The sequence below is a fragment of the Prevotella sp. tf2-5 genome (assembly GCF_900115435.1).
Classification (GTDB): Bacteria; Bacteroidota; Bacteroidia; order Bacteroidales; family Bacteroidaceae; genus Prevotella.
This window is the reverse complement of the sequence record NZ_FOWK01000006.1, coordinates 1-57,671: the sequence shown is the minus strand read 5'-3', so window position 1 is coordinate 57,671 and position 57,671 is coordinate 1. Positions and strand designations below refer to the sequence as shown.

47 protein-coding genes and 3 tRNA genes are annotated in these 57,671 nt (G+C 47.5%); 26 read left to right on the top strand and 24 right to left on the bottom strand.

What is annotated here, in order from left to right; genetic code table 11:
* Positions 1 to 180 precede the first annotated feature (180 nt).
* From BM257_RS07785 to BM257_RS07775, 3 genes are all read left to right on the top strand, one after another.
* Complete coding sequence (locus BM257_RS07785) at positions 181 to 1,209, top strand: DUF3089 domain-containing protein (RefSeq protein ID WP_092070701.1); 1,029 nt, start codon at positions 181 to 183, stop codon at positions 1,207 to 1,209.
* A gap of 103 nt (positions 1,210 to 1,312) precedes the next feature.
* Positions 1,313 to 1,621, top strand: coding sequence for a DUF2442 domain-containing protein (locus tag BM257_RS07780; protein ID WP_092070698.1), 309 nt, complete (start codon positions 1,313 to 1,315; stop codon positions 1,619 to 1,621).
* An 85-nt stretch (positions 1,622 to 1,706) separates the two neighbouring features.
* Complete coding sequence (locus BM257_RS07775; protein WP_092070695.1) at positions 1,707 to 3,425, top strand: MATE family efflux transporter; 1,719 nt, start codon at positions 1,707 to 1,709, stop codon at positions 3,423 to 3,425.
* 122 nt (positions 3,426 to 3,547) lie between these two features.
* Here the strand turns inward: BM257_RS07775 and BM257_RS07770 are convergent, their stop codons facing one another.
* From BM257_RS07770 to BM257_RS07755, 4 genes are all read right to left on the bottom strand, one after another.
* Positions 3,548 to 3,979, bottom strand: a complete 432-nt coding sequence (locus BM257_RS07770; protein WP_143096802.1) for a structural protein P5 — start codon at positions 3,977 to 3,979, stop codon at positions 3,548 to 3,550.
* 1,863 nt (positions 3,980 to 5,842) lie between these two features.
* Positions 5,843 to 6,322, bottom strand: a complete 480-nt coding sequence (locus BM257_RS07765) for a DUF4251 domain-containing protein (RefSeq protein ID WP_177216052.1) — start codon at positions 6,320 to 6,322, stop codon at positions 5,843 to 5,845.
* 5 nt (positions 6,323 to 6,327) lie between these two features.
* The gene (locus tag BM257_RS07760; RefSeq protein ID WP_092070686.1) at positions 6,328 to 6,702 is read right to left on the bottom strand and encodes a hypothetical protein; all 375 of its coding nucleotides are present in this window, start codon (positions 6,700 to 6,702) and stop codon (positions 6,328 to 6,330) included.
* Positions 6,699 to 8,162, bottom strand: coding sequence for an aminoacyl-histidine dipeptidase (locus tag BM257_RS07755; protein ID WP_092070683.1), 1,464 nt, complete (start codon positions 8,160 to 8,162; stop codon positions 6,699 to 6,701). Before BM257_RS07755 ends, BM257_RS07760 begins: the two co-directional genes overlap by 4 nt.
* A 124-nt stretch (positions 8,163 to 8,286) precedes the next feature.
* Here BM257_RS07755 and BM257_RS07750 point away from each other — a divergent pair, with 124 nt between their 5' ends.
* From BM257_RS07750 to BM257_RS07730, 5 genes are all read left to right on the top strand, one after another.
* A complete protein-coding gene (locus BM257_RS07750) occupies positions 8,287 to 8,454 on the top strand; it encodes a hypothetical protein (RefSeq protein WP_369821315.1) in 168 nt (55 codons plus the stop codon).
* Positions 8,455 to 8,497: 43 nt separating this feature from the next.
* Positions 8,498 to 9,118: an OmpH/Skp family outer membrane protein gene (locus tag BM257_RS07745; RefSeq protein ID WP_092070678.1), complete on the top strand. Its 621-nt coding sequence runs from the start codon at positions 8,498 to 8,500 to the stop codon at positions 9,116 to 9,118.
* Positions 9,119 to 9,123: 5 nt separating this feature from the next.
* On the top strand, positions 9,124 to 10,470 hold the full coding sequence (locus BM257_RS07740; RefSeq protein ID WP_255405643.1) for a DEAD/DEAH box helicase: 1,347 nt from the start codon (positions 9,124 to 9,126) through the stop codon (positions 10,468 to 10,470).
* A gap of 160 nt (positions 10,471 to 10,630) precedes the next feature.
* Positions 10,631 to 11,698 carry a 3-phosphoserine/phosphohydroxythreonine transaminase gene (gene serC, locus BM257_RS07735; protein ID WP_092070675.1) on the top strand — a complete coding sequence of 356 codons (1,068 nt, stop codon included), beginning with the start codon at positions 10,631 to 10,633 and terminating at the stop codon, positions 11,696 to 11,698.
* An 11-nt stretch (positions 11,699 to 11,709) separates the two neighbouring features.
* On the top strand, positions 11,710 to 12,627 hold the full coding sequence (locus tag BM257_RS07730; protein ID WP_092070672.1) for an NAD(P)-dependent oxidoreductase: 918 nt from the start codon (positions 11,710 to 11,712) through the stop codon (positions 12,625 to 12,627).
* 75 nt (positions 12,628 to 12,702) lie between these two features.
* Here the strand turns inward: BM257_RS07730 and BM257_RS07725 are convergent, their stop codons facing one another.
* Together BM257_RS07725 and BM257_RS07720 are read right to left on the bottom strand one after the other, a co-directional pair.
* Positions 12,703 to 14,058 (bottom strand): glycoside hydrolase family 5 protein, encoded by a 1,356-nt coding sequence (locus BM257_RS07725; protein WP_092070669.1) that lies wholly within the window; start codon positions 14,056 to 14,058, stop codon positions 12,703 to 12,705.
* A 5-nt stretch (positions 14,059 to 14,063) separates the two neighbouring features.
* Positions 14,064 to 15,776: a glycoside hydrolase family 5 protein gene (locus BM257_RS07720; protein ID WP_092070666.1), complete on the bottom strand. Its 1,713-nt coding sequence runs from the start codon at positions 15,774 to 15,776 to the stop codon at positions 14,064 to 14,066.
* Positions 15,777 to 15,889: 113 nt separating this feature from the next.
* Here BM257_RS07720 and BM257_RS07715 point away from each other — a divergent pair, with 113 nt between their 5' ends.
* The 4 genes from BM257_RS07715 to BM257_RS07700 all read left to right on the top strand — a co-directional run bounded on the left by BM257_RS07715 (position 15,890) and on the right by BM257_RS07700 (position 18,379).
* Entirely contained in the window at positions 15,890 to 16,315 is a 426-nt protein-coding gene (locus BM257_RS07715; protein ID WP_092070662.1) for an HIT family protein, read from the top strand.
* A 23-nt stretch (positions 16,316 to 16,338) separates the two neighbouring features.
* Entirely contained in the window at positions 16,339 to 17,586 is a 1,248-nt protein-coding gene (locus tag BM257_RS07710) for a DUF1015 domain-containing protein (protein ID WP_092070659.1), read from the top strand.
* A 56-nt stretch (positions 17,587 to 17,642) separates the two neighbouring features.
* Positions 17,643 to 18,221 carry an IMPACT family protein gene (locus BM257_RS07705; RefSeq protein WP_092070656.1) on the top strand — a complete coding sequence of 193 codons (579 nt, stop codon included), beginning with the start codon at positions 17,643 to 17,645 and terminating at the stop codon, positions 18,219 to 18,221.
* Between the two features lie 70 nt (positions 18,222 to 18,291).
* Positions 18,292 to 18,379, top strand: a tRNA-Ser gene (locus BM257_RS07700).
* A 30-nt stretch (positions 18,380 to 18,409) separates the two neighbouring features.
* Here the strand turns inward: BM257_RS07700 and BM257_RS07695 are convergent.
* Complete coding sequence (locus BM257_RS07695) at positions 18,410 to 20,785, bottom strand: CotH kinase family protein (RefSeq protein ID WP_092070653.1); 2,376 nt, start codon at positions 20,783 to 20,785, stop codon at positions 18,410 to 18,412.
* Positions 20,786 to 20,872: 87 nt separating this feature from the next.
* Between BM257_RS07695 and cobU the strand changes: the two genes are divergently transcribed.
* Genes cobU through BM257_RS07680 form a run of 3 tightly spaced genes read left to right on the top strand, consistent with a single transcriptional unit; the run spans position 20,873 to position 23,223 of the window.
* Entirely contained in the window at positions 20,873 to 21,379 is a 507-nt protein-coding gene (gene cobU, locus BM257_RS07690) for a bifunctional adenosylcobinamide kinase/adenosylcobinamide-phosphate guanylyltransferase (protein ID WP_092070650.1), read from the top strand.
* Positions 21,376 to 22,422 carry a nicotinate-nucleotide--dimethylbenzimidazole phosphoribosyltransferase gene (gene cobT / locus BM257_RS07685; protein WP_092070647.1) on the top strand — a complete coding sequence of 349 codons (1,047 nt, stop codon included), beginning with the start codon at positions 21,376 to 21,378 and terminating at the stop codon, positions 22,420 to 22,422. The genes cobU and cobT overlap by 4 nt, the downstream gene beginning before the upstream one ends.
* 3 nt (positions 22,423 to 22,425) lie before the next feature.
* Positions 22,426 to 23,223: an adenosylcobinamide-GDP ribazoletransferase gene (locus BM257_RS07680; protein WP_092070644.1), complete on the top strand. Its 798-nt coding sequence runs from the start codon at positions 22,426 to 22,428 to the stop codon at positions 23,221 to 23,223.
* Here the strand turns inward: BM257_RS07680 and cbiB are convergent.
* Positions 23,200 to 24,129, bottom strand: coding sequence for an adenosylcobinamide-phosphate synthase CbiB (gene cbiB, locus BM257_RS07675; protein ID WP_092070641.1), 930 nt, complete (start codon positions 24,127 to 24,129; stop codon positions 23,200 to 23,202). The genes BM257_RS07680 and cbiB overlap by 24 nt on opposite strands.
* 241 nt (positions 24,130 to 24,370) lie before the next feature.
* Entirely contained in the window at positions 24,371 to 26,671 is a 2,301-nt protein-coding gene (locus BM257_RS07670) for an NADP-dependent malic enzyme (RefSeq protein WP_092070638.1), read from the bottom strand.
* A 115-nt stretch (positions 26,672 to 26,786) separates the two neighbouring features.
* Between BM257_RS07670 and BM257_RS07665 the strand changes: the two genes are divergently transcribed.
* Positions 26,787 to 27,404 carry a TetR/AcrR family transcriptional regulator gene (locus BM257_RS07665; protein ID WP_092070635.1) on the top strand — a complete coding sequence of 206 codons (618 nt, stop codon included), beginning with the start codon at positions 26,787 to 26,789 and terminating at the stop codon, positions 27,402 to 27,404.
* Positions 27,405 to 27,463: 59 nt separating this feature from the next.
* On the opposite strand, the gene BM257_RS07660 is transcribed toward BM257_RS07665, so the two are convergent.
* Positions 27,464 to 27,535: transfer RNA gene (locus BM257_RS07660), tRNA-Cys, on the bottom strand.
* Positions 27,536 to 27,731: 196 nt separating this feature from the next.
* Positions 27,732 to 28,769: a diacylglycerol/lipid kinase family protein gene (locus BM257_RS07655; protein ID WP_092070633.1), complete on the bottom strand. Its 1,038-nt coding sequence runs from the start codon at positions 28,767 to 28,769 to the stop codon at positions 27,732 to 27,734.
* Positions 28,770 to 28,930: 161 nt separating this feature from the next.
* Between BM257_RS07655 and BM257_RS07650 the strand changes: the two genes are divergently transcribed.
* Positions 28,931 to 30,118: a serine palmitoyltransferase gene (locus tag BM257_RS07650; protein WP_092070630.1), complete on the top strand. Its 1,188-nt coding sequence runs from the start codon at positions 28,931 to 28,933 to the stop codon at positions 30,116 to 30,118.
* A gap of 55 nt (positions 30,119 to 30,173) precedes the next feature.
* Positions 30,174 to 30,249 (top strand) — tRNA-Pro (locus BM257_RS07645).
* 64 nt (positions 30,250 to 30,313) lie between these two features.
* On the opposite strand, the gene BM257_RS07640 is transcribed toward BM257_RS07645, so the two are convergent.
* Genes BM257_RS07640 through BM257_RS07630 form a run of 3 tightly spaced genes read right to left on the bottom strand, consistent with a single transcriptional unit; the run spans position 30,314 to position 31,982 of the window.
* On the bottom strand, positions 30,314 to 30,937 hold the full coding sequence (locus BM257_RS07640; RefSeq protein ID WP_092070627.1) for a YqiA/YcfP family alpha/beta fold hydrolase: 624 nt from the start codon (positions 30,935 to 30,937) through the stop codon (positions 30,314 to 30,316).
* A 27-nt stretch (positions 30,938 to 30,964) separates the two neighbouring features.
* Positions 30,965 to 31,411, bottom strand: a complete 447-nt coding sequence (locus BM257_RS07635; RefSeq protein WP_092070624.1) for a MarR family winged helix-turn-helix transcriptional regulator — start codon at positions 31,409 to 31,411, stop codon at positions 30,965 to 30,967.
* 22 nt (positions 31,412 to 31,433) lie between these two features.
* Positions 31,434 to 31,982, bottom strand: a complete 549-nt coding sequence (locus tag BM257_RS07630) for a glutathione peroxidase (protein ID WP_092070621.1) — start codon at positions 31,980 to 31,982, stop codon at positions 31,434 to 31,436.
* 243 nt (positions 31,983 to 32,225) lie between these two features.
* On the opposite strand from BM257_RS07630, the gene BM257_RS07625 reads away from it, so the two are divergent.
* The 7 genes from BM257_RS07625 (at position 32,226) to BM257_RS07595 (ending at position 42,529) form a co-directional block, all read left to right on the top strand.
* Positions 32,226 to 33,158 carry a YARHG domain-containing protein gene (locus BM257_RS07625; protein ID WP_092070619.1) on the top strand — a complete coding sequence of 311 codons (933 nt, stop codon included), beginning with the start codon at positions 32,226 to 32,228 and terminating at the stop codon, positions 33,156 to 33,158.
* Between the two features lie 179 nt (positions 33,159 to 33,337).
* Positions 33,338 to 34,822 carry a rhamnulokinase gene (locus BM257_RS07620; RefSeq protein ID WP_092070616.1) on the top strand — a complete coding sequence of 495 codons (1,485 nt, stop codon included), beginning with the start codon at positions 33,338 to 33,340 and terminating at the stop codon, positions 34,820 to 34,822.
* A gap of 58 nt (positions 34,823 to 34,880) precedes the next feature.
* A complete protein-coding gene (locus BM257_RS07615; protein WP_092070613.1) occupies positions 34,881 to 36,311 on the top strand; it encodes an arabinose isomerase in 1,431 nt (476 codons plus the stop codon).
* A 54-nt stretch (positions 36,312 to 36,365) separates the two neighbouring features.
* Complete coding sequence (locus tag BM257_RS07610) at positions 36,366 to 37,703, top strand: MFS transporter (RefSeq protein WP_092070610.1); 1,338 nt, start codon at positions 36,366 to 36,368, stop codon at positions 37,701 to 37,703.
* 66 nt (positions 37,704 to 37,769) lie between these two features.
* Entirely contained in the window at positions 37,770 to 38,591 is an 822-nt protein-coding gene (rhaD, locus tag BM257_RS07605) for a rhamnulose-1-phosphate aldolase (protein ID WP_092070607.1), read from the top strand.
* A 323-nt stretch (positions 38,592 to 38,914) separates the two neighbouring features.
* Positions 38,915 to 39,922: a hypothetical protein gene (locus BM257_RS07600; RefSeq protein WP_143096801.1), complete on the top strand. Its 1,008-nt coding sequence runs from the start codon at positions 38,915 to 38,917 to the stop codon at positions 39,920 to 39,922.
* A 135-nt stretch (positions 39,923 to 40,057) separates the two neighbouring features.
* Positions 40,058 to 42,529, top strand: coding sequence for a pectinesterase family protein (locus BM257_RS07595; RefSeq protein ID WP_092070601.1), 2,472 nt, complete (start codon positions 40,058 to 40,060; stop codon positions 42,527 to 42,529).
* A 36-nt stretch (positions 42,530 to 42,565) separates the two neighbouring features.
* On the opposite strand, the gene BM257_RS07590 is transcribed toward BM257_RS07595, so the two are convergent.
* The 10 genes from BM257_RS07590 to BM257_RS07545 form a co-directional block, all read right to left on the bottom strand.
* Positions 42,566 to 43,627, bottom strand: coding sequence for a four-carbon acid sugar kinase family protein (locus BM257_RS07590; RefSeq protein WP_092070598.1), 1,062 nt, complete (start codon positions 43,625 to 43,627; stop codon positions 42,566 to 42,568).
* 8 nt (positions 43,628 to 43,635) lie between these two features.
* Positions 43,636 to 44,673, bottom strand: coding sequence for a 4-hydroxythreonine-4-phosphate dehydrogenase PdxA (gene pdxA, locus BM257_RS07585; RefSeq protein ID WP_092070595.1), 1,038 nt, complete (start codon positions 44,671 to 44,673; stop codon positions 43,636 to 43,638).
* 64 nt (positions 44,674 to 44,737) lie between these two features.
* Entirely contained in the window at positions 44,738 to 45,898 is a 1,161-nt protein-coding gene (locus BM257_RS07580) for an iron-containing alcohol dehydrogenase (RefSeq protein WP_092071046.1), read from the bottom strand.
* Positions 45,899 to 45,917: 19 nt separating this feature from the next.
* Entirely contained in the window at positions 45,918 to 47,474 is a 1,557-nt protein-coding gene (locus BM257_RS07575) for a sodium:solute symporter family protein (protein ID WP_092070592.1), read from the bottom strand.
* A gap of 79 nt (positions 47,475 to 47,553) precedes the next feature.
* Positions 47,554 to 48,450: a dihydrodipicolinate synthase family protein gene (locus tag BM257_RS07570; RefSeq protein WP_092070589.1), complete on the bottom strand. Its 897-nt coding sequence runs from the start codon at positions 48,448 to 48,450 to the stop codon at positions 47,554 to 47,556.
* A gap of 39 nt (positions 48,451 to 48,489) precedes the next feature.
* On the bottom strand, positions 48,490 to 49,911 hold the full coding sequence (locus BM257_RS07565; protein ID WP_092070586.1) for an L-fucose/L-arabinose isomerase family protein: 1,422 nt from the start codon (positions 49,909 to 49,911) through the stop codon (positions 48,490 to 48,492).
* Between the two features lie 17 nt (positions 49,912 to 49,928).
* Positions 49,929 to 51,416, bottom strand: a complete 1,488-nt coding sequence (locus BM257_RS07560; RefSeq protein WP_092070583.1) for an FGGY family carbohydrate kinase — start codon at positions 51,414 to 51,416, stop codon at positions 49,929 to 49,931.
* 32 nt (positions 51,417 to 51,448) lie between these two features.
* Positions 51,449 to 52,378: a transketolase family protein gene (locus BM257_RS07555; protein ID WP_092070580.1), complete on the bottom strand. Its 930-nt coding sequence runs from the start codon at positions 52,376 to 52,378 to the stop codon at positions 51,449 to 51,451.
* Between the two features lie 110 nt (positions 52,379 to 52,488).
* Positions 52,489 to 53,358 (bottom strand): transketolase, encoded by an 870-nt coding sequence (locus tag BM257_RS07550; RefSeq protein ID WP_092070577.1) that lies wholly within the window; start codon positions 53,356 to 53,358, stop codon positions 52,489 to 52,491.
* Entirely contained in the window at positions 53,355 to 55,091 is a 1,737-nt protein-coding gene (locus BM257_RS07545; protein ID WP_369821314.1) for a polysaccharide lyase, read from the bottom strand. Before BM257_RS07545 ends, BM257_RS07550 begins: the two co-directional genes overlap by 4 nt.
* Positions 55,092 to 55,825: 734 nt before the next feature.
* Between BM257_RS07545 and BM257_RS07540 the strand changes: the two genes are divergently transcribed.
* Positions 55,826 to 57,671 (top strand): InlB B-repeat-containing protein (locus BM257_RS07540; protein WP_143096800.1); only part of this gene is annotated, 1,846 nt, incomplete at its 3' end.

Sequence of the window (57,671 nt, the reverse complement as noted above, 5' to 3'; positions counted from 1 at the left end):
GGTATTGTACCCTTTCTTTTTTCTACTTACCTTTGCAAACAGAAAATCATAAAAGTATTTGTTTAGTTTAGTTAAGTAGTAAAAGGCTTGCCGTGAGGTAAGCCTTTTTCAAGATTATAAGGTCTCTCTCTTGGGGATATAGGAATGATTTTGTATCTTTGTACGCAAAATCATGCAAAGATGAAACGAATACAATGCTGGATACTAGTCGCAGTCCTATCTGCTTGTGGCTCAAAAATATATGCATCTGATGCCGTTAAGGTGTCTAGACAGTGTGAGGAATCTGAGTTCATTCCCAAGGCACCCGACTACAACGATTCCACGATGTGGATAACAGAAGATGGTGACTCGACAGGAATGGGAGCCGACGTGTTCTATGTGGTATCCACATGGGAGGTAGACTGGAAAACGGAAGATGGACGTATCAGCCACTATGCTGATGTGTGGAACCCTAAACATCGTGAACGAATGGGGGCAAGGGAAATCAAGAGGGTGGCTGCTTATATGTCACCAGGCAACCGCTTCTATGCCCCATATTATCGCCATACGACCATAGAGACTTTCCTAACGCAGAATGAGGATACCATCTATCATCGCACTCGTCTGTCAATGGCAGATGTCTGTGCTGCCTTTGACCATTTCCAGGCTCAGCGTGACAAGACACGCCCTCTCATTATCGCTGGTTTTAGTCAGGGTGGACTTGCTGTCGTGGAGTTGTTGAAACATATCGATGATGAGACATATAGCCAGTTGGCTGCCGCTTATGTGCTGGGCTACAAGGTAACACCAGAGGACACGTTGCAAACCGATCATATCAAGGCGGCACAGGGTGAGACAGACACAGGCGTCACTATTTGCTACAATACAGTGAAGGATGTGAAATACGTACAACCAGTCATCGCTGCCACCTGCATGGGAATCAATCCTGTAAACTGGCGGACGGATGCTACTCCTGCCATCCTGCATGATACCATTACCGTCACGTTGTCCCCAGCGTACCACGTCCTCGTGGTCAGTGGCTATAGTGGTTCGGAATATCCTCCATACAAGGGTTTCCTTAATGTTGGTGATATCCATAGTTGCGAGCCCTGGCTCTATAGCGAGTGTCTCGCAAAAAACATCGCTGTGCGGGCGAGGGAGTGGAGAAGGTCATGTAAGTGCAATTGTGAATGTATATTGGAAAACACATTGAAACGCCAAACAGAATAAATAGAGTTCTTTTGCAAAAAGATACGGTTCACTATGAACGTCGTATGAAAATAAATGATTATCTTTGCAAAAGAAAAAATCGAAAAGATAAGGAGGTAAGACGATGTTGAAAGTAACAGATGTTGAATATATGGGCGACTATTCGTTGCTGTGTCAGTTTAGCGATGGCAAAAAGAAATATGTGAATCTTGAACCATTGTTAAAATACCCCATGTTTGCAGAACTAAAAGACAAAAGTCTATTTACCCAGTTTGGCTTAGACGGCACCATTTTCTGGGCGAACGGAGCAGACATTGCCCCAGAGTTCCTCTATGACAAAGGAACAGATTATCCACCCATTGCGGCCTCCCTTGCATGCTCACAAGGGGACTGTCCCCCTGTGAGCATGCAAGGGAGGCCGCAATGTTTTTAGTGTCAATCAATAAACAACAAATAAAAATCCGCCAACGGCACGTGGAAGAAGGTGCTGTAAAACAGTCAAGCAAACAATCGCAACTATGAATATTAGCATTTTTCGTAACAGCTATCTTATCGACAAGGCTTACCGGCTAACACTGGTGAGCGTTACGCTTACAGCATTGGCACCGCTCATAGCGACGCTGGTAGATGGGCTTTTCTCGAGCAATCTGTTGGGCAACGATGCTTTCATCGCAGTGAGTGTAGCGCTACCTATAGTCAATGCAGTGAGCGTGCTGACGATGATATGTGAACGCGGCGGCGCAGTGCTTGCAGCAGGTCAGTTAGCCAAGGGCAACCGCGACAAGGCCAACCGTATATACACAACGGCATTCGCCTCGGCGGTGATGGTGGCGGTATTAGCGGCGTTAGGCATCTGGTTAAACCTCGACAGTATCTCTTCGGGGCTGACCGGCAGACCCGAGAGCGCAGCATATGCCCGCGAGTACCTACAGGTAATCGTCATTTACCTGCTCATCCTGCCGCTAAACAACACGTTCAACGACTTTGCAACGCAAGAGGGAGTTCCGCAGTTAACCACCCGAGCCGTGGCTACGGGCAGTGCGGCCAATGTGGTGCTCGACATCCTTTTCATCGGTGTTCTCGGCATGGGCATCAGCGGTGCGGCATGGGGTACGGTCATTTCGAGTCTCATCAATCTCGCGCTCATATCGCCCCATTTCCTTAAGGGCAAGAGCCAGTTCAGATTGGTGCGGCCGCAGGGCGACCTGGGTGCCATCATCGGCGATAACCTCAAGCATGGCTTCGGCTTCAACGTATATTTTATCGTGGTAAATGCCTTTATGCTGCTGGGCAACGCATTGGTACTGAAAGTGGCAGGCCACGACGGGCTGACGCTCTTTGATGTATGTCTGCAGATACAGTCGGCCACGTTCTCGGTTGTTTTGGGACTCACTATGGCTGGCGTCTCGCTCGTCACCTACATGCGTGCTATCGGCGACAGCGACGGACTGCGGCGCATCATGAATAATACTGCCAGCATACTGGTGGGATTCTACGGTGTGCTACTGCTGTTAATGGTGGCTGTGCCGCAGTTTTTCCTGTGGTGCTTTGGTCTCGACGGTATCGACCTCGCCCTGGCCCGCAGGGTATTCACCTGCTTTGGCATCTACTACTTCTGCTTCTGTGCCGTAGCGGTGTATGTCACTGTCGTACTGCAACTGGCAGGTCACGTAACGGCCAAGATCGTGCTGGTATTCGCCATGGGTATCATAGCCTATCTGAGTATGCTTGGCCTTTCGAAGGTCAGTGCCGATGCCATGTGGCTGGGATTGATTGTGGGTGGTGTGCCCATCCTTGTGGTTAGTCTGGGTTACGGCTACAGGAAGCACCTCAAGTACCCGTTCTATACCAAGTTCTCGTTGGTCGATAAGATGCCTTCGTGTATTAAGTTCGAATGTTCGATAGATTACGAGCAACATAATCTTGAAGAGATGAAGAAGATGATCAAGTTATTTGCCGTCATCTGCGAGATGAGCGACGAATTGAGTTCTAAGATGTACTCTACTATCCTGGCGCTCTTAAACAATGCACGGGAGCGTAGAAGTCGTCATCTTAAATATCTTGACATCACGCTCTGCGAGTTAGACGACGGGGTCCAGATGGCCATCAAAGACTGCGGCCGTCCCTACGACCCGGTACACAATGGTATGGATACCGCATCAGTAGGCGCCCGCTCTGCCACCTACCGCTACATGTTCTCCATGAATGTAACGACTATAGTATGGAATAAAATATAATATCATTATCTGTACTCACAAGGACTGTCCCCCTGTGAGCATGAGCAAAAATCCCCCCACGTCTCACGACGTAGGGGAATGTTGCAACTCGAAAAGCAAAGCAGCACCAAATTGTTAAACCATTAAAACAGCATATTCCACCCTTTGGCGACGGAATAGCGGAGAGTGTCCCGATCGTCGGCTGACAGACCGCACTCCACACTTGCCATGGCAAGGACGAGTTCACACCAGACAATCTTGGTCTCAGCCTTCATCGGGGGTAGGGGAGTGTCGGCACCCATCTGGGTGATCCTGCATACCGTTTTGATATACGCCTCCACCTGATTCTCCGTCTCGGGTGCCCACCGGCAGATGATCTGTCGGATGGTGATGCACCCATACTTGGAGTAGTACGTCCGCAACAGTTTCAGGGCTGCACGGAACCCATACTGCATGGATGAGAACTGACAGAAGCGGGTCTCGCCTCCGAGGTTGGTCTCTCCCAACCACACCTGTGTCTTACTCTTGATGATATTCAGCGGGTTATTATTCCGCAATCCTCTTGCTTGTTTCATATATTAGACCCTCTCTGACTCCCCCTGTTGAGGGGGAGAACCGCTATACTCACAAGGGTCATCCCCCTGTGAGCAAAACCCCTAACCTCCAACTGGTCTTGCGCCCTTTATTTATCGAGGTTTGCGGTATTTTTAGTGGGAGGTTAGGGCAAGACAATGCCTGTACAATATATAAATTATATAATATTTAATATTATATAATTCTGAAAATGTATCATTGTGCACAGATTACAGATTACAGATTGAATAACAGTTAACAGATAACAGTTCCGATTTTCTGATTCGGTTGGCAATGATTGATTTCAGATTTCAGTTTTCAGTAAGTCAAAACGTTGAATGCTATGACAAATGACGGATGACAGTTAGTGAAAGTCAACGTTTCTAGTAAAAGCGTCAACGATTCCCAGAGTAGGATGTCTACTTCTTCAGTATGGTAATGCAGTCTCTGTCTCAGAATCTCAGTTTTTTAAAGCGAACGAACAGTTGAACAGTTATTCTATTTTCCTAAAAATGTTGACCACAAATTTTATTATATATATATTATATATAATATATATATAATAATATAATATATAGACTTTTAGGTATGTTTCTACTTTAGTAAACTGTTCGCTGTTCGTTCGTTCGCTTACTGAGATTCTGAGACTGAGATTGTTTCCCTCTTTTTCGCTAACTGTTATCTGTTATTTGTTTGAAAATCCGGTGAAATGATAAACTGTCATTTGTCATTTGTCATAGATCGCTTACTGAAATCTGAAATCTGAAATCGCAAACTGTAATTTAACAGTTAACAGTTAACAGTTGGTATTATACAAATACTCAACCAATGACAGGGATAAAGCGTGACAGTTGTGACAGATGACAGTTAGTGAAAGTCAACGTTTTTAGGAAAAGAGTCAACCAGCTTAGGGACACTCGTCAACGATTCCCAGGGGACGTAGTCAACTTCTTCCGTATGGATCATGACTGTCACAAATCACAGATCACAGTTATTGAAACGGAAACGGAAACGGAAACAGTTAGGTTGAAGTTGATTTTCAATGAAGTCAGATTTATTATTATGTATATATTATTATATATATATAATATATATATTATATATATATAATAAATTTAGTACCAGTATTTTTTCACTTTAAGCTAACTGTTTCCGTTTCCGTTTCCACTCTGTTTCCATTCCTGTTTGCTGAAAACTGAAAAATCCTCTTCGGTCAATCTCAAAACAAGTAACTGTGATCTGTGATCTGTGATTGATTTTGTCTTTTTCACTAACTGTTAACTGTTAAACTGTTAAAACCAACCCAAAACTTACTGTCACAACTGTCACTGTCACGCTAAAGTATGGAGCAATTTGTGTTCCGATGCCTTCTATCCCTTGTCGCAGTATCTGCCATCCCTTGTACTAAAGGCTGGTATGACTGATACTAAGGGCTGTTATACCCCTATAACAGATACTGGAATACATCTTAACAGATACTAGAGAAGGGAGAAGGGTTAAAGGTTCAAGGTTAAGGGTTCAGGGTTATGGGTTCAGGGTTAAGGGTGGGTCACGAAGGTCATTTGTCATTAAGAGTTTTGAAAATGGTGGTTTTTGGTTAATAATAATATATATTATAATATATATTATTATTATAGGTATTTTAGTAAAATCTGAAATCCTTAATGACAAATGACCTTAATGACCTTCGTGACCACTTTCAAAAAAAAATAAAACGACTTTGCGTTCGGACTGAACTGGCAAGGAGTCATCCAAGACGCTCGCGTGAAGAAATACAAATAACAAAAATACATACCCCACAAGGGGACTGTCCATGTGAGGCATGTACAAGGGGACTTCATCCCCGTGTGAGGTAGCTAGGCTTTTTATTTGATCGGGAATGACATGTCGCCACTATACGAGATGCCCTCACGGTTCCTTGCCTGTACGTCGATGGAGCTGCTTCCGTTGTCAAACACCTCGATGATGTAGGTATAGGTGTCCTCGTTGTTGCTCACAAGAATCGTGATCTGTCGTGCGTTCTTCGAGCCCTTTTTCTCGTGATACTCAGAGATAGGGGCTGTGAAGTTCAGTCCCATTCCTCCTCCGTAGGGCACGGTGAAAGCCCTTCCGATATAGGGCAGGTACGATACCAGGGTGTCGCCCTTCACCTCCAGAGACCAGTCACTGGTCACCGTCTTCATCGGTCCGCGTCTGGGACTCATCGTCCGGATGTCGATGGTATAGTGACGGTCGTCGAGTGCGGCATTCACCTTTTTTGCCAGTTCTTGCCGTTCGGCAGGTGTCAGTGTGGCACATGCCATTAGGATGGCGGCGGTTATCAGTAAGAACAGATACTTTTTCATATTCATCAGTTTTCCTTAAATGCGACGATACGTGTCAGTGCCATGTCGAGATAATAGGTGTCGCTGCACTCCTCGCCGTCGAGCTCATAGCGTACACGGGTGACCATCAGTTTCTGGAAAGGCTCGTCAGGAGCATACTGGAGGTCGGGACGATAACGCTTTGCCTGTCGTGCCAGTTGGCGCAGGTTGATGACGATGGAGTCCGTCATAGCGTGTGTGGAGTCGATGTCCGTGAAATCGATGGACGAGGGTTTCAGTCCCTCCCGCATGTTCTGTTCCATAAACTGCTCCACGAGGTCCTCTGCCTCCGCCTGTGGTCCGCATGCGGCGAACAGCAGGGGAGCAGTGATACCTATTATAATATATATAAGATGTCTCATGACTGATGGGGCATGCTTTTGAGAGTGAGTAACAAGTGGTCCCATACCATCTGGACGGTGGGGATGAGCAGACGCTCGTCGGGAGTATGTACATCACGCAAGGTCGGACCGAACGATACCATATCAAGGTTCGGATAACGCTCAGCGAACAGTCCGCACTCCAGTCCTGCATGGATGCCACGAACAACAGGCTCTTTCTGGAACAGCTTGTGATAGGTGTATCTCACAATCTTCTGCAACTCACTGTTGGAGCGCATCTTCCAAGCAGGGTAACCATCTGAGTGCTCCACCTTGAAACCAGCCAGTTTGAAGGCGGCGGCAACGGTGTTACACATATTGTCGAGGTTTGACATCACGTTACTACGCTGAGATGTCAGAATCTCAATCTTGTCAGCAAGCGTCTCCACACGGGCAAGGTTGCTTGATGTCTCCGTCATGCCACCCAAAGCCTCATCCTGACAAATGGAATAGACCCCATTGTCGACAGCCTGCAGGGCATAGACGAAACGACGTGCCGTCTCATCGTCGATGACAGGCTCCGGATCGTAGCTGCGCATGCGCCATACCATCTGGGTGTCAGTGACATGGAACTCCTCGTCGACCTCTGCGGAGAAGACATTCCAGTCGGCACGGATATTCTCCTTGATGGCATTAGGTACTGCGAGTACGAAATAGCCGCCACGAGGAATGGCGTTGTGCAGACTGCCGCCATGCAGACGTACCAGGTGTACGTCATCGTAACGCTCCATCTCCTGATAGACGAAGCGGGCGATAATCTTCAGGCCGTTGGCACGCTTCTTGTTGATATCATCACCAGAGTGACCGCCAATGAGTCCTTTGACGGAACCCTTGATGAAGAAGTAACCGTCGGGGGCGTTCTGACGCTGGATATCCAGTGTCGCCGTTGTCGAACGACCACCGGCACAGCTGACGAAGATCTCACCCTCATCCTCCGAGTCGAGGTTGATGAGGAAGTCGCCAGTCATGAAACCAGCCTTCATCCCAAAGGCACCCGTCAGTCCTGTCTCCTCGTCACGGGTGAAGACACACTCGATGGGACCATGCTCGATGTCGTTGCTGTCAAGGATGGCAAGTTCCATAGCCATACCGATACCATCGTCGGCACCCAGGGTCGTCCCCTTGGCACGCATCCATTCCCCGTCGATATAGGTAGTGATACCCTCCTTGTCAAAATCTATCGTCAACTCTGGCAGACAGTCGCACACCATATCCATGTGACTCTGGAGGATGATGGTCTTACAGTCCTCATAGCCCGGGGTGGCTCCTTTGCGGATGATAACGTTGCCCACCTCGTCGACAACAGTCTCCAAACCATGGCTCTTACCAAAGTCCTTCAGGTACTCAATCATCTTCTCTTCACGCTTCGAAGGGCGTGGAATTTCGTTAATCTTCGCAAATTGTTCGAAGACAACGGCAGGTTTTAACTCACTTTTATTCATTATTAATGTTTATTTTATCGGTTTTCTGAATTTATTGTTTAACTTTGCAGTCGATTTGCAAATGCAAAGTTAATCATTTATGGTGATAATCCTGCTGTTAAGCACGTTAATAATTGCTATAGGGATGGCTTTTTTCCTGATTAAAGTCCTTTCCAGCAAGAACGGGACCTTCTCGTCGCAGCATATCCACGATAGTAAGGCGATGAGGGAACGGGGCATCCACTGTGTGATGGACCAGGACAAGGAGATGCGTCGCAAGAGCAGGTTCGCTGTTAGCGAGAAGTCGAAATAACAAGAAGTCGAAATAACGAGAAATAATAATAATAAAAGAAAAAATGAAAAAGAACATTCTTGGCATGATGGCTGTTGCCGCCATCGCAGCACTCGCATCATGTAACAATGAAAGTCCTAAGATGGACGACCAGCCCGCAGCAGGTGACACTGCCAATGGCGCAGGACTGAAGATCGCTTACGTAGAGGTTGACTCCCTGATGACTCAGTATGAGTATTGCAAGGACTTCACCCTGGTGCTCCAGAAGAAGAGCAACAATGCCCGTAACACCCTGACACAGAAGGGACAGCAGTTGCAGAACGCTATGAACAGTTTCCAGCAGAAGTTGAACAACAACGGTTTCACCAGTCGTGAGCAGGCTGAGAGCCAGCAGGCTGCCATCCAGCGTCAGCAGAACGACCTGCAGCAGTTGCAGGCTCGTCTGGAGAATGAGCTCGCCAACGAGACCGCAACTTATAACGAGGGACTGCGTGACTCTTTGCAGCACTTCCTTGCCAAGTATAACAAGGACAAGAAATACGATTTGATCCTGACCAAGCAGGGTGACAACATCCTTTATGCTAATAAGCGCTTCGATATCACCGCTGATATCATCAACGGTCTGAACAAGGCTTATAAGTCTACTTTCAACAAGGCAGAAGAGAAGAAAGAAGAGAAGAAATAATCATAGTGGATATCCAGAAAATCCTACAGAAACTACGCATCGACGCACTTAACGAGATGCAGCAACACGCCGCCGAAGCTATCCTACGCTCCGACGGTGATGTTGTTTTACTCTCTCCAACGGGTTCGGGAAAGACACTTGCCTATCTGTTGCCGTTGGTGCAACTGCTGGATGCCTCGTCAGATACTGTTCAGGCATTGGTTGTAGTGCCAGGCAGAGAACTCGCGTTACAGTCGGATACCGTCCTGCGTGACATGGGGTCGGGTATCCGTTCGGCAAGTTGTTATGGCGGACGTGCCGCTATGGATGAGCATCGGAAACTGAAAGAGGTCAAGCCGCAGATCGTCTTTGGTACCCCTGGGCGACTGAACGACCATCTGGACAAGGATAATATCTCACGCTATGGTATCCGCTGGCTGATCATCGACGAGTTCGACAAGTGTTTGCAGATGGGTTTCCATCAGGAGATGGCAAAACTCATCAAGAGTCTGCCAGGACTGCAGCGCCGTATCCTGCTCTCTGCCACCAATGCGGAGGAGATCCCACAGTTCGTCAATATGGCGAAGAAAGGGACATTGGTCGACTTCCTCCCAGAAGACGAGCAGGTCCCTGAGCGGGTGACACTCTATGAGGTGAAAAGTCCTGTGAAGGATAAGCTGGAGACGCTCCGTCACCTGCTGTTGAGCTTTGGTGATGCCAGCAGTATCGTGTTCCTGAACTATCGTGACTCTGTGGAGCGTGTGAACAACTACCTCCGTGAGCAAGGGTTTACCACGAGTTTCTTCCATGGAGGACTGGAACAGAAACAGCGAGAGGACGAGTTGTATAAATTCTCTAACGGTTCTACGAATGTAATGGTGAGCACTGACCTTGCCTCTCGTGGACTCGACATCCCTGATATCGCCAATATCATCCACTACCACATGCCGGAGAGTGAGGAAGGCTATATCCATCGGGTAGGACGTACGGCACGTTGGGACAAACAGGGTAGGGCATTCTTTATCACAGGTCCGGAGGAGCATATCCCCGATTTTGTCCTTGAGCATTCATCCTTAAATATTGAACATTATGACCTTAACACCAATGATCAGTCCTCAACGGTCAATCCCCCTCTTCCTAAGATGGCAACCCTCTATATCGGCAAGGGGAAGAAAGACAAGGTGTCGAAGGGCGATATCGTAGGCTTCTTATGCAAGAAAGGTGGTCTGCGGTCGGATGAGATAGGACGTATTGACGTGAACGACCGTTATGCCTATGTTGCTGTGAAGCGTGAGAAACAGCAACAGGTCATCCGTCAGGTCCAGGGTGAGAAAATCAAAGGTATCAAGACAATTGTGGAGCCTGTGAGATAGAAAATTGTAACACAGAGTTGGCAAAACGTAAGAAAATCGCCGAAAATGCTTAATTCTTGCTCAAATATTTGCCTAATTCAAATAAAAAGTGTAATTTCGCATCGTTTTTACGAAACAGATAGTAGAAAAGTATAACAAATAATTAAAACTCACAATCAAAATGAAGAAGTACAACTTTAACGCAGGTCCTTCTATCCTTCCCCGCGAAGTGATTGAGAAGACTGCACAGCAGTGTTTAGACTTCAATGGTTCTGGTCTTTCTCTGATGGAGATCAGCCATCGTGCCAAGGATTTCCAGCCCGTCGTTGACGAGGCAGTAGCTCTGATCAAGGAGCTCCTTCAGATTCCTGAGGGTTACTCAGTGATCTTCCTCGGTGGCGGTGCTTCTCTGGAGTTCTGCATGATTCCTTTCAACTTCCTGATTAAGAAGGCTGCTTACCTGAACACAGGTGTATGGGCTAAGAAAGCCATGAAGGAGGCAAAACTGTTTGGTGAGGTCGTAGAGGTCGCTTCTTCTGCTGATGCCAACTATACCTTCATTCCAAAAGGATGGAGCGTTCCTGCTGATGCAGACTACCTGCACATCACGACCAACAACACCATCTATGGTACTGAGATCCGTAAGGACCTTGATGTGAATGTACCTCTGATTGCTGACATGTCTTCTGATATCTTCAGCCGTCCTATTGACGTGAAGAAGTATGACGCTATCTATGCTGGTGCTCAGAAGAACATGGCTATGGCTGGTGTGACTGTCATCATCGTGAAGGATGAGAAACTGGGTAAGGCTCCTCGTGAGATTCCTACCATGCTCGACTATCGTACACATGTTGACAAAGGCTCTATGTTCAACACTCCTCCTGTAGTACCTATCTATTGTGCATTGGAGAACCTCCGCTGGCTGAAGAAGCAGGGTGGTGTAGAGGCTATGGACAAGCTCGCCCAGCAGCGTGCGGAGATCGTCTATGGTGAGATCGACCGCAATAAGATGTTCCGTGGTACTGCCGTTGAGGAGGATCGCTCACTGATGAACATCTGTTTCGTGATGGCTGATGAGTACAAGGAGTTGGAGAAGGACTTCCTCGACTTTGCTACCTCTAAGGGCATGGTTGGTGTGAAGGGTCACCGCTCAGTGGGTGGCTTCCGCGCTTCTTGCTACAACGCACAGACCATCGAGGGTGTCAATGCTCTCGTAGCTTGTATGAAGGAATTTGAGGCTAATCACTAATAATTGAAGTTATGAAGATTCTTGTTGCAACAGAGAAACCTTTCGCAGCAGCAGCAGTGAATGGTATCAAGGCAGAGGTAGAGGCAGCAGGTAATGAACTCGCCCTGCTGGAGAAATATACAGAGAAGGCTCAGCTGTTGGATGCTGTGAAGGATGCCGACGCACTCATTATCCGTTCGGATAAGGTGGACGCTGAGGTGCTGGACGCTGCCAAGCAGTTGAAGATTGTCGTTCGCGCTGGTGCTGGTTATGATAACATCGACCTCGCCGCAGCCACTGCTCACAACGTGGTAGCCGAGAATACCCCTGGTCAGAACGCCAACGCAGTTGCTGAGTTGGTATTCGGTCTCCTGGTGATGGCTGTCCGTGGTTTCTATAATGGTAAGAGCGGTTCAGAGCTGCTGGGTAAGAAACTCGGTATTCTTGCTTTTGGTAATGTAGGTCGTAACGTGGCTCGCATCGCCAAGGGTTTTGGTATGGATGTTTATGCTTACGATGCTTTCTGTCCTGCAGAGGTCATCGAGAAGGCAGGTGTTCATGCTGTCGCTAATCAGGATGCTCTCTTCGAGACCTGTGATGTTGTTTCTCTGCATATCCCTGCTACTCCTGAGACTAAGCAGAGCATCAACTACGCACTGGTTGGTAAGATGAAAAAGGGTGGTATCTTGGTTAACACCGCCCGTAAAGAGGTCATCAACGAGCCTGAGTTAATCAAGTTGATGCAGGAGCGTGAGGACCTGAAGTTCGTCACAGACATCATGCCCGATGCCAATGCTGATTTCCAGCAGTTCGAGGGACGTTATTTCTCTACTCCTAAGAAGATGGGTGCTCAGACTGCAGAGGCTAATATCAACGCTGGTATTGCAGCAGCCAAGCAGATCAATGCCTTCTTCAAGGATGGTGACACGAAGTTCCAGGTGAACAAGTAATTTAATAAGGTATCAAGAAAAGAGCCTGACATGTTTGAAGTGTCAGGCTCTTTTTGTTATAGTCTCCAATGATTATTATCGATGGAGTGGTATTTGTTTAATGTATTTCTTTCCATTCTGGATATGAAGACCTCTTGAGGAGGTTGTTACCCGTTGTCCACTGAGGTTATATGTGTTTTTATTGCATGGAAGAACTTCCTTTTTTATGTACTGAATGGAGGTCGGCTTCAGTTCTTCTATCGCCTCCTTGATACCCTCCATCATATAGTTGTTATAGATGGACTTGGTGGAGCGGTTGATGATTGTCATCTGATTGTTACCCGTACTATTGGTGTCCCATGCAAAGGGAACGATACCTCGTTCCATACATACTATATTCATCGTCTTATAGTATGCTTTGATAGAGGCGTTATGCTTCTCCTGACTCTCATTGGTGCCGGAAATATTCGTTCGCCAGATGACTCCATACTCTCCATTAATCACAGGAATGCCCTTGTCTACGAAGGTTGTCTTCAGACGGTTGGCGAGATTAATGATGTCACTCTCCTCACCATAGGTGGCATTATGCTTGGAACCACTGACATGATTGCCTACTCCCCAGTAAAAGAACATGCTACCCCAGCTCTCGTCTTCTTCCATTCCCCAGAAATTCCAAGGGTAATAGAAATGAATCTCTATGGCAAGCTTATTACCGACAGGGTCTGTCGGCATCTTGTTAGCCATCCAGTTGCAGGTCTTCTCTGTGTCAGTGGAAGGTCCCTGTACGACTAATAATCGTTTGGCGTTATTACCTCCTGTGTCACGGACGGCATCAATGAAAATCTGCTCATATGAGACCAGTTGTGTGACGGTAGCCTCATTCTCAACATTAGGCTCATTCAGACCAGCGAATACAAGATGCTCGTCATAGTCCTTGAACTCATTGGCAATCTGTGTCCATATCGCTCTTAATACCTCTTCGTTCTTTGTCTTTGCGGAACCTGTCGCGTTGATGTTCCTCTCTAGCCAACCTCCGTCGTAATGATCGTTCAATATGACATAGAGTCCGTCTTTGATACAGTAATCTACAACCTGTTTGACACGTGCCATCCAAGTGGCATCTATCGTGTAATCTTGCGCATTGCTAATATGTCCCCATACCCATGAGCATGGTATTCTGACTGCTTTAAAGCCACAACTTTTGACATAGTCAATAATCTCTTGGGTGGTCTTTGTTCCTTGCCATGCTGTCTCAGAGGCTAGTCCGCCATTGTTGTTATAAAGTCCTGCGGGATTATCTCCCCAGGTGACAGCCGCCTCCATTGTGTTTCCAAGGTTCCATCCCGGCATCATCTCTGATGCTATCTGAGTTGCCGTTTTGTCAAGTCCTGTTTGGGCATGGAGCATCCCTACAGATGCCAAACACATACCAATGATTAGTAGTTTTCTCATATTCTTTATTTAAAGACGATTTTCTTACCATTCTGGATGTAGATTCCTTTTTGGGGATGAGTCACCCGTTGTCCTTTGAGGTTGTAATAGGTGTTGTCAACAGGACGGTCAATGACCAGGGGAGTGATTCCTGAGACAATGGTACCTTCCACTACGGCTTTTTTAATAGTCACATTACTACCTTGGATAATCATTCCTTTCTGGCATAATGTATTATAAACAGACTGGTCGAAAGTAACGGTTACGTTATATTCTGTTCCTACAGTACCACTGGGATTATAATCGGCACCTTTTGGGGTTCCGTCAACAAAGACACCAGTAAGGTGTTCCCAACTACCATCATTAAACTGAATATCTTGACTAGAATTACTGGTTACGGTAAATGTCAATTTAAGTTTCACAGAATTCTCAAAAGAGGAGAAGGCGCTATTGGTAATAGTGATGCCAGAGCCCCATTCTATCGTTTTCTCCTTTTGAAGACAGTTCAGGACTCCTCCTGTATCTGCTATGGTAGGATACTTATACCCACTGGTGCTACCATGGTATGCATTTACGATAGTCTGAGCGAGGTCCGGCTGGTTGAAGATAGGCTGGATACGGAAGATGCCGTCTGACAGTCCCATCCAATAGAAAGTGGCAACGTGATATTCCTTACATTTCTTAACCATGTAATCAGCAAATTGAAACATCACGTCTCTTCGCACGTCATAGTCGGTCTTGCCGTCACCCTTGTCCACATTGGCAGTGCCCCATTCTCCCAGAATCATAGGAATGCCTTTTGAGATGAAATAGGTGTTCCATCTATTGATCATATTGTCAATTTCGTTTTTCACACTGGTGATGCCATTCTCGATATTAGGATAGTCATGTACCTGAACCATGATGTGATTTGTTGCGGGGTCTGTGGGAACAGTCAACTTTGAAAGAGGTTCCTGCAGATGAGTATTCCATGAACCACTACCACAGCTTGCGGCATAAGTGTTCACCACGAGGTTACGATTAACGTTATTACCTCCTGTGGCACGAACGGCATCGACAAAGCTCTGTGCATAGTCACTGATGGCTTTATAGGCATCGTTAGCTTTTGTCACATTATAACTACCACTATTTTTAGATGAGGCATAATTCCATGAATTATCATTGTCCAGCATCTCATTATAGCTCTCAAAAAGCAATTTCTGGTCGTAGTCCTTAAACTCAGTGGCTATCTGGTTCCATAGATTTTTGAATTTTGCCTTGTTGGTGGTATAGTTGCTTCCCTGTGCCTTGATCCAGTGATAAGACTTCCCGCTAATGTCTGCTCCAGTGTCATGATGCACATTGATGATACAGTACATGCCCTGACTGAGAACATAACCAACGACCTCTTTGACACGAGCCATCCAAGCGGCATTGACCTTCCCGTCAATGTCCATGTGGTTATACCAAGTCACTGGCACACGGATAGCTCCGAAACCTGCCTCCCGGATCATCTTGAGTAATTCTGGAGTGGCATAGACCTGTCCCCAGCATACCTCAGATTCAAGTCCCTGCTGTCCCCAATAGCTGCTCTTGGTAGGGTCTAGGGTACCTGCTGCTTGGTTATGTGCCTCAAGGGTATTACCCAGATTCCATCCAACACCCATGTTCTTTACTGCCTCTGTTGCTGGTTCAAAGTCCTGTGCATGTAGCGTCTCAACTGATGCTATCAGCATACTGATTATTAATAGTTTTTTCATTTTTGGGCTAATAGTTTAAGTTTCTGCCTGCAAATATACAGAATAATTTTGAAGATTCAGAACTTTTCAGTAAATTTGCAGAAATATTTTTTAAACTTAGAAACAAAGAAACTATGCAAAGTGACCCTAAACAGTGCTTGTACTGCACGAACAATCAGACATTGCACGACTTGATGATTGAGATTTGTGAACTCTCCGTATCGCGTGCGTTCCTTTTTAAAGAGCAGACCTATCGTGGTCGTTGTCTCGTGGCTTATAAGGATCATGTCAACGACTTGAACGAATTGGCAGACGAAGACCGTAATGCCTTTATGGCTGATGTGGCTCGTGTGACCCGTGCCATGCAGAAGGCTTTCAACCCAGAGAAGATTAACTATGGTGCTTATAGCGATAAACTGTCGCATCTGCATTTCCATCTGGCTCCTAAGTATGTGGATGGTCCCGACTATGGCGGCACATTCCAGATGAATCCAGGTAAGGTGTATCTGTCAGATGCGGAGTATCAAGAATTAATTGAGAAAATCAAGGAAAACCTCTAATGCTCAATATAAAATAAACTATTATGGCAATCGTAAAACCATTTAAAGGAATACGCCCGCCCAAAGAATTGGTGGAGCAGGTAGAGAGTCGTCCTTATGACGTGTTGGACTCAGAGGAAGCACGTGCCGAGGCGGGCGACAATGAGAAGAGTCTGTATCATATCATCAAACCGGAGATCGACTTCCCCGTAGGTACTTCTGAGTATGATCCTCGTGTCTATGAGAAGGCTGCCGAGAACTTCCAGAAGTTCCAAGACAAGGGATGGCTCCTTCAGGATGAACGTGAACATTATTATATCTATGCCCAGACAATGAACGGCAAGACACAGTATGGTCTGGTGGTATGTGCTCATACAGACGACTATATGAAAGGTAATATCAAGAAGCATGAGCTGACGCGTCGCGACAAGGAGGAGGATCGTATGAAACATGTCCGTGTGAATAATGCGAACATCGAACCAGTATTCTTTGCCTATCCTGATAATACCGTTCTCGACCAGTTGATCAAGCGCTATGCCGCCACGGAGCCGGAGTATGACTTCATCGCTCCTATTGACGGTTTCCGCCATCAGTTCTGGATTATCGACGATGAGAAGGATATGGCAACTATCACCGCAGAGTTTGCCAAGATGCCGTCGCTCTATATCGCCGACGGACATCATCGCTCTGCCGCTGCCGCACTGGTAGGTGCTGAGAAACAGAAGCAGAACCCTCACCACAAAGGGGATGAGGAATATAACTTCTTCATGGCAGTATGCTTCCAGGCGAGCCAGTTGACAATTCTCGACTACAACCGTGTGGTGAAGGACCTCAACGGTATGTCGTCAGAGGAGTTCCTTGCTGCTCTTCAGGTGAACTTCATCGTAGAGGATAAGGGAACGGAGATTTATAAACCAGCAAAGCTCCATGAGTTCTCACTCTATCTCGACCAGCATTGGTATAGTCTGACAGCCAAGGAAGGTACCTTCGATAATACCGATCCTATCGGGGTACTGGATGTAGATATCAGCAGTCGTCTGATTCTCGACGAGATACTGAACATCGGCGATCTGCGTTCTTCCAAGCGTATTGACTTTGTCGGTGGCCTTCGTGGACTCGGTGAACTGAAACGTCGTGTGGACAGTGGTGAGATGCGAGCCGCCCTTGCTCTCTATCCTGTGACGATGCAGCAGATCATGGATATTGCCGACAGTGGTAAGATCATGCCGCCGAAGGCTACCTGGTTTGAACCGAAACTGCGTTCTGGATTGGTGATTCATAAACTCTCGTAATATCGTTATCTCGTAATATCGTTATCTCGTAATTTCGAAATACCGATATATAGTATATGACTGACGAATACCGCACCATAGCAACCATAAGCGAGGGATATTACACCGAGAAACGGAGTAAGTTCCTCGCTTTTGCTCACCACGTAGAGACCATCGACGAGGTGAAGGGGATTCTTGCGGGCTATCGCAAGAAATACTATGATGCTCGTCATGTCTGTTATGCCTATATGTTAGGAGCGAGTAGGGAAGAGTTCCGTGCCAATGATGACGGAGAACCTTCCTCGACGGCAGGAAAACCGATTCTTGGACAGATTAACTCCAATGAACTGACGGACATACTGATTGTCGTGGTGCGCTACTATGGGGGCGTGAACCTGGGAACGAGCGGTCTGATAGTCGCCTATCGTGAGGCTGCCGCTGATGCGATCACCCATGCTACTATCGAGACACGTCAGGTAGAGGAGGTTATCACCTATTCCTTTTCCTATCCACAGATGAATGACGTGATGCGCATCGTCAAAGAGATGAATCCTCGTGTCTTGTCACAGACCTTCGACACAACATGCGAGATACGTCTCTCTATCCGCCAGAGTGAGGCGGAGCAGTTGCGTCAACGGCTAGGCAAACTTCTTTGAATGGGATTTGTCAATGATAAATTTGGTGGATTCAAATATTTGCACTACCTTTGCATTCGCAAAAGGGAAAGGAAGGTTGGCAGAGTGACCGAATGCGCTGGACTCGAAATCCGGTATACCCCTTTCGGGTATCGGGGGTTTGAATCCCTCACCTTCCGCTAAAAGAGTAACCTTAGGGCTGCTCTTTTTTATTTAACTATTTTCCTTGTCGTTCCGTCTGTCATGCGGATGATGTTGATGCCGTGCTGCGGCTTTTTCAATCGTTTACCATCAAGACTGTAATATTGTGTGTCTTGAAAATTCCCCTTTTGAATGGAATGGATATCTGTCGTTCCAATGACCGCTTTGATGATCATAGTACCATTCGTCTGCATGGTGAAAGTGTAGGAAGCCCCGTCGACATGTTTTTGAGTAGTTTCATTGGATGTGACACTTGTGATATCCCAGCCAGTGACCTGTCTGCCATCAGCAGATGTTGCGTTCAGACGGACGGTGCGACCTCCAAAGAACTTCCCGTCAAAGACCCCCTCGCTCAAAGGAATGTCATTGACAGTAAACTGAATATTCCCCAGTTCCTCCATACCTTTGTTGATGGTAAGGGTGGTAGGATTCCCTAAATGATAGTAGTCAGCTATCTGCTGATAGAAGATATCAGTACGTTGGCTAATCCATTTGCGGGTATTGTTAATCTCCTCGTCAATGCTTCTAGGCCACCATTGATTATACTGATACAGTTTTCGATGAGAAGGGAATTCTGTCTTGATAAGGTCCCACATAGGATCCCATACGGCACGGATCCCATTCTCGTTGAGAAAGTCACCCATATAAACGGCGCAACGGTCGATGAACATATTGAAAAAATCCGGATCCTCCATCAGTCGGCGAAACAAACGGGTATGCTCATAATTGTTTGCCCAGTTGTTGTCTGGGTCAAAGTCATGATTATATAACCACTCGAATATTCTGTAGTTCACGTCCCTGTCGTAGAGTCCCATGCCGAAATCTGTATCCTTGGCTATCCACCGCCATCTGCCACCATCCGTCTTAGGTCTCCACATTACTATATTATTACCAGGAAAGTCCAGATTGTTATGATAGAGGTTCATAATCATGAGATTGGCAAACTCTACGCAATCCATCCACTGCTCATATTCCGTAAGTGTATGACCATGTTCTGCGTAGAATGCCTTGAAGGCATTGTAATTCTCCCAGTCGCCTTCTTTCAGCTCGTTCCAGTTCTCGAACATATCGATATCCTCTAAACCATCGTAGTAGGTATAGATATTATCCTCATTTGAGCGGTCTCTGATGTGCTCGATACCCTTATATGTCCCATTGATATAGACGATGACAGGTCGCCATGACTGCCAATCGAGGTCAGCATGCTCAGCCATGTTCCGTTGGATGATGGCATCGCGTAGATAGAGGTAGTCGAAGTCATTACCAGCATTGCGCAGGGCAATCGACTTAAAGTCGGTGATACCCGGTCGTTGGTCGGGGAAGAACTCATATTCCAGTCGCTTAGTACCAAAACGCTTGTTGGCATAGATGGCAAGCGACTTGAGTGCATTACTACGGGTAGCCCCTCCCATGATACGTGTCTCACAAAGCTGGTTCAACTTGCTTGCTTCGTTACCTTGTTCAAAATACTCGAAACTAATCGGTCGTCGCCAGTCAAACTCATAGTTCTTCTTACCATCCTGATAACTGCCCTCCACATAGATACCGATTTTAGGATCGTTTAGATACCTGTTGTCTGTCACAATCGACACGACAGGCAGAGTCAGCTGACGTTGAGTGAAGAAGATATACGAATGGACGGAAGATGGGGGTGACAGGTAACCGTCGCAGAAGATCTTGGCACGTATGATACGGTTACCGCTGAAAGTAATAGGATTGACATATTTCGCACTCGTCTTCGTCGGCTCCATTCCATTGGTAGTATATCGGATCTCAGCTCCTGCAGGAGTACCCTCTGGCAAGGATAAGGCGAGGGAGTGCATACTCGTTGAGGTAAACACACCACCTGGTTCGCTGAACACAGGTTCACCTAAGAGGTCTTTCACCGTCTTGCCACAATTTGTCTTTCCTGGTGTTGGCTCTGCCTGATATCCCCAGGAGTCGCTGCCATCCGTCTTTCTTCCATAGGCAATATTAGGAGCAGGTTGTTTCTTCATCCCTGTCACTTGGTCGACTACAGCCCCTCCTTTGAAGAGGTATATCTCACCACCTTTTCCCGTCTCCAGTCTGAAGTCGGTATGTAGCCCCGTCTCTTCTTTGTCGCAGTAAATGACAACATATTGTTTGGGATTGATGCTCTTGTTGGGTAATTGCCATGCTCCAGCTTCTTTGTCGTCCTTTCCCAGTTTATAGTCTCTGAGGTTGACAGGTGTTGTACCGCTGTTATAAAGTTCTACCCATGAATCTGGAAATTCGTTCAGGTCGTCCATGACACAGTCGATGTTCGATTGCATCAGTTCATTGATCACTAATTGTGCATGTGCCCCCGTGGTGGCAGTGACCAGCAAGCATGCCGTTATAATGGTTGATTTGACAGATACCATAATTAACTTTCTGTAGCAAGAAAAATATACATAATTGCTGCAAAGTTAATAATTTTCTGTAATTTTGCAGCATCATACAACAAAAAAATGAGACGAATCATATTAATAACGGGTGGACAACGTTCTGGAAAGAGCCAGCATGCCGAACAGACGGCATTACGTCTGACGGACCATCCTGTTTATCTTGCAACTGCGCATATCTGGGATGAGGAGTTCCGTCAGCGGGTGCAGAGACACCAAGAGCGTCGCGGTCCCCAGTGGACCAATATAGAGGAAGAGAAGCTCCTGAGCCGCCATAATGTCACGGCGCGTGTCGTTGTCATTGACTGTGTTACCCTGTGGTTGACAAATTTCTTCTTCGAGCAGCAGAATGTCAGCAAGACCCTTGAGACCGTCAAAGAGGAGTTTGACTGTTTCACGTCTCAGGACGCTACTTTTATCTTCGTTACTAACGAGATTGGCAGTGGCGGTGTGAGTGACAATGTCGTACAGCGACAGTTTACCGATTTAGAAGGATGGATGAACCAGTATATTGCCTCGAAGGCTGATGAGGTCATCCTGATGGTCAGTGGAATTCCTTTAAAAGTGAAATGAGAGATTTTAAGATACCGTCTTTTGACGAGACATTACGTCCTTCAATACAGGAAAAAATAGACAACCTGAACAAACCCAAAGGCTCACTGGGCAGGCTGGAAGATCTGGCAATGCAGATTTGTATGATTCAGCAGACCCTCCATCCCGCATTGTCCAATCCTTGTCATCTGTTATTAGGTGGTGATCATGGTATTGAGAGGGAGGGAGTCAGTGTGTCTCCCCGTGAGGTCACTTGGCAGCAGATGATTAATTTTACTTATGGCGGTGGTGGCGTGAATATGTTTTGTCGCCAGCATGGTTTCCGTTTACGAATTGTCGATGTGGGTGTAGACTATGATTTGAGTTCCATTCCTGGCATCATTGACAGGAAGATTGCTCGTGGTACGAGGAATTTTCTCTACGAGCCAGCTATGTCGGAAGAAGAATTCGATCAGGTGATAGAAACGGGAGTGTCATTAGTGGATGAATGTATAGCTGAGGGTTGTAATATCTTATGTATCGGAGAAATGGGTATTGCCAACACTTCCCCTTCCAGTATCTGGCTGCACCTGTTCTCCCAAATCCCACTCAAAGACTGCATTGGTGCCGGTGCTGGTCTTGACTTTTCTGGGATACGTCATAAATACGAAGTGCTCTCTCAAGCTGTAGAGCGCTTTCTTCATCATAATCCCCGGCCCTCAACACTTCACATACTCCGTTACTTTGGAGGCTATGAGATGGTTGCAGCCATAGGTGCTATGTTGCATGCTGCCGAACACCGTATGGTGATATTGGTGGATGGATTTATCATGACAGCCTGTGCGATGGCGGCTGTCCTTATACAGCCAGAGGTTAAGCAGTATATGATTTTCACCCATTGTGGGGACGAAGCGGGGCATCAGATGATGCTGGAGACCATAGGTGCCTGTCCGCTACTGCGTCTTGGACTGCGACTGGGAGAGGGCACGGGTGCCCTTTGCGCCTATCCCATTATTGACTCTGCTGTGAGGATGATCAACGAAATGAATAATTTTGAGAAAGCTAATATCACCAAATATTTCTGACAGATGGAAATAGCTATTGACCAGACCCATTGGTATGACCGTATCTGGGCTTCCTTTATTTTCTTTACCAGACTTCCGTTCTGGCGATTGCATGAACCGCCACAGGCATGTTATAAGACCGTTGTGGAACATTGGCCATTAGTAGGATGGCTGACGGGTGGGGTGATGGCTGCCATATTATATTTCGGTAGTATGGTTATGCCGTATCTTGTGGCAGTCATTGCTGCTATTGTGGTACGTATGCTGGTGACAGGAGCCTTACACGAAGACGGCTTGGCAGATTTCCTGGATGGATTTGGAGGGGGTGGAAGAGACCGCCAGCGGATACTGGATATCATGAAAGACTCACGGATTGGAACCTATGGTGTGTTGGGACTGGTGTGCTATGAGTTGTTGCTGGGTGCAACACTCTTCTCCCTCACTCCGGAAATGGCTGCGTTTACAATTCTTGCCGCGGATCCCTTTAGTAAGATGGTGACCAGTCAGCTGGTCATGATGCTCCCTTATGCCCGTAAGGAGAAAGACGCAAAGTCGAAGACCGTCTACCGAAAGATGGACTGGAAAGCAGGTGTCAGTCTTGCGATACAGGGACTGCTGCCCATGGCAGGTTTCCTTTTCCTGACTCGTCTTCCCTGGTCGATGATTATCTTCCTGCCATGTCTGGTGATGTATTTTCTCTACTTGCTCATCCGTCAACGATTGCAAGGATATACTGGCGATTGCTGTGGTGCTGTCTGCCTGTTAGTGGAACTGACTGCCTGCCTGGTTGTCTGTTCCTTAGTGACACACCCAATAGGATAAGCAGACCAAAACGATCATTATGATCTCTGCCATCCTATTAATATGGATGGCTTTTTTCATGTCGTCCGTATCGAGTTGCTTCTCGTGCTCTCCGATATATGGCTTGTCAAACTGTTCTCCGAAATAGATATGGCAACCACCGAACCTGCAGTTCAGAATGCCAGCAAGGGCGGCCTCGGGATAACCGCTATTCGGACTGGCATGCTGACGTCCGTATCTCCATACGAATCCCAGCAGTCTTAACTTCCCAGATACAAGAATCATTAAGAGTGAAGTCAGACGAGCAGGGATAAAATTGGCGACATCATCAATCCTTGCAGCCCAACATCCGAAGTCCTTGTACCTCTGTGTGTGGTAACCTATCATGGAGTCTAGGGTATTGACCATCTTATAAGCCAGCATACCTGGAGCCCCTAATAATGCCCACCAAAACAAGGGGGCTATGACACCGTCGCTCAAGTTCTCGGCGAGTGTTTCCAATGCCGCAGTCCTTACTTCCTGTGCGGATAGTCCGGAAGTGTCTCTTCCTACGATGCGTGCCACCTGCTGCCGTCCTTCTTCCAATGATCTGTCAACGGCAAGGAATACTTGTCGTACCTCACGGATGAGCGTTGTTCCTGCCAGACAATAGAAGATGATAATGATGTTAAGAATAGGTGCGAATTGGCTAATGACGCATCCCGCCAGAAAGACGAGGGTGATATACGTGATAGCCATCAAGGCTCCTTTCAGCATACGGTGTTTCCCGCAGTTCAGCAGATTTTCTCCCCATGTTATCATTTTGCCGAACCATACCACAGGATGGGGGAGACAGGAAGGATCACCCAGTAACAGGTCGAGAGTCCAACCTCCTAACAAGGGTAAGATACCTATCAGGATATCACATGTCTCCTGTTGTAGTTCCATATTGCAAAAGTACAAACTAATTGGGAAAAACAAAAAATAAATGGTAATTATTTGCAGATACCAAAATACATTCGTATATTTGCAAAGTATATTAAAACGTTATTATTATGGATTTGATACATTTAATCGCAGTGATTGTGCTGATTATCCTCGGAATAGTTATCTACATGCACAAAAAGAATCAAGACTAAGAAAAAGAAAAGAGAAACCTCTATATGAAGTTTCTCTTTTCTTGTTTGTCTTACTGATTAGCAGCAATTCTGCTTTTCACCTTGTCGACATAAGCGTCAATTGTGGCAACTGCCACAATGTTGACGACATCACGGACAGAAGAGCCAAAATCAATGAAGTGGATGGCTTTGTTCAGTCCCATCTGGATCGGACCAATAATCTCAACGTCCGCATTGAGCATCTGTAGCATCTTATAAGAGGAACGTGCAGAGGTTAGGTTGGGGAATACCAGTGTGTTCACATCTTTACCATTCAAACGGGTGAATGAATACTGACTGTCACGTAACTCACGGTCGAGGGCAAACCACAACTGCATCTCACCATCGATGGCAAGGTCAGGATACTGTGCTTGCATAATCTCGGTGGCACGGCGTACCTTCATGGCACCATCACTGGTTGAGCTTCCAAAGTTAGAGTGGGAGATCATAGACACCACAGGCTTCTCGTTGAAGAAACGTACACTGGTGGCAGCCAACTTGGCGATGTCTACCAAAGTGTCAGTGTCTGGATTCTCGTTGACGAGGGTGTCTGCGATATAGAGTGTACCTTTCTGGGAATTGATGATATGCAAGGCACCGAAATGCTTGTACTCTGGACGGATGCCAATCACTTCTTTGACCACTTTTACCGTGTTGGAGTATTTGGTATATAGACCCGTGATGAAAGCGTCTGCCTCACCCGTCTCTACCATCATCATACCGAAATAGTTACGCTCGAACATCTTGTCATTAGCTTCCTGGAAGGTATAGCCGTCACGCTGACGCTTCTCGGTCAGTATGCGGGCATAACGCTCACGACGCTCCTGTTCTGACGGGTTGCGGAGATTGACAATCTCAATACCTTCGATGTTCAGGTCGAGTTTCTTAGCCAACTTTCCAATCACCTCGTCATTACCTAACAGGATGGGATGACAGATACCTTCAGCTTTGGCTTGTACGGCAGCCTTTAACATAGTAGGGTGTACAGCTTCTGCGAAGACCACACGCTGGGGATGGGCAGCGGCAGTGGCATAGAGCTTCTGTGTGAGTTTCGTCTCTTGTCCCAATAAAACACTCAGCGAGTTCTTGTATTCTTCCCAGTTTTCGATTTTCTTACGAGCTACGCCACTCTCGATGGCAGCCTTTGCCACAGCGGCACTGACCTCCGTGATCAAACGTGGATCGACGGGTTTCGGAATAAAATACTCACGTCCAAAACTGAGGTTGTTTACTTTATATACATCATTCACCACATCGGGAACAGGTTGCTTGGCAAGGTCGGCAATGGCATGAACGGCAGCCAGTTTCATTTCCTCGTTGATAGCGGTGGCATGGACATCCAAGGCACCACGGAAGATATAGGGGAACCCAATGACGTTATTAATCTGATTGGGATAGTCCGTACGACCTGTAGACATCAATGTGTCGGGACGTGCCTCCATCGCATCCTCATAGGAAATCTCAGGAACAGGGTTGGCAAGGGCGAAGATGACGGGATCTTTAGCCATCGTCTTCACCATGTCCTTGGAGAGCACATTACCTTTAGAGAGTCCGACAAAGACATCAGCGCCGTTAACAGCCTCTTCCAAGGTATGGATGTCCGTTCGCTGGGTAGCAAAGAACTTCTTCTGCTCGTTCAAGTCCTGACGTGCCACGCTGATAACCCCTTTCGAGTCAAGCATCACGATATTCTCCTTCTGGGCACCAATCGCCATATAGAGCTTGGTACATGAGATGGCAGCGGCACCGGCACCGTTGACTACGATCTTCACCTTCTTAATATCTTTACCGATTACCTCAAGGGCGTTCTTCAGTCCAGCAGCGGAGATGATTGCCGTACCATGCTGGTCATCATGCATCACAGGGATGTCGAGGGTCTTTTTCAGACGATCCTCGATATAGAAGCACTCTGGTGCCTTGATGTCCTCCAGATTAATACCTCCGAAAGTGGGGGCAATACGTTCCACTGCCTCACAGAACTTCTCTGGGTCTTTTTCGTTAACTTCAATATCAAAGACGTCGATGCCACCATATATTTTGAAGAGCAGACCTTTTCCTTCCATCACTGGTTTACCACTCATGGCACCGATATCACCAAGTCCGAGGACGGCGGTACCATTGGAGATAACAGCAACAAGATTACCTTTGTCTGTATACTTATAAGCATCATCTGGATTCTGCTGAATTTCCAGACATGGATAGGCGACGCCAGGTGAATAAGCTAATGAAAGATCTGTTTGTGTCCGATAAGCCTTGGTGGGCTTTACTTCAATTTTACCAGGACGCCCTGACTCATGATACTCAAGGGCGGCCTCTTTTGAGATTTTAACCATACGAAAATATTTAATTGTTTACTTTTCCATTTTCTTCGCAAAATTACAAAAAACTCAGTGAAAATCAGATATATTTTTAATCTTTTTAGTAACTTTGCATTCAAAATGATTACTTATGCAGGAAATAAAAGATTTGAATGCTTATAGGATGTCACTGAAGGAGAAAATCCTAGAGACAGCTATGAGCGCATTTGCCCGATATGGCATCCGTGCAGTGAAAATGGATGACATTGCCTCTGGGTTATCTATTTCCAAACGCACTTTATATGAGATATATGGTGATAAAGAGTCATTGCTCTTAGCCTGTGTGCAGAAAGGACATGAGGAGAAACTGCAGTACATGACGGAGTTTGCCAATAACCATAATGTGATAGAGGTTGTGGCAGAGGCATATCGAAGGAAAGTGGCAGAGACGAACAGAGTCAATTTCCTCTTCTATCTTGACATCCAACAGTATCCGCAAGTGATGAGACTCTTAGAGGAGAACCATGCGAGTCTTCATGAGAGTTTCATGCTTTTTTTATCACGTGGTGTAAAAGAGGGGTATTTCCGCAAGGAAGTTAATTATGAGCTGATCTCCTATATGTTTGATGTGATAGGGGAGTCGGTGGCTAAGAACAAGCTCTTTATGCGCTATCCTTCAGAGGAACTGTTAAACAACCTTATGTTGGTTCCTTTTCGTGGTTTCTGTACCGAGAAGGGACTGAAAGTATTGTCATGTATTAAGTTGTAAGTACTTGATAAAAAGAGAAAGGAAGACTCTGTTACTGAGTCTCCCATTCTCTTTCTAAGAGGTGCCTGGCGGATTCGAACCGCCGTAGACGGTTTTGCAGACCGTTGACTAAGCCACTCATCCAAGGCACCTTATCGTCTTAGCGGATGCAAAGTTAATACTTTTCTTCGGATTGACAAAATTTTCCTTCACTTTTTTTCTTGAAGTCACATCCGGGACAATTGTCACAGGGATTTGATGGGGTTGTGAGACTGCAATAAAGTCGCCATGCCACATAACCCGCGGCGATAGAGAGGATGATGATAACGACGAGGAGTTGCATCGTGATTAAAGCTTGGAAAGTTTACGTAGCATCAGCTTGTTGATGGCTTGTATTTTCCGTCCACCTTTCTCGATGTCTTCACGTACATTATTTATATTATTAAAGAGCTCGCTGAATGCGTTCAACAGAGGATTTGGCTGACTGTTGTCCTCAATAGCCTCCGGGTTGGTGATGATACGGATGCCCAATGGCTCGATATGTACCTCTATATCCTTGCCAGTCATAATAGGGTCACCGTCATAATGGATGGCACCGGACTCCTGGCGGTGGATATGTATTTTCCGTGCTTGGAAGGTCTTGATTTTAGAATTGTTGGTTAGCGTTTTGTTAAAGAGGTCAATACTAATCTGTGGAGCTTCCATGGCAGTGAAAGGCTCCATGATAATCACGTCCATCACGCCGTCCCTCATGGAAGCCTGTGGTGCGATATAGGCATTATTCCCGTATTGAGAGGCATTGGCACATGCAATCAGAAAAGCTTTGTAACGGCGGGCTCCCGTCTCATCTTCTACCTCATAGGTCTCAGGTTTGTAGTTGAGACCTTCTTTCAGCACATTCTCCACGTAGGTAATAGGACCGCGCTTGCCTGCCTCGGCAAATTTCAGAGAGATGAAAGCATCGAACCCCATGCCGCAGGTGCAGAAAAACGGGATATCGTTGATGACTCCGTAGTCGAATGTCTCTATCTGGCATAGGTTGATGATGTTGAGTGCCTTTCGTGCATTCATGGGAATGCACAGATGACGGGCTAGTCCGTTACCGGAGCCACAGGGAATAATACCCAATGCTGTTTGGGAATGTGTCACTGAGCGTGCGACCTCATTGATGGTACCGTCTCCACCGACAGCCACGACGATGTCAATACCGTCTTTGGCACACTGACGTGCGATGTCTGCAGCGTGTCCTGCATATTCTGTCATGCGGATGTTTGCCTCAAAATGGGTTGTGTCAAGGTGATCCTTGATCATTTCAAGGATATCTTCTTTCTCATGCCCACCAGATATGGGGTTTATAATAAACGTAATTTGCTTTTTCTGACTCATATTCCAAATGCAAAATTAAAAAAAACAGGAGAATTATCCGATGTATTTGGAATAATTTTCAAATATTTTACGAATTATCTTGCAAAACGTGCACGATTTGATAAAAATTGTGTAACTTTGCAGACTGAAAACGAAAAATTAACGAATCGATTCTTATCGGAATGGGACAGTTACAAGAGAAATACAAGCATTATCGTGAGCCGCAGAAGTTTATGGAGGCTGACGTATACCCTTATTTCCGTGCTATTGAGGGAAAACAGGGAACGGAAGTGGAAATGGGCGGTCACAAAGTGCTCATGTTTGGTTCAAATGCCTATACGGGACTGACAGGAGATCAGCGTATTATTGATGCTGCGAAGGCTGCTTTAGATAAGTATGGCTCTGGTTGTGCAGGCAGCCGTTTCCTGAATGGAACACTCGACCTGCATGTGCAGTTGGAAAAGGAGATATCTGAATTTATCGGCAAGGACGACTGTCTTTGCTTCTCCACTGGATTCTCTGTTAATCAGGGTGTCCTTGCTATGGTAGTAGGCAAAGATGATTATATTATCTGTGACGATCGTGATCACGCCAGTATTGTGGATGGTCGTCGTCTTTCTTTTGCCAAGCAGCTTCATTACAAGCATAACGATATGGAAGACTTGGAGCGTGTGCTTCAGAAACTTCCTTATGATGCCATCAAACTGATTGTCGTCGATGGTGTGTTCTCTATGGAGGGTGATCTTGCCAAACTTCCTGAGATTGTTGAACTGAAGCATAAGTATAACTGCTCTATCATGGTCGATGAGGCTCATGGTATTGGTGTGTTCGGTAAGCAGGGACGTGGTGTATGTGACCATTTCGGGCTGACGAAGGAGGTTGACCTGATTATGGGTACGTTCTCTAAGTCACTTGCCTCTATTGGTGGTTTTATCGCATCTGATTGGGATACCATCAATTTCCTGCGTCATACATGTCGCACCTATATCTTCTCTGCATCCAATACACCTGCGGCTACTGCTGCCGCTATGGAGGCATTGCATATCATTCAGAAAGAGCCAGAGCGTATCGAGGCTTTGTGGAAAGTTACTAACTATGCGTTGAAGCGTTTCCGTGAAGAGGGTTTTGAGATTGGAGATACAGAGAGTCCTATCATTCCGCTTTATGTGCGTGATGTTGATAAGACGTTCCTGGTGACGGCATTGGCATTCAAAGCCGGTGTGTTCATTAACCCTGTTATTCCACCAGCATGTGCTCCACAGGATACTTTGGTGCGTTATGCCTTGATGGCAACTCATACAGAAGAGCAAGTTGACCGTTCGGTTGTTGCTCTGAAAAAGATCTTTGTAGAACAGGGTATTATAAAATAATTGCGGAAAAATTTGCAAGGGTCACAAAAAATGCGTACCTTTGCAGCCGCAAAAACGAGGTGTAGCGCAGTTGGTAGCGTTCCTGGTTTGGGACCAGGCTGTCGCAGGTTCGAGTCCTGTCACCTCGACCACCTATTATTTAAAAGACCGTTGACTCATTATAAGTCAACGGTCTTTTCATGTTTTCCACTGAGTTTATCGTACCCTGTCTTCTATGATAGGGTCATCAAGCAACAGCTTCTCAATGAGTGGACAGTACCATGTTTTGAATTGTTCTGCCGTTGGTGTATGGGCTCCAGGGAAATGATAGCTGTTCAGATAGTGCTCCAGGAAAAGCGGTTCGAAGTGTGCCAACGTGTCTTCGTCGCCGAACAGTCCCCAAACCTTATCCTTATTATATATATTACAGTAGTCGAACTGATGTTCCTCCAGTTGTTTGAACTCATTGATTAATTGTTCGTCAATGGTGAAGTCCTGCTTACCGTCTGCTCTTGGCGACTTATATTGATGTTTACCGATACGTTCACGGAGGAATTCAGACATCTTGAAGTGCGGATTGCCGAGTAGTGCAGGGATGCCGATGACAGGAGAGATCATCTGCGCATAGAACGATCCGCAGCTGTTGCCGACGAGGACATCTGGCTTCTCCTTATCACAGATCTCATGGATGAGTCTGATGGCATCATGAGGGTGGAGTGGTAGATCAGGAGTAAGCACATGAGCCTTTCCCTCGAAAGCCTCCCTCAATGCCATAGCCGGAACACATTGACCGCTGGCATAGAATCCGTGAAGGAACAATATCGTCTTTTCTTTCTGCATATATTGTTTTCAGACCCGTTTTTTGGGTTATTTATTCTTTAATGTTTCGATAATTGTGTCTAGTTCACCGGCCAGTTGTGTGTAATCGTCAATCTGGAGAGGACAGGTCTTCAGTGTTTCACCCATGCCGGCAGGGATGAGCTTGTAGGCTTTGTCCTCCATCTCGCGACCTTTCTTTGTGAGGCTGATAATCTGCTGGCGCTTGTCGTGATCACCTTTCTTACGTGTTACAATGCCTAGCTTCTCCATGCGCTGGAGTAAGGGAGTAACAGTGTTTGTTTCTAACAACAGCCGGTGGGCGATGTCGTTCACAGGTTGACAGTCTTTCTCCCAAAGCACCATCAGGACGAGATATTGCGGATAAGTGATACCCAACTCTGTCAGCATCGGTGTGTAGGCCTGCGTAATAAGTCTTGCTGCCGTGTAGAGACGAAAGCATATCTGATTGTCAAGCTGTAATTCAGTGTGCATAATTCATTTCATTGACCATTGAACATTATTTACCGAGCATTTCCTCAATGTCCTTCTCGAAGTCTTTAGGCTCAGTAGTAGGCGCAAAACGCTTGATGGTCTCACCATCTTTAGAGATGAGGAACTTAGTGAAGTTCCACATGATGTCGCTGTCCTTCTCCACACTCTTGCTCAGTGTTTTCAGCAGGGCACGGGTAGCCTTTGCCTTTAGTCCCTTGTATTCCTCGGTAGGTGCCTGAGTCTTCAGATACTCAAAGATAGGTTGGGCATCAGCACCGTTGACATCACCTTTTCTCATAATCTGGAAAGTCACACCGTAGTTCAGCTGGCAGAACTCTTCGATTTTTGCATCGCCCTCAGGATCCTGCTCCTTGAATTGATTGCAAGGGAAGCCGATGATGACCAGTCCCTTATCCTTATATTTTTGGTTCAGTTCCTCCAATCCTGCGAACTGAGGTGTGAATCCACACTTGCTGGCTGTGTTAACAATCAGCAATACCTTACCTTGAAACTGAGAGAAATCAATCTCCTTACCTTTGCTTGAAAAAGCCTTGAATTCATAAATCTTTTGCATACCTTATTTATATTTATTATTGTTATTTCTATCGTTTGCGATACAAAGGTAGGGATAATCTTTTATATCGCAAGCGATTTAATCAAAGCTTTAAGATAGATTAACAAACATCGCAAACGATATTCTCCATCAATTATTAGTTATCTCATTATTTTTATTTATCTTTGCAGTCTAAAGACTAAATAAAGAAAGTTTTGAAATCAGTGTAAAACTTGTAGTTATTAAGTTAATGAGTACGAATAGATGAAAAAGATTTTTTTGATGATGTTTGCCCTTGTGGGTTTAACAGCAAACGCACAGGGCATCAAGAGTGGTTCCAAGTGGAATATCAGTAATCTGGTCTATGAAGCCAAAGTGAATAACGACAAGACCATCACTTTCACAGCTATGGCAGAGGGTGAGGAACTGGCTTTCCGTCTGACTCCAAGCAATAGTAAGAAAAATGAGTATGTTCTCTCAGAGGATCAGAATGCTGACGGTTTCAATCCTTTCAGCAAGACCCCTCGTGCCAAGTACATCGATAGGCAGGGATGGAAACTGCTCTGTCTATATGACCAGAAAGGCAATCTGCATAATGTCCTTGACGGCTCTTTCTTCGGGGAAGGTGAGAAGGTCGCAATAGGCAAGTGGATGCAGCAGATCATGGGCAAATATGTCGACAGCTATGGAGACACGCTGGAGATTGGTCATGAAATTATCTATGAGAAAGGAGTTGCCCGTGCTGAATATAAGAATATCACTTTCAACGGCACTGTCACAGGGGTGCTCAGTATCAGCGGACTTACCGACCTTGAGGGTATGTGGGAAGTTGAGCAGACACTCGATGGTCTGACTCTCTATGAGGTGAAACAGGACGAATACGGCATGTTCAGTCGTAAAGGTCAGAAGAAGACGTTAAGATGGGTGAACACAGTGCCGCGCTTTGACTATGCCAATGTCATCCTGCTCAACGACAAGATGTTCCGTAAGATGAAGAAGTCTACGCTCCGTATCATGCGTAACTCTATCTTGGCAAAGCATGGGTATATGTTCTCTTCACGTGACCTGGTGGATTATTTCGGCAGCCAGCCTTGGTTCTGTCCGCGTCCTTCTAACGATGATGTTCTCGGTGAACTGTCGCTGGTGGAAACCCTGAATATCGAACTTATCAAGTGTGAAGAGACCCTTTCAGATTAATTAGAGTCTCACAAAACATTTCCCTTCACAAAGACCTTTGTTTTCGCAGTACCGTTCATACTGGGCACAGATGTCATCATTTTATATTTATGTGCGGATTTGTTTGGTGTTGTTCTTGTTTATTTGTATCTTTGCAGGGAATAAAAACTATTAACTGACATACTAAGCCGATTGTGCTTATGAAGAACAAAAAGTATTTTTTTGCCGTTGACCTTGGAGCCACCAGCGGGAGGACCATACTAGGCTCTTTGGAAGACGGAAGGTTGGAGCAGGAGGAACTGACCCGCTTCCCCAATAACCTCATAGAGACAGGTGGTCATTTCTATTGGGATATCTATGCCCTCTATTTTGAGATGATCAAAGGGCTGCAGGAAGTGGCACGCCGTAAGATACAGTTGACCTCCATCGGTATTGACACCTGGGGCGTCGATTTCGTTTTTGTGGCGGAAGACAATGCTATCCTGCGTAATCCGAGAGCATATCGTGATCCCCATACCTTCGGGCGGATGGAGCAGTATTTCGAGCAAGTAGTGGATCGTAAGACGGTTTATGACCTTACCGGAATCCAGTTCATGAACTTCAACTCACTATTCCAATTATATGCCATGCGGCAGGACGAGAATGTGGCGATAAGTCTGGCGAAGAAGATCCTTTTCCTCCCAGATGCCTTGAGCTGGATGCTGACGGGAGAGGCGGTATGTGAGTATACCATTGCTTCTACGTCGCAGATGCTCAATCCTCGGACGGGTGATTTAGACGAGCGTCTTATCCAAAGTGTCGGACTGACCCGTGAGCATTTTGGCAGAATGGTTCGTCCAGGAACACAGATCGGTGTGCTGACAGAGGAAGTGCAGAAGATGACTGGTTTAGGACCTGTTCCAGTGATTGCCGTAGCAGGACATGATACAGCATCCGCTGTTGCTGCCGTTCCTGCGAAGGACGAGCAGTTTGCCTATCTGTCAAGCGGTACTTGGAGCCTGATGGGTATAGAGACGAAGGAGGCAGTCATCAACGATCGCAGCTATGAGTTGAATTTCACCAATGAGGGAGGTGTAGAGGGTACAACTCGTTTCCTGAAGAACATCTGTGGTATGTGGCTTTATGAGCGTTGCCGTAAGGAGTGGCCTGAGGAGGTTCGTAAACTCTCTCATCCAGAGCTACAGGGGTCGGCGATGCAGGTGGAGCCCTTCCGTTCCATCATCAATCCAGATGATAAGTTATTTGCTAACCCCCCGTCAATGATCACAGCTATCCAGCAATATTGTCATGAGACGGGGCAGCAGGTGCCGGAGACCCCTGCGGAGATCTGTCGTTGTATCTTTGATTCCCTCGCCCTGCGCTACCGTCAGGTATTCCAGTGGCTGAAGGAGTTTGCGTCTTTCGACCTCCATATCCTCCATATCATCGGAGGCGGTTCCTTGAACAAGTATCTGAACCAGTTTACAGCTGATGCCCTTGGTGTGGAAGTGCTGGCTGGTCCTCAGGAGGGTACTGCTATTGGTAATATCATGTTGCAGGCGAAGGCAGCAGGTGAGGTCAGTGATATTTGGGAGATGCGGCGTATCATCGCTAACTCCATAGAGATGGAAGCTTATCATCCCACCAAGGACAAAGCGGCATGGGATGCTGCCTTCGAGCGATATCTTGCGATAACGCTAACGTAATCTCACGATTTCGCAATCTCGTAATCGAAAAAACTAATCACAATAAAAACAAATCCAAATGAGTAAACCATTAGTAGAAACAAAAGCAAGGGTAGGCGTGTTCTCTGTCGCACTGGGAGCATACCTGCCACAGTTCCCTCAACTCGTTCCAGAGTTTGAGGCACAGTATGAGGCATTCAAGAAGACAATCCCGGATACTGTGGAGTTGATTGACGGAGGAATGGTGACCACCAAGGAGCAGTCGATGGTGGCAGGCGATAAGTTCCGTTCTGCTGATGTCGACCTGGTCATCCTGCAGATGTTGACCTATTGTACCTCTTATAATATGTTACCAGCGGTACGTGATCTTGATGTCCCTGTTGTCATCGTCAATGTTCAGAAGAAACTGGCACCAGACTATGAGAAGACGGATATCCCCATCTGGTTGGGAGAGCTGTATGCCTGTGGTGCTATCGGTGAGATGGTTGCCGACTTGAATCGTGCCGGCAAGCGTTCCGCAGTGATTACCGGTGTCGTAGAGGGAGGTGACCCTCAGGTACAGGCGGAGATAGAAGACTGGTGTCGTGCCGCACAGGTACGCCGTCGCTTCCGTGATACGAATATCGCACAGATCGGTCGTCCCTATCCGGGAATGATGGACCTGTATATTGACGAGACCAACCTGTATCATCGCATGTGGCTCTACACCAAGCAGTTTGACTGGGAGAAGATGTGGGCGATTGCTGATGACATCACGGATGAGGAAGCCATCAAGGCAAAGGCACAGGATATCCTTGACACCTTTGATATCGAGGGTGGGGGAACTATCGAGAAGGTATGGGATATGGCAAAGTATGTCGTGGCCTTCGAGCAATGGGTAAAAGATGAGAAGTTAGGTTTCATCGCCTCCCACTATGATGGTTTCGCCAAGGGTATTGCCGGCAAGCTCGACTCGATGCTGATACCAGCATTCTCCATGCTTATCAAACAACATACGGCATGTGCTGTAGAGGGTGACATGAAGGTGGCGATGGCGATGTCAATCCTGAAGACCATTTCTGGTACGGGAACCCTTGCCGAGATGTATAGCATCGACTTCCCGAAGGATATTTGTATCATCGGACACTCTGGCTCTGGTGACTATGATATCTCACAGGCTAAGAAGCCGACGATGAAGATAGTGCCTGTGTTCCACGGAAAGAGTGGTGGTGGCTATCTGACACAGTTCTATCCTCCCACGGGTCCTGTCACCTATTTTGCCATCACACAAGACAAGAATGGAGTCTTTAAGTTTGTGGTCGCTGAGGGTGTCAACGAGGAAGGTCCTATCTTCACCTTTGGTGATACCAATATGCGTACGAAGTTCTCATTGAGTTGTCGAGAGTTCGTCAACAAGTGGAGCGAGGCTGGTCCTACCCACCACATGGCAGCTGCTGTGGGTCATCATATCGACACTATCCTGAAGGTGGCTAAGATCTTCAATATCGAGTGTGATGTAGTGTGCCGCTAATCAATCGGGATCTTGTAATCTTGAAATAACGAAATCTCGTAATATCGAAACAATATGTCAAATTCAAGTTCTTTGAAGAGCACGATAGCCGTGTCTCTGACGAATTATCTGGATGCGGGTGCCATCGTCGCAGGAGCGTCAGGTTTGACCTTATGGCAGAACTACCTCGGACTGTCGGAGGTGCATCTGGGGTGGTTGAATTTCATCAGTGCCAACTGTCTGGGTGCCGCTATCGGTGCGATTATCGGTGGATTCCTTGCTGACAAGTATGGACGTAAGTTTATCTTCACGTACAACCTGCTGGTCTATATGCTGGGAGTACTGACCATCATGCTGAGTGTGAATTTCCCCATGTTGCTGTGTGGTTTCCTCATCACGGGTATCTCTGTGGGTGTCGGGGTGCCAGCCTCTTGGACATATATCTCTGAGTCGTCCGAGAACAACAATCGCGGACGTAACATCTGTATCTCACAGATGTCGTGGGGCATCGGCCCGATGGTTATCCTCCTGCTGGGTATGTTCTTTGCCCCAGGTGGTTATCTGTTCGGATGGGTAGAGAGCATCGCCCATGCCGTCGGTGGTGCTGATATGGAGGAACCGGCAGTCAATGCTTTCAGTTCCCGACTCGTATTCCTGTCACTCTTTATCGTCGCTTTTATCGCATGGAATCTGCAGCGTCAGCTTCAGGAGAGTGCTGAGTTTACGAAAGGGCAGGAGAGTGGTGAGAAGAAACCGGGACTGATAGATAATATCAAGGTGTTGTTCTCCAACAGTATCGCTGTGAAGACGGTCTGTTTCCTTGCCACGATCTATCTGACGTGGAATCTGGTGGCTTCTGTCATGGGATTCTTCCAACCGCATATCTATGAGACAGCGGGTGGTGTCACTAACGAGCAGGCTAACTGGATGAACTTCATCCAATGGGCGATTATCGTCAGTGTGACATTCTGTACCTCGAAACTGATTGACAAGACCAGTCATAAGGGTATCTATGTCTTTGGACTGCTTGCCGCACTCTGTGCTTGGCTGGTGATTGTGACTATTGGAGTCAACGGTCCTGCCGGCTTGTGGGCATTCGCTATCCTGTGGGGTATCCAAGGTGGTGCCTCCCCTCAGATATTCTATGCGTTGTGGGGCTCAGAGCTTTTCCCAGCTAAGTTCCGTGCTGGAGCCCAGGGCTTTATGTTCTTTGTGGTTCGTGGCTTGTCGGCATTGTGGGGACTCCTCTTCACCTATATCTATGGTGAGAATGGCGAGGGCTTCACCATCGCCGCCTACTGTATGATAGCTTTGTTGCTTATCTCGTTGGTAGTAGGTATCATCGGTGCTCCCAACACTCGTGGCCGCGCCCTGGATGACATCACGAAGGAACGCTATGGTGAGAATTATTAATGAATCGTAATATAGAAATCTCGAAATACTGAAATTCCGAAATATCGAAATAAAAGAATAAATAAGATGAAAAGTATATTAGAAAACCGCCCCGCATTGAAAGCGGTGATTGATCAGATTGCAGAGGTGACGGGTTACCTCTGGCAGAAAGGATGGGCAGAACGTAATGGTGGTAATATCACCGTCAACGTCACAGAGTTTATGGATGAGGAGTGCAAGGTGATGCCTGCTATCTCAGAAGTGAAACAGATAGGTCTGACGCTGCCCCAGTTGAAGGGTAAGTATTTCTATTGCAAAGGAACAGGTAAGCGGATGCGTGACCTTGCCAGGGATCCGATGCAGAACGGTAGTATCATCCGTATCTGCGACGACTGTGCCAGCTATGTGGTGATTGCGGATGTGAATGTGGTACCTACCTCTGAGTTGCCTACCCATTTGGCACTGCAGAACTATCTGTTGGAGACGGGCTCATGCTATAAGGCAACGCTTCATACGCATCCCATCGAACTGGTAGCGATGAGTCATATCCAGCGTTTCCTGAAAGGTGATGAGATGACACGTGTGCTGTGGTCGATGATTCCAGAGACTCTCGCCTTTGCCCCGCTGGGTATTGGCATCGTACCTTACGCACTTCCCTCGTCGGTGGCTCTTGCTGAGGCTACCCTTGAGCAGATAAAGACGCACGATGTGGTGATGTGGGAGAAACATGGTACGGTGGCTGTCGGACAGGATATCATGGACGCTTTCGACCAGACTGACGTGCTCTGCAAGGCTGCTAATATCTATATGTGTGCCCGTAGTATGGGGTCAGAGCCTGATGGTATGACGGAGGAACAGATGAAGGAGGTGCAGGACGTATTCAAACTACCTAAGAAACGTCCCTGCTGACATGAAGTCAACAACCTTGTCGACTGGAGTCAGCAACCCTGTCGACTGGAGTCAACAACTAGTAAGGAGGCTGCTTTCAAGTGGCTTCCTTACTTCTTTTAAGTGCGAACCTACGTCCTTACAATCGCATACGATACCTCTTCTTTCCGCTTTCTCCACCTTATTTTATATGTGAGAGCGTAGATTTTACACTAAAATGTTTGGAACTTTCGGAAAAAAACACTAATTTTGCTGCGGAATTGAGTGTATACGCTTCTTTCGAGAGGTCACACAAAGATGGAACTACAATTAACATAATAATAACAAACAAAACTAAAACGCTTATGAAAAAGTTTTTTACCCTAATTAGCATGGCTCTCGTAGCTATGAGTGTGAATGCGCAGGATCTTCCTGAACATTGTTATCCTATTAAAAGTATCACTTGGGGTGATATTACTTGGAAGAATGGTAATAACAAGAAGGATAAGGATAATGCAGACATGTATTTCCTGATGGGTACAGGTAATGGGTATAAGGACATTTATGCCGAGGAAATTTACACAGATGGTGAGCCAACTGGTAATTATCGTGCATATTATACTTATATTGACTATGAGAAAGGAGAGACAGGAGCACCTGGCTATGGTTTATATTACAAGTTTACTCCCTCAACTTCTGGTACGCTGAAGGTTAATGTATGGGTAAACAAAGGTAATCGTAAAACATTTGTTGTAAAAGCATCTGATGGTAAACCTATGACTCCATATGTAGATTATACATTTGATGGTTATGTAAATGGTCAGAACTTAGATGGAAAACCAATTTATTTTACTGCTACTGAAATTAAGACTCGTCATGATGACTTTAACGAGGAACAGAAAGCCGCAGGTAAAGATCCAGTGAGTGATTATGTTATTGAAAAAGGTAATCAGGCCGTATGGGGTTGGATTACTTTCAATGTAGAAGCTGGTGAGAGCTATATTGTTTATCAGCAGAGTTCACAACTCGGTTTCGGTGGCTTTGAGTTTGGTAGTGAGAAATATGTAGCCTCACCTACTGGTGGTGTCGCAGATGCATTCAAAGCTGTAATTGACGCAGACGGTAAGGCAACTAATGTTACTACCGAAGGTTCTGTAGTAGAATTTACTGCTTGCGGTGTTGCAGTTAAGGCTGTAGGTGGTGCTGTTCCTACAGCAGTTGTTCCTAATCTCGATCCTACAGGCATCAACAACGTGAAGAAGGCTGCTGAGGTTGACGCTAACGCTCCTATCTTCAACCTCGCAGGTCAGAAGGTGGACAAGAGCCAGAAGGGTATTCTGATTCAGAACGGTAAAAAGTTCGTGAACAAATAAGTCTACACCTTATTAATAATATAAAGCGGAACCGAATCATGCGGCTCCGCTTTTTTGTTGCCCGAAGATTTGGAAGTCTGCGAGAAAACATATAACTTTGCACCCAACGCAAAAAACTACTAAAACAAATACAGGATGAAAAAGCAAGTTGTGACTATGATGCTGATGTGTGTGACGGCTATGGGAGCCTTTGCACAGAAGACGATGACTGTCGCCAAGGACGGTAGTGGTGACTATACCACCATACAGGCTGCCATCAATGCCGCAGCGGAAGGAGCGGAGACCGTAATCAAGGTTAAGGCTGGCACGTATGCGGAGAAGGTGAGTATTGGCTCTCGTCGGAAAGCATCCACAAAGCGTATCACCATGATGGGTGATGGGATGGACAAGACCATTATCACTGCTGCCTATGGCAAGAAGAATATCGGCAACGGTAAGGATGTGCGTGACTATGCTACCCTTGCTGTCTTTGCCAATGATTTCTATATGGAGAACATGACGGTGCGGAATACGGCTGGTAAGGAAGGAGGACAGGCTCTGGCTCTCTTCGTGTCAGGTGACCGACAGACCTATTACCGTTGTAAGATAGCTGGTTACCAGGACACACATCGTTCCAAGAAAGACACGCGTAGCTATTATAAGGAATGTGTCATCGAGGGTGCCGTCGACTATATCTATGCTGGTGGTACCTGCTGGTTTGAGCAGTGTACGCTGAACAGTGTGGGTAATGGCTATATCACGGCACCAGAGGATATCAACGTCTATACGACAGCTGCCGATGGCACCAGGATATGGTTGGGTTTCGTTTTTAATAACTGTAAGGTGACAAAGGCTGCTGGCGTCGCTGATGAGAAAGTGTATTTGGGACGTTGCTGGGGAGCGGAGAAATGTGGTAGTCTCTGGTTGAACTGTGATTTAGGAAAGGCGGTTCATCCTGCAGGATGGCAGACGATGGGAGGTAATGACGGTAGCAAGTCGTTCTTTGCAGAGTACAAGAGTAGAAACGGTGCTGCACCTGTGGAGGTGTCTAAACGTATCAGCTGGAGTCATCAGATGACAGACGCGGACTATGCGAAGGTATGCACATGGGAACAGATAGATGCAGTCTTCCGTAGTGTCAGACCTAAAGTGTCTGCATTTAACCCAGAGGTCGTCATCGCTGCTAATCAGATGATGGAAGACTATGCTCCCTTGGAGGATGAGCTTCTTGCATTCCCGACAGCACGGGGCTTTGGGAAATATGCTTCTGGAGGAAGAGGTGGCAAGGTCGTTGAGGTCACCAACTTGGAGAATAGTGGTGAAGGCTCGTTACGATGGGCATTGACAGAGGCGGGTAAGGAGAATGCCACCATCGTCTTTCGTGTCAGTGGGGTCATCAACATAGGTGCTGACCCGCAGCGTAAGGGTGAGAATGCGATTCGTGCCAAGTTGAGGAATGTGACCATCGCAGGTCAGACTGCACCAGGAGAGGGTATCCTCCTTCGTGGTGGTAAGTTAAACCTCGGCGGCTCCGAGAATGTCATCATTCGTAATATCCGTTCCCGTCTGGGTGTGAAGGAGGATCCCGCAAAAGACAAGAAAGGTAATTTTATCGCAGGAGGTGCCATCGGTATTGAGAATGCCAAGAATATCATCATCGACCACTGCTGCTTTGGTTGGAGTGGTGAGGAGAACACTACAATATACGATAATCATTTCACGACCGTGCAGTGGTGCATCATCCATGAGGGACTTTATAACGCAGGACATCATAAAGGGGTCCGTGGCTATGGTTGTCAATGGGGAGGCTCTCCAGCTTCCTTCCATCATAACCTGCTTGCCAATAACGACAGTCGCAGTCCGCGTATCAATGGAGCCAGTAATCCTAAGGGTGACAGGAACGTGTTCCTGGAGTTTATGAATAATGTGAACTTCAACTGGGGAAGAAAGAATTCCTGCTATGGTGGAGAGAACGAGGCAGGCGAGGGGAGTACTCATGAGTGTAATTTCGTGGGAAACTATTACAAGCCGGGACCTGCTCATCCGTCTGATAACTACTTCATAGAACTCTCTGCGGCACGTAAGGGAAAGACACTGACAAGTCCGTCCCTTTGGTATTTCTCAGGGAATGTGATGGAGGGACATGATACTCAGGACAACTGGCAACTTGTTGGTAATAAGACAGGATTCAGTGTGGAGCAGATGCGACAGGATCGTCTGCTCAATAAACCTGATTTTGACAAATACCTCACACCTGCGGAGTCTGCGGAAAAAGCATATCAGCATGTATTGGAGAAAGCCGGCACTATCCGTCGCGACGCTGTGGAACATCGTGTGATAGAGGATGTGAGGAGCGGTCTTCCTAAATACAAAGGAGAGAGTGCTGGCAAACAGGGTATTATAGACTCACCTGCTGATGCTGACGGATGGCCTCATTATGCTACAGCAATGCCTGTGCTGGATGATGACCACGACGGTATGGCTGATGACTGGGAGACGGCTAATGGTCTTGATCCGACAAATTCTCAAGACGGCAAGTTAGTGGTGTCTTCAAAGGGTTATACTGCTTTGGAAGTGTATCTGAATAGTCTGATGGGAGAGAGAATCCACATGGATAGAATCAAGTAATCGACAAAGTTGCTTCCCTAGTGAAGATATAGGAAGTTAACACGAGAATAAGGATCCCCAGGGGTAACTCCCGGGTTTCATGATAACGAAAGTCCCATTCGGGGCTTTCGTTTTGATAACCCCAGGTGCTAACTGACTGACGACCTTCAGTTCATTCCACCCAAGATGCCGTAGGGTGGCGAAGGTACTGGCTCCTCCCTCGATAATCAGTTGGCGGGGTTGCTGTCTCTCCACTAAGTGTTGGATGAGTCGTGCTGTTGTCTCTCGCAGATGGACAGCGACTTCCTTACCTGTACGATGACGATGGGGAATGGTAATCATCAAGGAACCTTCCCGCTGATAGATAGCACAGGCTTCCTTCAACCAGGATGTGATGTCCTTACTGCCGTCATAGATGTCCAAGGGCATTGCCGTCACAGGGATGCCGAGGTCTAATGGCTTGCTTTGGGTGCTGCCGCAGAGGAAGAGGGTTCCTATAGTATCTATAGTTCCTATAGTATCTATAGTTCCTATAGTATCTATAGTCCCTATAGTCGCCTCAAATAAATCGGCGGCACCAGCGAAAAGGGTATGCCCGTCATCATAGGTAGCTATTACTTTTTGGATGTCTTCTTTGCTTTCCGCATCAGGCATAAGGATACCATTTGTCTCCGCATCAGGGAAGCGCTCTCTGAGAACAGCTGTCTTAGCCGGAAACTCCGGATCAAAAGAGAAATCGGTCTGGTCAATCGGTGTTCCATTGATATAATAGACCCCATCTTTGATGATTCTTCCCTTAGAGGGATTCGCTGGTAAATAGACAGTACGCTGGTAACCTGTTGTCTCCATCAGCGTCTTCAGTTCCACTACCACATGACCACGTAGGGCGGAGTCTGTCTTTTTGAAGAGAGATCCTCCCTGTTGGGGAAGGGAAGAGGTGATGCGACGGGTTTCGGCAATCGCCTCCACCTCTGTCATAGAACGAGTATCAGTGGCAATGACGGTCGTTCCGTTTGTGACGGTGACATCGCCACAAACTAAACGAACGTCTTCGCCTGCCTCGAAAGCGATACCTGCTATCTCCGCAGCACCAGTGATATCATCGGCAATGACTATCATCTCATCTCTCAGTTCTTCTTCTCTCTCCTATAGATCGCCATACGGGTAGCATAGTCGATGGAGAGGGTCATCGCGCTGTCATTGGCAATACCCTTGCCTGCCACATCGAAAGCGGTACCATGATCAACACTGACACGGATGATAGGTAGTCCGAGGGTGATATTCACACCACTGGCACTCTCCATCTTTCCCGTTTCCTTGTTCCAGTTGAAGGCACATACCTTCAAGGGGATGTGTCCCTGGTCGTGGTACATGGCGACACATCCGTCGAACTGTCCGCACTTCGCCTTGGCGAAGATGGAGTCGGGAGGTACAGGACCTTCGACATCAAAGCCACGGGCTTTCAGTTCCTCAATGGCGGGGATAATCTCCTTCGCCTCCTCATAGCCGAACATACCGTTCTCACTGGAATGGGGGTTCAGACCAGCCACCCCGATATGTGGCTTCTCAATACCAAACTGACGACAGGCATCGTCTATCAGTTCCACACACTCGATGACACGAGCCTTCTTCACCAGGTCACAAGCTTTCCGCAAAGGGACATGGGTTGAGACATGGATGACGCGGATATTCTCGTCGGCAAGCATCATGGCATATTTCTTTGTATTGGTGAAGGTGGCGTAGATCTCCGTATGTCCGTCATAATGATGTCCTGCAAGATTCAACGCCTCTTTGTTCAGGGGTGCTGTCACCGTACCGTCTACCTCATCCGCCATAGCGAGGTCTATCGCTTTCTTGATATACTGGAAGGCGGCATTGCCACACTGTGGCTGTACCTTACCGAACTCAAAGGTGGAGAGGTCGACACACTGCAGGTCATAGACGTCAATAGTGCCATACTCAAACTTGGCGTCCTTGACACTCTGTACGGCATTCACCTTTAGGTCCAAGCCCAGCAATTTCACTGCCTGCTCCATGATGGCGGCATCACCGGTGACGATGGGTTGGCACTTCTCGTAAGTCTCTTTTCTATTCAGGGCGCGTACCGTAATCTCAGGACCGATGCCTGCGGGGTCGCCCATGGTGATAGCTAATATGGGTTTCATCGTTTTTTGTTTTTTTATTTCGGTATTTCGGAATCTCGGCATTTCGGAATCCCGGGATCTCGAGTTAATATAATGAATTATAAATGTCTTTCGCATCCTGCTCAGTGACCTCTCTCGGGTTGTTCTTCAGCAGACGCTGCACCTCCATGGCTGCTTTCGCCATACCATCCACGGCAGACTGTGGAATACCAAGGTCTGTCAGTTTCTTGGGAATACCCACGGCTTCGGCTAAGCGATAGATGAAGTCTACCCCTTGCTGGGCAAGACGAATGTCATTGGTATCACCAGAAGAACCAGATGTACTGGAAAGTAAAGCTGCCGCCACTTCCGCATAGCGCTTGGGACAAGCCTCTGCATTGAACTTCATCACTGATGGCAACAGGATGGCATTCGATAGTCCGTGGGGGATATGGAACTCACCACCGAGGGGATAGGAGAGAGCATGGACTGCCGCTGTGTTAACAGGACCCAGACAGAGTCCACCATACAGAGAACCGAGGGCAAGTGCCTCACGAGCCTCCTGGTTCTTACCATCCTTTACGGCTGTCTCCAGATTAGCGGCAATAAGTTGTATACCTTTGAGAGCATAGATGTCGACGGTGGGATGGGCAAACTTGTTGGTGTATGCCTCGATACAGTGGGTCAGCGCATCCATTCCCGTGTCAGCAGTGACCTTGGCAGGTACCGTCCATGTCAGTTTAGGATCCACATAGGCGGCATCGGCGATGAGGTAAGGAGAGACGATACCTTTCTTCAGGTGGTCACGCTCATCCAACAAGATGGCATTGGGTGATACTTCCGAGCCTGTTCCTGCTGTTGTCGGCAGACAGGCAAACCACAATCCTTTCGCCTTGATGAAACCTATGCCGAAGCAATCGGCTGCCTGTTGGTCGGAATGAACAAAGGCTGCGACCAACTTAGCGACATCAAGGACACTGCCGCCACCAATACCTACTACGCTGTCGGCATCAAACTGGCGTGCTTTCTCCACGATAGCATTGAAATCGTTGAGTGTGGGTTCTGCCATAATCTGGTCGAATACCTCGATATTGGTTCCTGCGGCTTTCAATGCTGCCAGTGTCGGTTCAATGAGAGGCAGGATGGGTGGTGCCGTCAACACAAACAGACGCTGGTATCCCAGTTTCTTATAGTCTTCTACTAATGTCTGGATGCAGCCAGTACCGAATACAATCTTCTGTGGCTGCAAAAGTGTAATCTGTTTCATAATCATTAAGTTAAATTTCTTACTTCTTACCTCTTACCTCTTCTATATATCCCCAGATAGTCAGTTCCTTGTCGGCAAGCGGCGTCTTGAAGAGGAAACTCGCCAGATAACCGACGACGAGGACAATGAGGTGAGAGTAGACACCTAACATATATTTGTGATGAGTGAAGTTCCAGTCACCCAGGTCAAGCAAAGTCTCCTTGACTCCTGTTCCGTGGATGTCTACCTTTGTGGATGTCAACACGGCATAGGCGGTATACAAGACGGCAACAGCGATGCCAATATACAGTCCTTGTTTGTTGGCACGACGACTGAAGAGTCCGAGGATGAAGATTCCCACAATACCTGCCGAGAAGATGGCATAGAGTGAGAACAAAGCACCGAGGACACCTTCTCCGCCCCATGAGATATAGAGGGCAGCGACACCGATGGCTCCGATACCGGCAGCCACCACCATCCACTTGCCGAAACGCAGTTGCTGTTGGTCGGTGGCATCCTTGCGGAACCGTTTGTAATAGTCCTGGACGGCAATTGCCGACAGACAGTTGAGGTCGCTGTCCAGTGATGAGATAGCAGCGGCGGCAAGGGCGGCAATGATAAGACCACGAATACCGACAGGCAGTTCATGGGCGATGAAGTAGGGGAAGACCTCGTCCGCCTTGATACCCTCTGGCAACAGCGGGGCTCCCTGGGCATGGTAATAGGCGAAGAGTGCTGTACCGATAAACATAAACAAAGCCCAGATGGGAACACTCATCAGCACACCGATATACGCCGCTTTCTTCGCTTCTTTGTCGTTCTTGGCAGCAAGGTAACGTTGTACAATGGTCTGGTCAGTACCGTATTTCTGCAAAGCATAGAAGATACCATTCAATACCATCACGATGAATGTCAACTGTGTCAAATCCCAGTCGTAGGGACCAAAGGATATCTTATTGTATTCCGATGCGATACGGAATGTCTCGGCGGGACCGCCCTCGATACCGAACAACAGGATGGCGATACAGATGATACCGCCGCCAATGAGCAGGAACCCCTGTGCCACGTCCATCCATACAATCGCCTCCATGCCTCCGAACAATGTCAGGATGATGATGGTGATACCTAAGACGAGGACGATGGCATAGATGTCGATATTCAGGAATGTTGCCAACGCCATTGATACGAGGAAGAAAACCGTACCCGCTTTGGAGAAATGTCCTAAAGTGAAGGCAAACGAGCTATAGAGTCTTGCGAAGAGTCCGAAGCGACGCTCGAAATACTCATAGGTGGAGAGACGTATCACTTTACGGAATAATGGTACGATGACCCCTACCAGAGCCAATAGTACGATAGGTACCATCAGTCCCTGCACCAGCAATATCCAGTTGTCAGCATAGGCGGCACCCGGATAAGCGAGGAAGGTCACACTACTGATGAGTGTTGCAAAGATAGAGATACCTACTGCCCAGGCAGGAATCTTACCACCTCCGGCAAAATACTGTGACGTGTCCTTCTGCTTATGGGCGAACCACACACCCGTGCCGATGGCGGCAAGGATGGACAATAGGACGATGAGGTAATCTATTAAGTGCATGTTGAGATTTTGATGTTTCGGAATATCGGAATATCGGAATATCGGGATTTCGAGATTTCGGGATTACGATATATCGGGATTATGAAAGAGATGTCGCTTTGGCGGCAATCGCTTGTTCTTCTGCTGCGGAGAGACGAGTCAGCGGCATCAGCATCCAAGGCTCACAGAGTCCCTTGGTCTGCATCATCACCTTCAAGGCGGTGAGTGACTGTCCTAAGGTACGGTCTTTCTGATAGATCTTGGCAATCTCATTCGTCTCGTCCTGCAGACGATTTGCTGTCGCCATATCGCCGGCAACTGCTGCTTCGTAGAGCTGTTGGAACATCTCCGGGACGAAATTGCCGGTAGATGGTACGATACCGTCTCCACCCAGTTCAAGGGAGTGTGCCGACTGTGCCGCCCATCCGCAGAAATAGCAGAAGTCATCACGATCCTTGGCAATCTCTATACACTGTGCCATACGCTCCAGATCACGTTCCGAGTCTTTCAGTCCCACGATATTAGGATGGTCAGCAAGCCGACGGATAACTCCTACGGGGATACTCATGTGTGTCGTAGCGAGGATGTTATAGAGCATCAATGGTCCCTTGATACTATCGGCAAGAGTGCGGTAGTAGTTCTCCATCTGCTCTTCCGTCAGGGCATAGTAGGTGGGCAGGGTGGCTACGATGACATCTGCCCCCGCTTTGGTATAAGCCTCTGCCTGTGCCAGTTGCTCTGCTAAACAGTTGCCGGTCAGTCCTGCATAGATAGTGATACGTTTCTGTGCAGCCTTCACTGCTGTCTCCACAAATAACAAGCCGTCCTTCTGGCTGACACTGTTTCCCTCACCAGTCGTACCCATCAACAGGGGAGAGATTCCTGCCTGGACAAAAAACGCAATGATACGCTCCACAGCCTGTGTGTCGAGCGTACCATTTTCTTTGACAGGTGTGACCATCGGAACGACCACGCCTTTGTATTTCTTGTTTATCATACTTCTTTCCTTTTACTTCTTACATCATACTTCTTACATCTATTCATGCACATAAAGGTTCCAACCCAGATAAGTCTCTATCGCTTCATTGAGGATGTCCACTACATCGGTGCGGCACATAGCGACGTGATGCTCGAAACCGTTTTTGCAAATATACTTCATCAACTGCTGAAGGTTATCCACCTTGGTGACAGCGATACAACCGTCCATTCCATAGGGGTCGTCAGTGATCTCGCCCTTGCCGAGATAAGCCTTGATACAACCTTTCGGGTCGTCGGTGGAGATACGGAAGAAGGTGAAAGGACCACCCGTCACTTTGGCATAGACAGCACCGAAGGTGTTGATCTTACCCAGAGTGCGTCCCAGTACACCGAGGGGACCTAACTTCAGGTCGTTCTGTACGAAGGATTTTGGATAGTTGCCACAGTGGGTACATACACATTTGTTGCGATCCTCTGCGAAGTTATTGTTCCAATCGAGCAATGCCGAAGCCTTTCCGGAGGCAAGGGTCAGTGCGTACATGGATACAGCACCGGCGATATCCGTCTCACAAGCTGCGGGGATGAGTTTGTCACCCAGCATCGACATCGTCACACAGGGAGCACATCCGTAGTTCTGTTCCAGGGAGTCCCAGCACTGGATGGCGACAGCCTGTACGTCATTCGCCTCTATCCAGTTCTCGACGGCGACACTGAATTTCGCTTGTAGCCCCAGTTTCTCCTTATAGTTGTCGGGGACTTGCGCATAGTTACAAGTACGCTCACACATCGCCTTGAACTTCGGATCGTCATCGCTGATCTTCTGAGCGGCAAAGAGAATCTCACTCAGGTCGGCAGGAACGACAGTGATACCATAACGCTGTAACAGTTTCTCACTGGCACGGCAGGTGTTGAAACCGAGAGGACGTGTACCAATCTGTCCGATACGACAGTGACGCAGTCCGTTGACGACACGGCAGATAGCGGCAAACTTGTCGATGTCTTTCGCCAGGAGCTCACTATATATAGAATAGGTATGCAGCGTGGTGTCCGTGAAGGGGATGCCATACTGGTAGAGGTTGTTGCAGACGGAGATCTTTCCGCAGAAAGCATCACGACGACTGTCAAGGTCTACCTTGTCATTCTCGTCGTCACAGGCCTGAACCAAGACAGGTACGTTCAGGTCAGCGTCACTGATGGCATTGATGATACCAATCTCGAAACCGAAGTTAGGCAGGGAGACGATGATACCGTCTATCTCGTCACGGTGCTCACGGAACTGTTTCGATACCTTCAGTCCGTCCTCACGGGTCTCGATACTGCTGCTGCCGGTAGGGGTAGCATCCTCCGGCAGGATGATATATTCGTAGCCACCGTCCTCCAGTGTCTTAAGTAACTGCTTGCGCACGTCCTTGGCAAGTTCTGAATTAAAATAGGCGCGTGTTCCGATAATCACGCCAAAGCAAGTTTTTCCGTTTCTCATATTGTTTTAAGTTTTTATTATTTTATCAATTGATTCACCGCATTGCGCCAGCCCTGGTAAAGTGTAGAGTGTAGAGTGTAGAGTGTAGAGTTTGGCTGGTACACTTCCGTTACCTTACGCAGCGGGCGTACCTCCTCGAAACTCTTCCACAAGCCACGGGCGAAGCCGTTCATGATGACGGCACCGAAGGCTGAGGCATCGTCGACTTCCGTGCAGACCACGGGAGTATTGAGCATATCAGCCTGGAACTGCATCAAGAACTTGTTCTTTGTAGGACCGCCGTCAGCGGCAATCTCCTTCAGACGACCGCCTGTGGCACGTGCCATTACATCTACCAAGTCCTTGATCTGGTAGGCGATACTCTCCAAGGCGGCACGTAGGAAGTGAGCCTTCGTCGTGGCGAAGGTCAGTCCGAAGACAGCCCCCTTCACATTACTCTGCCACCAGGGGGCACCGAGTCCGGAAAAGGCAGGGACGATATACACGCCACCGTTGTCCTCGACACTGGTCGCCAATGCCTCCATCTCTGCAGGATGACCTACCAGTTTCAATTGGTCGGCAATCCATTTCAAGGTGGCTCCCGTGCTATAGATATTTCCCTCAAAACCATAGTAAACCTTTCCGAAGGCTGAGAAGCCCACACTGGTCACCAGTCCCTCGGGGGCAGCCTTCGGTTCCTCACCGATATTCACCATCACACTGCTTCCCGTACCATAGGTCACCTTGCCTGAACCTTTGGTGAAACACATCTGTCCGACGAGGGCTCCATGACTGTCGCCCAGTACACCGGCAATGGTGATGGGGGTGGGGAAGAGTCCCTCACAAGTCGTCTCGCCATAGACGGCATCGCAGGGACGTACTTCCGGCATCATCGAACGGGGGATGTCAAACAGTGCCAACAGGTCGTCATCCCAGTCCATGGTATGGATATTGAATAACATGGTACGCGAGGCATTGGTATAGTCTGTCGCATGTAACTTACCGCCTGTCAGTTTCCAGATAAGCCACGTCTCGATGGTACCCATCAGCAATTCGCCACGGTTGGCAGCCTCACGGGCTCCTTCGATATGCTCCAGCAGCCATTTCACACCGGATGCCGAGAAGTTGGGGTCGATCAGCAGTCCGCTCTTGTCAAAGACCCGTTTGGCATAGCCCTGTGAGCGTAACTCACGACACAGTTCTGCACCACGGGTGTCCTGCCATACCACAGCATTGGCAATGGGCTTGCCTGTCGCTTTATTCCATACCACAGCCGTCTCGCGCTGGTTGGTGATGGCGAGGGAGTACTCAGAGTTCTCAGAGTACTCGGAGTTCTCAGAGATTAGTTGCCGGATGGCAACAATCATATTCTGATAGATTTCCTCCGCATCATGCTCTACCCAACCTGTCTGGGGGTAGTACTGTTGGTGGTCGACATTAGTGCGGGCTAGCATCTTACACTGCTCGTCAAAGAGGAGTGCCTTGGTTGACGAAGTGCTCTGGTCTATTGCGATGATGTAATTCATATAGCGGTAGCAAATTATTCACTTTTCACTCTTCACTTTTCACTTACAAAGTCCATCACGGACTTTGTAATGCCTTCGGCATCAAGTCCGTAGTGGTGGAAAATCTCAGCGTTCGTGCCATGTACGACATTCTCGTCAGGGATACCCAGGATGCGGACGGGTACAGGATGCTCACTGATAGTCTCACAGACCATCGCACCCAATCCACCAAACTGACTATGCTCCTCAACGGTGACGAAACGACCTGTCTCCTTGGCAGCCTTTAGGATTGCCTCTGTGTCGAAGGGTTTGATCCATGAACAGTCGAGGACTCTGGCGTTAATACCTTTCTCTTTCAGTTGCAGACCAGCCTGCCAAGCGTGGTAAACAGTCTCGCCGGCAGCTACGATGGTGATATCATTACCATCCAGTACGGTGATTGCCTTACCGGGAATCACCTCGAAGTTATCGTCAGCATAGACATCAGGTACGGCGGCACGTCCAACACGGACATAACACGGCTTATCGTAGTCGACAAGCAGTTTCACGAGTTTCTTGGTGAAACGCCAGTCGGAGGGCAGACAGACTGTCATGCCAGGAAAAGTACGCAGCACGGCGATATCGTGCAACGAGTGATGGGTGGCACCTAATGCGCCATAGGCGACACCACCAGATACACCAAGGATGGTGACAGGATTCTCAGAGTATGCGAGGTCGACTTTCACCTGTTCCAGGGAACGTGCCACATAGAAGCAGGCGGGACCGCAGCAGAACACTTTCTTGCCAGAGTGGGCGAGACCTGCGGAGATCCCTACCGCATCCTGTTCTGCGATACCGCATTCCACAAACTGCTTGGGCAGTGCTGTGGCGTAGTCACCCAGTGTCACGGAGCCACGGGCATCCGTGGTCACAGCGATAATATCTTTGTCTTCACGTGCCAGTTCCAGCAACGTGTCAGTAAACTGTTTTCTACAAGCTATCATAGTTTTTTCTTTCTTTAATTCGGGATTCCGGTATTTCTTTTAGTCGAGCTTCGCTCTTTGTAAAAGCGACTGCGTCGATTACGGTATTTCGGGATTCCGGGATTTCGAAATTACGATTCTAATTGGGCGATTCTCTCTTCGATTTCCTTCACGGCTGCCTCGCACTGCTCGGCATTGAGCACACCATGGTGCCATTTGGCAATGCCTTCCATGAAGCTTACGCCCTTACCCTTGGTGGTATTGGAGATAATCAGGTGGGGTTTCTTGTTGGTATAGTCGATGGCGTCGAAGGTCTTGACGATATCATCCATAGAGTCCCCGTTCATCTCGATCACGTCCCATCCGAAGGCACTCCAACGCTCACGGATATTGTCGATGGGCATCACGTCCTCCGTGTCACCGCTGATCTGCAGGTGGTTACGGTCGATGATGGCAACGAGGTTGTCGAGCTTGTACTTCCCACCAGCCATCGCAGCTTCGTAGATAGAGCCCTCGCCCTGTTCACCATCGCCCATCAGGACATAGGTACGGTAGGTGGGGGTAGACGTGGAAGGTGTGTCAGGGAGGTAGGCGTCACGATTCATCTTCTCTGCGATCGCCATACCGATACCGATGCTGAGTCCGTGTCCTAAGGCACCACTGTTAACCTCGATGCCAGACACCTCGATAGTGGGGTGTCCGCTGAGGATGGAACCATACTGTCCTAAGGTGTCGAGGACCTCTGATTTCAGGAATCCCTTTGCCTCCAGGGTCACATAGAGTGCTTCCACACAGTGTCCCTTGCTCAGTACGAAACGGTCGCGGTTGGGAGCCTTGGGGGCTTGAGGGTCCAGACCTTGCATCACATGGAAGTAGAGTGCCGTCATCACATTCAGACAGGACAGGTCGCCTCCGATATGTCCTGCCTTGGCACGGTAGACAACCTCTACGAGTCGTTTGCGGTTTTTCTCCGCAAGAATTGTCAGTTCTTTGTTGTTCATAGTGCTTTTACAAGTGTATCATGGTTGTTCTTCATATCCGTCCAGTCTACCTTCTTATCGGTAGGGATGGCATTGATATACTTCTCGATATTGGTGTAACCATCACCGTTACAGTCCTTTACAGCGTCGCTGGCATCGTTGGGGTTCAGACCGTTCTTCTTCTCCCACTCGTCAGGCATACCGTCGCCGTCGCTGTCTTTGCGAGGGCTCCATTTCTTGAACTCAGGATAACCGCCCATCTGTCGTGGGTCGGTGATGATACCCTGTTTGTAGGAGTCATTGGGCAGACGGCGGTATTTGAACGTGCCCTCTGCGTTCTTCGACTTGTCGTGGAGTCCCCACATGTCACCGTAAGGATTGTCCTTGACCTTCTTCTCATAGTCTTTCACATAGTAGGCGACACCAGTCCGAACTTCCTCGCAGATACGCTGGTCGACGATGTCACGGCAGGGGATGGTGGCTCCTGCGTTGGAGAGTACCCATTCGAAAGCCTCCTGTGCACTCATCATGGTCAGGTGTGGCATGACGAAAGGCTCGTTGGAGCGCATGAGTGCCTTCTCCGTGGCATCCATCTCACCGTCCTTGTCGGCAGTCTGGATACCACCGTTCCAGTTGTCCTTCGTGATCTCAGGATAGCCCTCCATGATATTGCCCTCGGCATAGACACGTCCGAACTGCTTGAAGGGGAACAGTCCCTGTGAACGGCTCTCGCTCTTGACGATACGATGTCCTACGGGTGAGTCTTTCGGAGTCAGCGGACCGGGCTTGTAGTAGTTGTTGATGAAGTTCGACATGGTGGTGAACTCGCCACCGTCGGCGGTACGGTGTACCCAGTTATACACAACATTATTAATATAGTTGAACACGCCACCCCAGCCGATACTTGGGTTACGACCGGTGTTGTCAGCCCAGAGGTTACGCATGAACGTGGTGTTCTCTCCTCCGATCGTCGAACCGAAAGCGTGGTTCCAAGTGTCGAGTGCCTTGGCACTGATGGTGTTCTGGATGGTCACATTGACAGTAGGCTCCTTGCGGTTGGGCTTACCGTCATGCATGTCGAACATATGACGGTAGAAGGAGATGTTCTCATCGAGTCCCCATTCACAAGAGCAGTGGTCGATCATGATATTGCCCACAGGGTTACCTCCAAAGGAGTCCTCACGGTTAGTCACCAGAGTCTCACCACGGCGGAAACGCATGTGGCGGACGATGACATCATGGGTGTCTACCTGGAACGACTCTCCGGCAATGATGATACCGTCGCCGGGAGCTGTCTGCCCGGCAATGGTGATATAGGGAGCACGGACGTAGATGGGTGACTTCAGACGGATGATACCGCTGACATTGAACACGATGATGCGGGCACCGCCTTGTTCACATGCCCAGCGGAAGGAGCCGGGACCGTCGTCGTTGAGGTTGGTGACGGTTAATACCTTACCGCCACGACCACCGAAGGTGAACATACCACCGCCTTCAGCACCTGGGAATGCGGGTATTTTTGCCTGACGCAAGTCATAGGGACGGGCTGCCCAGGGTACATAGGGACGACCTGCCTTTGCTTCTTCAATCACGATAGGGAAGGCTGCCTCCCATGCGGAGTCGCTATGTGCCTTCCACTGTGCTTTCTGTTCTCCAATCATCTTCTTGGCCTCGTCAGTGAGGTCAGGATACTGTGCAAATGCCGTCGTTGCTAAGCTCAGCAACGATACAGCTGAAATGATAAGTCTTCTCATAATTAGTTTTTAAACGCGTTTATTATAATAATAAGACCCTCCTTCCCCTTGATTGTACTCATTAACGAGACGTTAATGGTTTATAAATATTTATTTCCACCCACAAAATCGGTCTTTATGTCAAGAAATATGGTCAAAAAACGTGTATGGATTTTTGGTGCTTCTAGGATTGGTAGAGGCAAAAAACTTGGTTGTTTCGGGGTGGAATGGAGGAAGGCGGCACCTTCGAAGGGGTTTGTCGGTACCTTCCTACCCGTTAGGTGCCGCCTTCCTACCCATTAAGTGCCGCCTTTCAAGGTGAAAAGAAGGCACTTTTATGACGTTTTTCGGCACTTTTTGAGGTGTTTTTCGAGGGTCATAAAGTGCAAAAATGATGCAACTTACTCAGTGACAGCGGAATATGATAACGGCTCTATTTTCGCATATTTGAGACCAAGTTAGGAGTTGGTGGATTTTTCGCGAAACCTCAGAGGTACTTTGTTAATTATTTGTCATTAAACAAGTATTCGCTCAATAGACGACAGTGTCTTCATTTGTTCAAATCATGTTCCCTTAAATCCATCTTTCCGTTAAATAATGTAAAGGAATGGTGATAGTTTCCTAAATTATATTATCTTTGCATCGTGTTATATCTGCTTTGCCATGCAGGGTTGAAACATGTTCTACACAACTACTGAAAACAATATATACATTTATATAATAAACACTATTAACAAACTAAAACAAAAAAGCGTATGAAAAAGAAACTTACACTTATGTTCGTTGCTTTGATCGCTGTAGCGGCATTTGCAACTACGCAGATGCTTACTTCAAGGCGAGCAGCGACGGCCATTACGATTGGTGAGACAGAACTGACTGCCGCCAACAATGACGTTTTTCAGGCATTGAAAACGGCAAAAGATGCTGTCGTAGAAGCTGGTGGAGAAGTTGGTGACATTACCATCAACTTGGCCGCGAAGGGCAGTTACACGCTTTCCGGTGTTTTGGAGGCTCCTGCCAACTTGACCATCAATGGTAAAGGTGCTACGATTGATGCCAGTACAGAAGGAGCAGATAACATTATCGGAATCAAAGGCGTTACAGCAATAGCACCGAAGGCCGATGGAGACCCATCTACCTATGCTTATGTTAGTGCCATCACTATTAAGGATGTGACAATCAGTGGCATGAAGAAGGCTCTTATCCGTGACTATATGGAGAATAAGACATATCTTCAAACGCTGACAATTGACAACTGCGTCATTCAGGCATCCACTGCAAAGGTGGTCGTTGACTTTGACAGCCGTGGTTTTGTAGGCAATGTGGTGGTTAAGAACTCTACTATCTGGGCTGCCGCTGGAACAGGAAAGCATTTCGTCAAGTACGGTAGTCGTCCGAACGATTTTAATAATACTTTGCTTCAGGCGTTTGACGTGCAGAACTCTACTTTCGTGAATATTGCCTCTAATGCTGATTTTTCTGGTGGTGCGAACTTCAACAACTTCAGCCAGAAGGGTACTGCCAACAATTCCTACACGTTAAAGAATAATATCTTTGTTAACTGTGGCAAGAATGGTCAGACGGTTGTTGGCTTCAATAGTGGTCAGACCAATGCTACTCCTGCATGGGATGTTGACGGCAATGCCTTCAATTGGAATGGTGAGGACACCAGTGCTACCGAGGTTAGTAAGGCTGATAAAAAGAATGAGGTTGACATCGTACAGAACAGTGTAGTAGGTGTCGTCGTATTTGAAGGCGCTGCAACTGGCAACTTCACGCTTGGTACAGAATGTGCCCAGTATGCTGCTAAGATTGGTGACCCCAGGTGGATCAAGTATGCTGTTAATGTTGCCGAGGGAATCACGGGTGGTACCGTTGAGGTTAGCCCGGCTACAGCCGCTGTTGGTGAAGAAGTGACAGTTACTGCTACTGCTAATGAGGGTTATGTACTGTCGGCTATCACAGTTACAGGTGCCACCTCTAATGAGGCTGTCACTGTTACGAATGGCAAGTTCAAGATGATTGCTGATGCTGTCAATGTCAATGCTACCTTCAAAGTAGCTCCTGTTGATGTAACAGTTGAGGCTTCTGACATCACAGGTGGTGAAATCACCGCCGCTATCGCCGCTAAGGCAGCCGGCAAGCCCATTAAGAATATTACAATTAACCTTGCTGCGAATGGTGCCTACACTGTTACCGCTCCAATTGAGGGTGGTGGTAGCATTGCCATCAACGGTAACGGTGCTACTATTGACGCCAGTGGTAACGAGGGTGCTTTCATCCAGATGAGCGCTACTCCTGCAGTTGAGGCAAACTCCAAGGGTGCGTATGTTGTTGACAACGTTTCCATCAAGGGTGTCAAGGTTACTGGCATTAAGTCATATATTTTCTATGACAACAATGTCAAGTACGCTTTCCAGAACTTCACAGTTGACGACGATGTGTTCGCACTGGCTACTGCAGCGACTACAGAGGGTGCGTTTGAGTTCAAGGCAGGTGGTGCAATCAACTTTGCCATAACGAACTCCACCGTATATCAGACAGGTGAGGCTAATGTGACATATTTCACCAAGTACAACAACAGTATTGTTCCCGACAATG

Bases quoted from the DNA above. Each gene is read 5' to 3' on its own strand.
- BM257_RS07785 (WP_092070701.1), top strand. From the start codon at position 181: ATGAAACGAATACAATGCTGGATACTAGTCGCAGTCCTATCTGCTTGT.
- BM257_RS07780 (WP_092070698.1), top strand. From the start codon at position 1,313: ATGTTGAAAGTAACAGATGTTGAATATATGGGCGACTATTCGTTGCTG.
- BM257_RS07775 (WP_092070695.1), top strand. From the start codon at position 1,707: ATGAATATTAGCATTTTTCGTAACAGCTATCTTATCGACAAGGCTTAC.
- BM257_RS07770 (WP_143096802.1), bottom strand. From the start codon at position 3,979: ATGAAACAAGCAAGAGGATTGCGGAATAATAACCCGCTGAATATCATC.
- BM257_RS07765 (WP_177216052.1), bottom strand. From the start codon at position 6,322: ATGAAAAAGTATCTGTTCTTACTGATAACCGCCGCCATCCTAATGGCA.
- BM257_RS07760 (WP_092070686.1), bottom strand. From the start codon at position 6,702: ATGAGACATCTTATATATATTATAATAGGTATCACTGCTCCCCTGCTG.
- BM257_RS07755 (WP_092070683.1), bottom strand. From the start codon at position 8,162: ATGAATAAAAGTGAGTTAAAACCTGCCGTTGTCTTCGAACAATTTGCG.
- BM257_RS07750 (WP_369821315.1), top strand. From the start codon at position 8,287: ATGGCTTTTTTCCTGATTAAAGTCCTTTCCAGCAAGAACGGGACCTTC.
- BM257_RS07745 (WP_092070678.1), top strand. From the start codon at position 8,498: ATGAAAAAGAACATTCTTGGCATGATGGCTGTTGCCGCCATCGCAGCA.
- serC (WP_092070675.1), top strand. From the start codon at position 10,631: ATGAAGAAGTACAACTTTAACGCAGGTCCTTCTATCCTTCCCCGCGAA.
- BM257_RS07730 (WP_092070672.1), top strand. From the start codon at position 11,710: ATGAAGATTCTTGTTGCAACAGAGAAACCTTTCGCAGCAGCAGCAGTG.
- BM257_RS07725 (WP_092070669.1), bottom strand. From the start codon at position 14,058: ATGAGAAAACTACTAATCATTGGTATGTGTTTGGCATCTGTAGGGATG.
- BM257_RS07720 (WP_092070666.1), bottom strand. From the start codon at position 15,776: ATGAAAAAACTATTAATAATCAGTATGCTGATAGCATCAGTTGAGACG.
- BM257_RS07715 (WP_092070662.1), top strand. From the start codon at position 15,890: ATGCAAAGTGACCCTAAACAGTGCTTGTACTGCACGAACAATCAGACA.
- BM257_RS07710 (WP_092070659.1), top strand. From the start codon at position 16,339: ATGGCAATCGTAAAACCATTTAAAGGAATACGCCCGCCCAAAGAATTG.
- BM257_RS07705 (WP_092070656.1), top strand. From the start codon at position 17,643: ATGACTGACGAATACCGCACCATAGCAACCATAAGCGAGGGATATTAC.
- BM257_RS07695 (WP_092070653.1), bottom strand. From the start codon at position 20,785: ATGGTATCTGTCAAATCAACCATTATAACGGCATGCTTGCTGGTCACT.
- cobU (WP_092070650.1), top strand. From the start codon at position 20,873: ATGAGACGAATCATATTAATAACGGGTGGACAACGTTCTGGAAAGAGC.
- cobT (WP_092070647.1), top strand. From the start codon at position 21,376: ATGAGAGATTTTAAGATACCGTCTTTTGACGAGACATTACGTCCTTCA.
- BM257_RS07680 (WP_092070644.1), top strand. From the start codon at position 22,426: ATGGAAATAGCTATTGACCAGACCCATTGGTATGACCGTATCTGGGCT.
- cbiB (WP_092070641.1), bottom strand. From the start codon at position 24,129: ATGGAACTACAACAGGAGACATGTGATATCCTGATAGGTATCTTACCC.
- BM257_RS07670 (WP_092070638.1), bottom strand. From the start codon at position 26,671: ATGGTTAAAATCTCAAAAGAGGCCGCCCTTGAGTATCATGAGTCAGGG.
- BM257_RS07665 (WP_092070635.1), top strand. From the start codon at position 26,787: ATGCAGGAAATAAAAGATTTGAATGCTTATAGGATGTCACTGAAGGAG.
- BM257_RS07655 (WP_092070633.1), bottom strand. From the start codon at position 28,769: ATGAGTCAGAAAAAGCAAATTACGTTTATTATAAACCCCATATCTGGT.
- BM257_RS07650 (WP_092070630.1), top strand. From the start codon at position 28,931: ATGGGACAGTTACAAGAGAAATACAAGCATTATCGTGAGCCGCAGAAG.
- BM257_RS07640 (WP_092070627.1), bottom strand. From the start codon at position 30,937: ATGCAGAAAGAAAAGACGATATTGTTCCTTCACGGATTCTATGCCAGC.
- BM257_RS07630 (WP_092070621.1), bottom strand. From the start codon at position 31,982: ATGCAAAAGATTTATGAATTCAAGGCTTTTTCAAGCAAAGGTAAGGAG.
- BM257_RS07625 (WP_092070619.1), top strand. From the start codon at position 32,226: ATGAAAAAGATTTTTTTGATGATGTTTGCCCTTGTGGGTTTAACAGCA.
- BM257_RS07620 (WP_092070616.1), top strand. From the start codon at position 33,338: ATGAAGAACAAAAAGTATTTTTTTGCCGTTGACCTTGGAGCCACCAGC.
- BM257_RS07615 (WP_092070613.1), top strand. From the start codon at position 34,881: ATGAGTAAACCATTAGTAGAAACAAAAGCAAGGGTAGGCGTGTTCTCT.
- BM257_RS07610 (WP_092070610.1), top strand. From the start codon at position 36,366: ATGTCAAATTCAAGTTCTTTGAAGAGCACGATAGCCGTGTCTCTGACG.
- rhaD (WP_092070607.1), top strand. From the start codon at position 37,770: ATGAAAAGTATATTAGAAAACCGCCCCGCATTGAAAGCGGTGATTGAT.
- BM257_RS07600 (WP_143096801.1), top strand. From the start codon at position 38,915: ATGAAAAAGTTTTTTACCCTAATTAGCATGGCTCTCGTAGCTATGAGT.
- BM257_RS07595 (WP_092070601.1), top strand. From the start codon at position 40,058: ATGAAAAAGCAAGTTGTGACTATGATGCTGATGTGTGTGACGGCTATG.
- BM257_RS07590 (WP_092070598.1), bottom strand. From the start codon at position 43,627: ATGATAGTCATTGCCGATGATATCACTGGTGCTGCGGAGATAGCAGGT.
- pdxA (WP_092070595.1), bottom strand. From the start codon at position 44,673: ATGAAACCCATATTAGCTATCACCATGGGCGACCCCGCAGGCATCGGT.
- BM257_RS07580 (WP_092071046.1), bottom strand. From the start codon at position 45,898: ATGAAACAGATTACACTTTTGCAGCCACAGAAGATTGTATTCGGTACT.
- BM257_RS07575 (WP_092070592.1), bottom strand. From the start codon at position 47,474: ATGCACTTAATAGATTACCTCATCGTCCTATTGTCCATCCTTGCCGCC.
- BM257_RS07570 (WP_092070589.1), bottom strand. From the start codon at position 48,450: ATGATAAACAAGAAATACAAAGGCGTGGTCGTTCCGATGGTCACACCT.
- BM257_RS07565 (WP_092070586.1), bottom strand. From the start codon at position 49,911: ATGAGAAACGGAAAAACTTGCTTTGGCGTGATTATCGGAACACGCGCC.
- BM257_RS07560 (WP_092070583.1), bottom strand. From the start codon at position 51,416: ATGAATTACATCATCGCAATAGACCAGAGCACTTCGTCAACCAAGGCA.
- BM257_RS07555 (WP_092070580.1), bottom strand. From the start codon at position 52,378: ATGATAGCTTGTAGAAAACAGTTTACTGACACGTTGCTGGAACTGGCA.
- BM257_RS07550 (WP_092070577.1), bottom strand. From the start codon at position 53,358: ATGAACAACAAAGAACTGACAATTCTTGCGGAGAAAAACCGCAAACGA.
- BM257_RS07545 (WP_369821314.1), bottom strand. From the start codon at position 55,091: ATGAGAAGACTTATCATTTCAGCTGTATCGTTGCTGAGCTTAGCAACG.